The organism is Streptomyces sp. ID05-26A, assembly GCF_033794685.1.
Taxonomy (GTDB): Bacteria; Actinomycetota; Actinomycetes; order Mycobacteriales; family Pseudonocardiaceae; genus Lentzea.
The window spans coordinates 341,735-399,405 of sequence record NZ_JARAYZ010000002.1 but is presented as its reverse complement, the minus strand read 5'-3'; the positions used below and the strand labels follow the sequence as shown (position 1 = coordinate 399,405).

Genomic DNA, 57,671 nt, shown 5'->3' with positions numbered 1-57,671 from the left:
TGAATCTTGCCCGACCGGATTTCGGCGCGCTGGAACTCGCGGGAACTGAACGGGGCTCGCATCCGACTACTGCTCCAACCCCGCATTCCGTCCCCCGCAGAGGTGCCCTCGATGTCCGCTCCCCCGCTCGAGCTCGAACGAACAGACGAGACACCCCGCACCGGCCAGATCTCGGTCGTGCCGCTGCTGCGCCGGCTGCACTTCTACGCCGGCGTCCTCATCGGACCGTTCCTGGTCGTGGCGGCCGTGACCGGCATGCTCTACGCGTTCGCGCCCCAGATCGACGACGTCCTCTACAGCGACGAGCTGCGGGTCGACCCCGCCGGCACGGCACGTCCCGTCTCCGAGCAGGTGGCGGCGGCGCAGGCTTCCCTGCCCGAGGGCACCGTGACCGCGGTGCAGCTCTTCGACGACCCCGGGGCGACGACCCGCGTCGTGTTCGCGGCTCCCGGCCTGGCCGAGGAGTACAGCAAGACCGTCTACGTCAACCCGTACACCGCCGAGGTGAAGGGCGAGCTGACCACGTGGGCGGGCTCGACGCCGGCCGTCACGTGGCTCGACCAGTTCCACCGCGACCTCCAGCTCGGCGCGGTCGGCAACCTGTACTCGGAGCTCGCCGCCAGTTGGCTGTGGGTGCTCGCGCTCGTCGGCCTGGTGCTGTGGGTCCAGCGCCGCCGCACCGCCAAGCGGCGCGTGCGCGCCCTGCTGGTGCCGGAGAAGGGCGCCAAAGGCGTGCGCAAGAGCCGCTCCTGGCACGCGAGCCTCGGCATGTGGGCCCTGATCGGTGCGCTGTTCCTCTCGGCCACCGGCCTGACCTGGTCCAACTACGCCGGTGAGAACTTCGGCGCCGTGCTGACGGCCCTCAACGCCAAGGCGCCCGCTCTCGACACCGCGCTGCCCGGCTCAACGCCCGCCGGGACCGCACCGGCCGCGCACTCGGAGCACACCGGAACCGCGGGCACCGGCGAGCCCGTCGACGCCAGGACCTTCGACAGGGTGCTCGCCGCCGGCCGCGGAGCGGGCCTCGACGGACCCGTCGAACTCTCCCCCGCCGCCACACCGGGATCCGCCTGGTCCGTCGGGCAGACCGACCAGCTCTGGCCCATCCGCCAGGACAAGGCCGCCGTCGACCCCGCCACCGGCACCGTCACGGCCCGCGCGAACTTCGACGACCACCCGTTCCTCGCGAAACTGTCCACCGTGGGCATCCTGGCGCACATGGGCCTGTTGTTCGGCCTGGCGAACCAGATCGCGCTCCTCCTGCTGGCCGCCACCATCCTGACGCTGATCTTCTTCGGGTACCGGATGTGGTGGCAGCGCCGCCCCACCCGCGCCGACCGCAAGGCGTCGTTCGGCACGGCACCGAAGCGCGGTGGATGGCAGCAGCTGCCGTTGTGGTTCGTCATCCCGGCGCCGCTCGTGCTGATCGCGGCCGGCATCGCCATGCCGCTGCTCGGCATCAGCCTCGTGGCGTTCCTGGTCCTGGACGGGATCATCGGAGTGGCGCGGTCCCGCAAGCAGGAACGCACACCGGCCGCTGCGGAGAACTGAGGTCCAGGAGCAGCAGAGGAATGCGGGCGTCGCTCGAGGCGACGCCCGCCCTCAAGGGCAAGCCGCCGATCGTGCGGGGTGGGTCAGCAGGTGACGTTGACGGTCGCGCTCGCCTGGAACGAGACGTGCACGTGGTCCATGTGGTTGGCCGTGGGGCTGCCGCGGTCCTCCATGGGCGTGTAGCCGCTGCCGTCGTTGTAGCGCTGGCGCCAGATCACGTAGGTGACGCCGAACGCCTTGCGGTTGGCCAGCACGTAGTCGGCCACGGCGTTGCCGGTGGCGGTGTCGACCATGAAGTCCAGCGCGAGGCCGGTGGGGTGGTCGCCGGATCCGCCGCGGCCGGTCGCGCCGCCGATGTCGTCGACGCCGAACTTGCCCGCGATGTGGTGGCCCACCTGCGCCGCGTGCGGCTTCACGCCGTCCAGGGTGGTCGGACAGGGCGGTGGCGGGGGCGGCGGTGGTGGCGGTGGGGGAGGCGGTGGCGGGGTGGTCGTGGGGACCGTGGACACCGGAGGCGGCGAGGACGGCGGCGCGGTGGTCGACGACGACGGCGTGGCCGACGACGGGTCCTGACTGGCGGAGGTCGACGGGGCGACCAGTTGTGCGGCCGCGCCGGTGGGATCGACCTGCTGGTCGGAACTGCGGACGACCCAGAAGGTCGCGACCAGGCCCACGGTCAGGGTGGCGGCCACCGCGATGGGCAGCTTCCGGCTGGCTGTCTGCTGGGTTCTATGTCGGCCCGACATTCGGGAACACCTTGCGTTGGGGACGGGGCATGCTCACACGGGCGGCCACATTACGAAATGAACACGACAACGTCACAGGCGAGTGTTCATGGTCACATCCCTGCTGGTGAGCGAGTCACTACAGAAGGTGACTGCCCACTAGTCCGTCCAGGTCACCGTCCCGCCGTCACCGAGGTCGATCGGGGACGAATATTCGGACAATCGGCCCGAACGACCACGATCACGCCGCGGTCCTGCCGCTCCGCCGTGCCGGCCGAGCGCCGTCCCGGGGAGAGCGCGGGGCACGGCGCGAGATCCGGGCCGGGGCCCGGCGCGGGGCTACGCTTCGCGGGTGGAGTCTGCCGACCGAGACGCGGGGATCGACCTCGCCGAACTGCTCGCGGCGTTCTCGCTGGCCACCGACCTCGGGCTGGGTCAGCCGATGGAGCACGTGCTCCGGTCGTGGCGGATCGCGGAACGGCTCGCGAGGCACATGGACGTGCCCGAGGACCAGCGGCGCTCCCTGTTCCACGTCTCGATGCTGGCCTGGGTCGGCTGCGTCGCCGACTCCCCCGAGGTGGCCGCGTCGTTCGGCGACGACATCGCGTTCCGCGCGGACAGCTACACGACCGACCTCGCCGGGCTGGCCGGCATGGGCTTCTTCCTGCGGCGAGCCGGGCGCGGCGGGCCGATGTGGCACAGGCTGCGGGTGGCGACGACGATGCTGCGGACCGGCGGCCAGAACGTCGTGCGGGGTATGCAGTCGCACTGCGTCACGACCTCGACGCTGGCGGAGCGGCTCGGGCTCGGTCAGGACGTCGTGACGGCGCTGCGGCAGTTCTTCACCCGCTGGGACGGGCGCGGGGTGCCGAACGGGGTGGGCGGCCCGGACATCGCGCCGGCCGTGCGCCTGCTGCACCTGGCCGACGTCGTCGAGGTCCGGTACCGGACCGGCGGGATCGAGGACGCTCTCGAGGTCGCCAAGGCACGGCGTGGCCGCCAGTTCGCGCCCGACGTGGTGGACGCGTTCGTCGCGCACGCGCACGAGGTGCTGGCCGAGGCGGACGCCGGGATCGACCCGCTGCCGGCGGATCCGCGGCAGCGCCGGCCCCTGACGGAGCGCGAGCTGGACGCGGCACTGGAGGCGTTCGCCGACTTCACCGACCTGCGCTGCGCCTCGCGGGCCGGGCACTCCCGTGGTGTCGCGGAGCTCGCCGCCGCGGCCGCCGAGTCGATGGGGCTCCCCGCGAGGGACGTCGTCGCCACCCGGCGCGCGGGACTCCTGCACGACATCGGCCTGCACGGCGTCCCGGTGACGGTCCTGGACCGGCCGGGACCGCTGTCGGCCACCGACCGGGAACGCGTGCGGCTCAGTTCGTACTACACCGAGCGGGTCCTGGCCCGGCCGGCGGCGCTCGCCCGGCTGGGCTCCATCGCGGCGACGGCCCACGAGCGCATGGACGGCAGCGGCTACCACCGCGGCCTGTCCGGGGCGTCCGTGCCGATGACCGGGCGGCTGCTGGCCGCGGCGTGCGCCTACCGGGCGATGCTCGAGCCCCGAGCACACCGGGCGGCCCTGAGCACCAAGCAGGCCGTCGACGTGATCCGGGACGCCATCAGGGGCGGCGCGCTCGACGGCGACGCCGCCGAGGCCGTTCTCGCCGCCGCGGGCAACGGCAGCAGGCGGCGCGTGACGGGTCCGGCCGGGCTCACGCCGCGCGAGGTCGAGGTGCTGGTCCTGATCTCCCGCGGCGCGCGGACCGGTGAGGTCGCGGACCGGCTGAACATCTCGCGCAAGACGGCGGGCACGCACATCGAGCGGATCTACACCAAGACCGGGGCGTCGTCCCGTGCGACCGCGACGTTGTTCGCGCTGCGCAACGGCCTGCTCGACCCGCTCGATCTGTAGGGAGAACGCCCGACGACACGGCCCCGGCACGCTCCTAACGTCCTGTTCCCGACGAAAAGGAGCAGATCATGTCGACCAAAGCCGTCATCAGCCTCTCGACCGGCCTCGAGGACCCCGAGAAGGTGACCGTCGCGTTCCTGGTGGCGATCGGCGCCGCCGAGACCGGCCGGGAGACGCTGATGTTCCTGTCCAAGGAGGCGGTGCGCCTCTCGCTGACCGGCACCGCCAGAGGCACCGCGTGCGAGGGCTGCCCGCCGCTCGCGGACCTGCTCCAGCGCTACGAGGCGGCGGGCGGCCGGTACTTCGTCTGCCCGCTGTGCTTCAACGCCAAGCAGCTCGACGCCGACGCGTTGATCCCCGGCGCGGAGATCAACGGCACGATCCCGATGTGGAAGTGGATCGGTGACGAGGCCGCCACCACGTTCAGCTACTGAGGCCGCAGGGCGAGCCAGTCGAGGTTGATCGACCCGGTGTCACCGGCGCCGTAGGACAACGTCACCACCGGGTCGCTGCCGCTCAGCGGGACGCCGTCGAAGGTCACCGTGCCCCAGGCGTCCCAGCTGTCGGAGACCTTCGGGAAGCTGACCTGCCGCACGGCACGCCCGTCCACCGACAACGTCATGGTGCGCGCGTCGGAGTGGGCGTTCGCGTACCGCAGGGTGACCGCGCCCGAGCCCTGTCCCGCCGACGCCCGGTGCAGCGTGAACGACGTCGCGGCGCCCGGCGCCCAGAGCCCGTCGACGAACGCCCGGCCGGAGTAGCCGGTGTGGTTCACGTTGGTCTTGACGCCGCCGGTGTTGCGCGCGTCCTCGGCCTCCAGGTGGCCGGGGGCGGGGCAGCCGGAGACCGTGCCCGCGGTGTCGGCGCAGCGGTCGCGCGCGTCGGGCACGCCGTCGCCGTCCCGGTCGCCGCCGGTCGCTCCCGTCAGCGTGATCTCGACGGTGTGCGCGCCCTGGAGCGTCGCGGGGATCTCGGCGCGGGACGGGCGGCCGTCGACGGTGACCGAACGGATCGTGGTGCCCGCCCCGCGCAACGCGATCGTCAGGTCGGCGTCGCGGTAGCGCACGTTCCGCAGGGTGACGTCTCCCCAGCCCGCCGGCAGGTTCGGCGCGAAGGTCAGCCCCCGGTCGGTGTACCCGAGCCCGAACAGTCCGGTGTGGACCATGTCGAGGAACGCCGTCGCCGACCAGGTCTGGTCGGGTTCGGAACCCCAGTGGAACTTCACCGTGTCGCCCAGCCGCTGCCAGCCGCCGTCGACCACGCCGGTGGTGCCGTTGTAGATCTCCCAGAACCCGCTGTTGTTGTTCGCGAGCTTCGCGAGGCGCGCCGTCTCCGCGGCGAACCGGTTCTGGTCGCCCCGCCGTGCCGCGGCCTTGGCCCACAGGCCCTGCACGAGCGGCCAGACGATCGCGTTGTGCCGGCCGGGCTGCGCCTCGGAGTAGCGGTCCCAGTGCGGGAACGTGTCGGGCATGCCCCAGGTCATCCCGCGTGCGTTCGCGAGGACGGACCGCGCCCGGGCGGGGCTCGCGATGCCGAAGAGGATCGCGAACGCGAGGCCGGTGCCCTCCTGGTGGGCGCCGCGCGTGCCGTCGGCGAGCAGCTGGTAGTCGTACAGGCCGGTCGCCGGGTTCCAGAAGTGCCGGTTGATCGCGGTCTTCAACGCGGCGGCCTTCGCCCGGTGCCCGGCGGCCTCCTGCGGCTGACCCAGGCGCTCGGCCATGTTGCCCGCGTTGACGTAGGCGGCGTAGTAGACCCCGTTCGTGCTCAGGTACATCCCGCTCGCGATGCCCGGCCAGGGCATGCTGCCGGTGCTGATCGACTCGGTCGCGTCGGCGGGCGGCGCGGGGTAGCCGGCGACGCCGTCGTTGAAGAAGGACGCGCCGGTGAACAGGCCGTAGGCGGGGTTGAAGCCGGCCGTGGTCGCGTTCTCCCTGATCGTGAGGGTGTTCCTGGCGGTGCGGTAGGCGTTGCCGAGGAAGTCCTGGTCGCCGGTGACGAGGTAGTGGTGCCACGCGGCGGTGAGCCAGATGACCTGGTCCCACTGCTGGTCGTCCTGCTGCACCCGCAGGGCGCCGGCGGGGTCCTTGTCGACGACGGCCCAGAGCGTGTTCCTCGCCAGGGCCGGGGACAGCAGGCTGGCCGCGTTCCAGCTGTTGATCGACGCGTCGCGCGTCCACGGCTGTTCGTAGCCGCCGCCCGCGCGGACGATGCCGACGGCCGGGTCCAGCAGGCCGCTCCGGTTGTGGCGCGGGTCGTAGCCCACGGTGTTCACGCGCAGCAGGTTGTCCAGCGCGGCCGTGTAGGCGGTGCCGTACAGCGCCTGGCTCCGCGGGTTCGCGAAGGTGAGCGACGGTGTGGCGGCGGCTGTCGCCGGTGTGGCACCGGTGACCACGCCGCACATCGTCATCAGGGCCACGAGGACACGACCGACCGCCCGCCGGGAGCTCATCCGGTGCACCTTTCCCGGCACCCGGACCCGACCGGAGCCGCAAGGTCAGCGAACCATGAAAGCGCTCCCATGACGCAGGTCACCGAGGTTCCTGTCCGCTTCTGTCAGAGCCCGGCAGCCTGCACCACATCGCACGGGGACGACCCTCGTCAGGCCTTGATCGGCATCCCCTGCTGCGCACGGGAGGTGGAGGGTGTAGCGTGGTGTCATCTGCCATGGTTAAGAGGACGGTCGCCCGTGACCACAGTCACGGGCATTTTGCTGTTCATCGTCTCTGACCTCGGCAGATCACCTCGGCTCCCGCACAGTGCGGGCGCCACATTCATGCTTGGAGTGCACCATGGCCACCGGAACCGTCAAGTGGTTCAACGCCGAAAAGGGATTCGGCTTCATCGAGCAGGACGGTGGCGGCGCCGACGTCTTCGCCCACTACTCGAACATCGTCGCGCAGGGCTTCCGTGAGCTCCAGGAGGGCCAGAAGGTCTCCTTCGACATCACGCAGGGCCAGAAGGGCCCGCAGGCGGAGAACATCGTCCCCGCCTAGTCCTCTGCCTGCCGCCGGCCCATCGGCGGCACCTGCGGACTACACCAGAGCCCGGCCGGATGGATCATCCAGCCGGGCTCTGTGCTGTTCGCACCCACTCGACGAACTCCGTGACCGCGACGACCTCGTCCGGCGTCGTGCCGACTCCCGTGGGCGGTGATGTCGAACGTCGTCGAACGCGGCGTCGATTCGACCGTGGTGAATTCCGCGACCGGGGAACGTCCCGGACGCGGACTGATCGTCCCGCCCGGCGGCCGCGAGCCGGTGTCGCCCCGGCTGAGCTGCTTGAATCGTTTCAACATCCCGCCCGGCCGTCGAACCGCACTGCGCCGACACAGTTCTGGAAAACGCTTTCCCTGTTGTATGTCAACAAAGCTGACTATTGCGTGCGGGTGTCAAACGGTTCATCGTAACCGGCGTGGTGATGCGACGAAGTGTCCTGCTCGCGGTGGTGACCACCACCCTTCTGACCGGCCCGCTGCCTGCCACCGCACAGGTGTGGCATCCCTCCCCGGGCCACCTCGAACGCCTCGACCGCGGGCTCGTCGCGTCCACCACGAGCGGCGGTGTGCACCTGAGCTGGCGCCTGCTCGGCCGGGAGGCCACCGGCGCGGGCACCACCGGTCTGCGCGGACCGGACTTCGCGGTCTACCGGGACGGGAAGCGCGTGGCGACCGTCACGGACAGCACCACCTACCTCGACCCGTCCCCCACCGCCGGTGCGCGGTACCAGGTCGCGCCCGTCGTCCGCGGTGTCCCGCTCGGGCGCGGCAAGGCGGTGACGGCGTGGACGACCCCGTACCGCGATCTGCCGTTGCGCAGGCCGGCGGACGGCGTGACTCCCGCAGGTGAGAGCTACACCTACTCGGCCAACGACGTGAGCGTCGGCGACGTGGACGGCGACGGGCAGTACGAGTACGTCGTGAAGTGGGATCCCAGCAACTCCAAGGACGTCTCGCAGGTCGGCTACACGGGGCCGGTGTACCTCGACACCTACCGGTTCGACGGGACGTTGCTGCACCGCGTCGATCTCGGCGTGAACATCCGCGCGGGCGCGCACTACACCCAGTTCCTCGTCCACGACTTCGACGGGGACGGGCGCGCGGAGCTGATGACGAAGACCGCGCCGGGCACGAAGGTCATCGGCCGCGACGGCCGGGACCGGTACGTCACGATGCCGCGCGACGACGTGCGAGCGGGCTACTCGCATTCCGACGACTACCGGCTGAGCCCCGACGGCTACCGCGACCACCTCGTCGGGATGTTCCGGTCCTGGCACGCGCATCCCGAGGTCGTCACGGGACACTGGCCCGCGACGATCGAACTGGCGCTGGGGATCGAGCCGCGGTACGCGTACCCACTGTCCGAACAGGACGCGGCGGCCCTGGCCGACCACTTCATGGACGTCTACGCGCCGAGTCGCAGCGCCAACAACAGACTGCGTCAGTTCGCCGGTTTCATCGTGAGCGGACCGGAGTACCTGACGGTGTTCGACGGCGCCACGGGCCGGGAGCTCCAGACGGTGCGCTACGAACCGGGCCGGCACGACGACGGGCTCATGTGGGGCGACTACGCGATGAGCCGCATCGAACCGGGCAACCGGGTCGACCGCTTCCTCGCCGGCGTGGCGTACCTGGACGGCGAGCGTCCCTCCGCGATCTTCGCCCGCGGCTACTACACCCGGTCCACGGTCGCCGCGTACGACTGGAACGGCAAGCGGCTCGTGAAGCGCTGGCTCGCCGACAGCGGCTGGGTGCCGATGACGAACCCGTTCCGCGACAGCCCTCACGGCCGTGACGGCACGAATCCCGGCCACGCGAAGCTGACGACGCAGGGCGCCCATTCGCTCAGCGTCGCCGACGTGGACGGTGACGGCAGGCAGGAGATCGTCTACGGCGGCGCGACGCTCGACCACGACGGCGCGCTGCTCTACAGCTCCACCGGCGTCCTGCCACCCGGAAGCGCGGATCCGGGAACCGCGGTTCGGGTCGGTCACGGAGACGCCCTGCACGTCACCGACATCGACCCGAACCGTCCCGGCCTCGAGACCTACATGGTCCACGAGGGAGCGCGCTCCGCCCCTTACGGTTACACGCTGCGCGACGCGCGGACCGGCGACGTGGTCTACGGCGCGTACTCCGGCATGGACACCGGCCGCGGCATGATCGGCGACGTGCGTCCCGACGTGCCCGGCCTGGAGACGTGGGCGTCGATGCCGGGCGGTTCGGACTCGGCCGGGATCCGGAGCGCCGACGGACGGCAGCTCGACACCCGCTCCCCCGGCACGAACATGAGCATCCGCTGGGCCGGCGACATGACCACCCAGATCGTGAACGGCGCCCAGGACGTGACGCCGACCATCGACGACTGGCGGCGCGGCACGCTGCTCACCGCCACCGGAACCCGGACCAACAACGGCACCAAGGGCACGCCGTCGCTCGTGGCGGACGTCTTCGGTGACTGGCGCGAGGAACTCGTGGTCCGCACTCAGGACAGCTCGGCCCTGAGGTTCCACACGAGCACCGAGCCCACGAACCACAAGATGTACACGCTGATGCACGACCGCCAGTACCGCGTCGAGGTGGCCCGCCAGCAGACCACCTACAACCAGCCCTCCTACCCGGGCTTCTACTGGGGCGCCGACGTCGACTGGGCTCGTGTCCCGCTCCCCTGCCCGAAGAGGAACCGGTGCTGAGGGATCGCCCCGCACGTCACCACCCTGCTCCGAGGGGACTCACCGTGAAGGTTCTCGTCATCGCCGCCGTGCTGGCCGGTCTGGTGGTCGCGGCGCCCGCCGCGTCCGCCGCGGTCACCGTCTCCCCGACCGACCCGGACGTCCGGTACTTCGGCCGGTGGAACACGACCTCGTCGACCGCGTTCGTCTCCGAGTGGGCCGGTGCCTACGTCGTCGTCGGCTTCACCGGCACGACGGTGAAGCTCAACCAGCGCCGGGCCATCGACTTCTTCGTCAGCATCGACGGCGGGCCCGACGTGTCCTATGTGAACAGGAGCGGCACCGTCGACCTGACACCGGTCAAGCTCGCGCCCGGCCGGCACACGCTGCGCGTGTCGTACCGCCCCGTCGCGGGCTCCTACAAGGGAGACGCGGTGTTCCAGGGCGTCACACTGGACACCGGGGCGCAGACGTTCGCCCCCGCCGTCCCGCAGAAGATCGTCGAGTTCGTCGGCGACTCGATCACCGTGGGCCAGCAGTCGTCCAAGCAGGCGCTGACCGCGTACGGCTGGCTCACCGGGGAGAAGCTGAAGGCGGGTCACACCCAGATCGCCGTGGGCGGTTCGTGCCTGCACCCGGCGGCGGACGGGTGCCTGAGCATGCGGGAGGGCTTCCTGCGCACGGGACTCGCGCTCGGCGCGCCCGCGTGGAACTTCGGCCGCTACCGGGCGAACGCCGTCGTGGTCAACCTCGGCACCAACGACGTGGGGCACAGCGTCACCGGAGAGCAGTTCCGTTCGTCCTACGTGACGTTGCTGCGGCGGGTGCGGGAGAAGTACCCGGCCGCCGCGATCTTCGCGATGGGCACGTTCCGCAAGCGGTACCTGCCCGAGACCCAGGCAGCGGTGAAGGTCCTCACCGACGCCGGGGACCGCAACGTGCAGTTCGTCGACACCACGGGCTGGATCGACGAGACCGCGGACACGACCGACAAGGTGCACCCCAACGACCAGGGGCACCGCAAGATCGCCGAGCGCCTGGCACCGATCGTCGGCGCGAAGCTCTGAGCGGCCTCCACCACGCACAAACCGAGTTGGGAGATCCTCATGGTCACGCGCAGGACAATGCTGGCCGGCGCGGCCGCCGCCGTCGCGGCGAAGGCGGTGGGCACCGGTAGCGCTCGTGCCGACGAGACCGTCACCGTCGATCCGAGTCCCGACCACGGCACCTGGGAGGGCTGGGGAACCTCGCTCGCCTGGTGGGCCAACGTCTTCGGTGACCGGGACGACTTCGCGGACCTGTGGTTCACCACCGGGAACGTCGTCTACAAGGGACAGTCGCTGCCCGGCCTGGGGATGAACATCGCGCGCTACAACCTCGGCGCGTGCAGCTGGAACTCCGTCAACGGCGAGAGCATGGTCGCCTCGCCGAACATCCCGCGCTTCAAGCAGATCGAGACCTACTGGCAGGACTGGCGCGACACCGATCCCACGTCGTCGGCGTGGAACTGGAACGCCGACGCCAAACAGCGCGCGGCGGTGGTCAAAGCCACGGCGCGCGGCGCGATGACGGAGCTCTTCTCCAACTCCCCGGTGTGGTGGATGTGCCTCAACCACAACCCCTCCGGTGCCGCCAACGCCTCGGCCGACAACCTGCAGTCGTGGAACCAGCGGAACCACGGCGTCCACCTGGCCGAGGTGGCCCGGCACTTCCGCGACCACTGGGGCGTCACGTTCCGCACGATCTCCCCGTTCAACGAACCGGCGTCGAACTACTGGTCCGCGACGGGAAAGCAGGAGGGCTGCCACTTCGATCCGGCCACTCAGCGCACGGTGCTGCGGTACCTGCGCGAGGAGATGAACAACCGCGGCCTGTCCGGCATGCGCATCGCCGCGTCGGACGAGACCAGCTACGACGCCGCGCACAGCACGTGGACCTCCTTCGACGCCACCACGAGGTCCGTCGTGAACCAGATCAACGTCCACGGCTACCAGGGCTCGGGCGGACGGCGGGACCTCGTGCACGGCGACGCCCGGTCGGCGGGCAAGGTCCTGTGGAACTCCGAGTACGGCGACAAGGACGGCACGGGTCTCTCCCTGGCGAGCAACCTCTGCCTGGACTGGCGCTGGCTGCACCCGACGGCGTGGTGCTACTGGCAGGTGATGGACCCGACGCCGGTCTGGGCGCTGATCGACTACAACGCGGACACGCTGCAGGCCGGTTCCGTGCAGAACAAGCTGTTCGTACTCGCGCAGTTCACCCGCCACATCCGGCCGGGCATGCGCATCGTCTCGGCCTCCGCCGGGAACACCGCCGCCGCGTACGACCCGTCGTCGCGCCGCCTCGTCGTCGTGGGCGTCAACACCGCCACGTCGGCGCAGACGATCACCTACGACCTCTCCCGGTTCGGCACCCTGCCGACCGGTCTGATCACCCGCTGGTCCACCTCGACGACCAGCGGCAGCGATCGTTACGTCCAGCGCACCGACGTCCGGCTCACCGGGAACCTGCTCCGGGTCCCGTTCGCCGCGGGCCAGGTGCAGACCTTCCAGCTCGACGGCGTGTCGGCCTGACCAGGGCACGGCAGCCTGAACCACGCGTTCAGGCTGCCGCGCGGGTCAGCCGACCCGCACCAGCCGCCACTGCTGGTCGAGCGACCCGGTGTCCGTGCGCTGCTCGACCTGGGCGCCGCTCGCGGTGGACCCGTCGAGCACCGACAGCGCCTTGCCGCTGTGCCGCGCGACCAGCCTGACGTGGTCGCCGGCCGGGACCACCTGCCACTGCTGGTCGCCGCCGTTGTTCTCCACCCACTGCACGGCGCGTGCCCCGTCCGCCCCGCTGGTCCCCCAGATCGACAGGACGCGGCCGCTGTTGCGGTTGAACAACGTCCTGCGCCCGTCACCGGCGTCGGTCAGGTGCCACTGCTGGCTCGCGCGGCCGTTGTCGTCACCCTGCACCACGTTCGTGCCGTCCTCCAAGCTCGACTGGTAGGCCTCCAGCGCCTTGCCGCTGCGCCGGTTGACCAGCTTGTAGTAGGCGCCGACGCTGTGGCCGAGGTCGACGTCGCCGTAGTGGACGCTGTTGCGCGTGCCGACCCAGAACCCTTCGACGGACAGGATCAGGACCCGGCCGGTGCCCGCCACGTGCTGGAGCATCCGGCTGTAGCCCTTGGGCATGAGCGTGCGCATCGGCGTCCACGGGCCGGTGCCGTTGGCCGTGTTGACCCGGACGTCCGAGGAGCCGTGGGAGTTGTAGACGAGCCGGCCGTTCGGCTGGGTGATGACCATCGGGCTGCCGCCGTAGTCGAGCGTCGTGCCGATGTCGCCCGATCTCCACGACTCGGGGTTCGCGGAGATCTTGAAGTTGTTGGGGGTGTCCGGGCGCCCGACGACCTCGTACACCATCAGGTACCGGCCGTCGGCCATGCGCGTCACGATCGGCATGCCCGGTCGCAGGGCGCGGTCCGCCGCCGCCACGTCCTCGACCACGGGTCCCCAGCGCAGGCCGTCGGACGAGGTCTGGTGCACGATCTTCTGGTCGTGGTCCTGCTTGTCGCGTTCGTCGGAGTAGTAGACGATCAGCCGGTTGTTCGCGGCGAGCAGGTAGGGCTCCCAGATCGGGGTGGGGTTCGCACTCCCCCACTGGCCGCCGCCGAGCGCCACCTCGCTGACCCACTGCCAGGTCGCGCCCTCGTCGTCGCTGCGGTAGAGCTGGATCGCGGTGGCGGACCGGTCGGGCGGTGACGAGATCCCGGCCAGCAACAGGGTTCCGGCGGGCATGGTGCCGACCCGCCGGGGCAGCACGTACAGGTTCGGGTTGGTCCAGTTGCCCCACCGGCGCGGCGAGGTGTCGGCGACCGACGACCTCTTCGACCAGGACGCGCCGTTGTCGGTGCTGCTCCAGATCGGGAACGTCATGTTCTCCAGCGGCTGGTCGTTGTCCTCGTAGGTGGCGACGATCCTGCCGCTGGGCAACTGGGCGGACTTGGCGTAGGTGAAGCAGTACGGGCGAGTGCACGAGCCGGACGGCGCCACGAGCACCGACGGTCCGTACGCCTGGGCCGGAGCCGCTGTCAACGCGGTGCCCACCAGGGTGAGCACCACCGCCAGCAGCCAGGTCCGATGTCTGCGCAGGGACGACATTGTCCACTCCTCACTGGGTTCAACAGGGTGTGACGGTGGCGAGGACGCGCACGTCCCAGGGCCCGAGGTCCAGCGCCGCACCGGCGGGAACGGGATCGCCGGACAGGACGTCGGTCAGCTCGACGGGTGCCTGCACGCGCGCCGGAGCCCAGCTCCAGTTGTGCAGGACGTGCACGCGACGGCCGTCCGCGGAGGTGCCGGTCGCCGCCGTGACGGTGCCGGGGAGGTCGCTCCAGCCGCTCACCGGCAGCGGCTGGAGCCAGTGCGCCAGCGCCCGTGCGAGATCGCGGCCCGGCACGGTGCCCACGCAGGTCACGCGACCCTTGCCGTGCGCGTGCGTGGTGACGGCGGGCCAGCGGCGGAAGTGCGGGTGGTCGTACTCGGCGAGCACCTCGGCGGTCGTCACGGTGAGACCGTCGATCCAGTGCCTCGCCGTGGCTTTCGGGGCCAGGCCGCGCACCGGGACGTCCGCGCGGAGGTTGCTGAACTCGTCGTAGTGCACGCCCGCGGCGTCGGTCAGGCGGGCGGGAGCCGCTTCCGGACGGGCACGTGCCTCGTGGTCGGCGTACGCGGTGCGCGGCCCGAGGACCAGGTGGCCGCCGGCCTCGGCGTAGGCCGCGAGCCAGTCGATCGTCTCGTCGTCCACCACGTAGAGCGCGGCGGCGACCAGCACCGGATGCCGGAGCGCGGCCACCTCCGGCGTCAGGCCGCCCAGCCGGCTCGCGTGCACGATCCGCACCTGCAGGCCGGCGTCGAACGCGCCGCGGTAGAACGGGTCGAGGATCCGGTGGTACGCGGCGGGGTCCGGTTCACCGTCCGAAGTGGACAGCGGCGGGTACTTCCGCATGAGCCACTTGCTGGGCGTCGAGTAGACCATCGTGATGTCGGCGTCCGGTTCGAGCCCGGCGACCAGCGCGCCCGCCGCGTCGAACTCGGCGCCCAGCGCGGCCAGTTCCGCGTAGGCACGGCCGGGCTTGCCGGTGTGCGGGAGGATGCCACCCCAGTAGGTCTCCGCGCCGAAGTGCAGGGTGTGCCAGTGCCAGTACTCGATCATGCGGGCACCCCGGGACACGAGTGCCCACGCGACCTGCCGCCACTGACCGTCGAACGCGGGCCGGTTGTCCCAGGGGAAACCGATGGACCCGGCGTTGGTCTCGGTGACCAGGAACGGTTCCTGGCGTGAGGAGAACATCCAGTCCGCGGTCTGCCGCAGCGACCACACGCCGGTGGTCTTCCACCTCTGCTCGAAGTCGTCGGGGGTGCGGTCCGGCAGCGCCAGACCGTCCTGCATGTCGTAGTAGGGGTTGCCGGAGGCGATGTCGAGGCGGGCGCTCAGTTCGTCGTCGGCCACCGCCGGCCGGGTGTAGGAGATGCACGTCGTGACGAACTGCTCGGGCCGGGCGTACTCGCGGACGATGTCGGCCTGCCACCCGATGAACTCGGTCACCTGCCGCGCCTGGAACTCCCGCCACGCCACGTCGTACTGCGGCTGCGCGTTGCCGTCGGGCGTCCACAGGTCCGCCCACGTGGACAGCCGGTGCGACCAGTAGACGAGGCCCCACTCCCGGTTGAGCGTCTCGACGTCGCCGTACTTCTCGCGCAGGTGGTCGACGAACCTCTGGAACACGCCGTGGTTGTGCAGCAGTTCGTTGCCCGGTTCGTTGTCGACCTGGAACCCGATGACGGCCGGGTGCCCGGCGTAACGCGCCACGATCGCGCGGATCACGCGTTCGGCGTGGAAGCGGAACGCCGGATGCGTGAAGTCCACCTCCTGCCGCGCGCCCCAGCCGATCCGCCGGCCGGTGGCCCGTTCGCCGGTGATCTCCGGGTACTGCCGCGCCAGCCACGGCGGCACGGCGTAGGTCGGGGTCCCGAGGATCACCGCGATCCCGCGTTCGTGGGCGCCGTCCAGGACCGGTTGCACCCAGTCGAGGTCGAACCGGCCGTTGTCGGGCTCCCAGGTCGACCAGACCGACTCCCCCACCCTGATGACGGTGAAGTGCGCCTCCGCCATCAGGTCGAGGTCGACCTCGAGCCGGTCGGTGAGCTGGTACTCGTGGTAGTAGGCGGCGCCGAACAGGACACGGGCGGGCAGAACCGCCATGGTGGAACCTCCACAGAGGACTATTGTTTGACTGCGCCGGCGGTCAGGCCGCTCTGCCAGAACCGTTGCAGCAGCAGGAAGGCCACGACGAGCGGGAAGATCGACAGCAGCGACCCGGTCACGACCAGCGGGAGCATCTCGCTGCTCGCCCCCGCGCCGCCGTTCTGGGCCTGGGCGGCCCACGACGCGAGGCCGACCGTCACCGGGTAGAGCTCGGGGTCGTTGAGCATGATCAGCGGCAGGAAGTAGTTGTTCCAGGTCGTCACGAGCGTGAGCAGCACGACCGTCACCAGGCCCGGCCCCAGCAGCCGCAGGGCGATCCCGAAGAAGATCCGCACCTCGCTCGCGCCGTCGAGGCGGGCGGCCTCGACGAGGTGGTCCGGCACGGCGTCCTCGGCGTAGACGCGCATCAGGTAGAGCCCGAGCGGGTTCACCAGTGAGGGCAGAATGACCGCCCACGGCGTGTTGACCAGGCCCGCCTGCGCGAAGAGCAGGTAGGTCGGGATCGCGAGGGCCGTCGTCGGCACCATGACGGCGCCGATCACCAGGGTGAACCCGGCGGAGCGACCGCGGAAGGAGTACTTGGCGAACCCGTACCCCGCGGCGGCCGCCAGCAGCGCGGCACCCACCGCGCTGACAACGGCGTAGATCGCGGTGTTGAGCATCCACCGCGCGAACACCCCGCCGCCGTGCGTCACGGTGGACCCGATGTTCGTGAACAGCTGCGGGGCCTCGGAGAACCAGAGCCCGAACGTCGTGAACAGGTCCTGGGTGGACTTGGTCGACGCGACCAGCAGCCAGCACAACGGCAGCAGGAAGTACGCCAGGGCGGCCAGCATGACGATCGTCAGAGGTGTGCTGCGCCGGGTCGTCATGAGCCGCTCCTGCGGTTCGCGGTGAGCATGACGGCGTAGGAGACGATCACGATGACCAGGCCGAGGAGGAACGACACCGTGGCCGCGTAGTTGACCTGCTGGCCGGTGAAGGCGAGCGAGAAGGCGTACAGGTTGGCGGTGTAGGAGCTGTCGATCACGGTCGGCACGAGGGGCTGCAACAGCTTCGGCTCGTTGAACAGCTGGAAGCTGCCGATCACGGAGAACAGCAACGTGAGCAGGAGCGCCGGCCGCAGCGCGGGCAGTTTGATCGACCAGGCGATCCGCCACGCCCCCGCCCCGTCCACTGCGGCGGCCTCGTAGAGCTCGCGCGGGATCGTCCGCAGCGCCGCGTACAGGATGATCATGTTGTAGCCGACGAACTCCCACGTCACGATGTTCGCGATGCTGCCGAGGATCCAGCCGTCGCCCAGGAAGTCCGGCACCCCGGTGCCGAGGATCCGGCCGAGCTGGGCGAACGGGCCGTAGTCGGGTCCGTAGAGGTAGCCCCACATCAGCGCGGCGACCACGCTCGGCACGGCGTACGGCACGAAGATCCCGAGCCGGACGACCTTCGCGAGCCGCACCAGTCCGCTGTCCAGCGCGAGCGCGAAGAGCAGTGCCAGCAACAACATCACCGGGACCTGGAGCACGAAGAACACCGCGACCCGGCCGACTCCGCGCAGGAACAACGGATCCGTGACGGCCGTGACGTAGTTGTCCAGCCCGACGAAGGCCGTACCGCCGATGAGCTTGTGCTGGAACAGGCTCAGGTAGGCGGAATAGGCCAGCGGCGTGATGAACAACAGCGCGAAGAGCACCATGAACGGGGCGACGAACAGCGGTCCCGCCGCCCCGTGGCGACGTGTCGTCATCGGACCGTGAAGCCCTGGTTCTCGGCGAAGGCGGTGATCCGCGGCTGCAGCTCACCGAGCGCCGCGACGGCGTCCGCCTTGTCGGCCAGGGACTTCCCCACGGTCTCGGTCCAGTCCGTCACCACCTGGTCGAGGAACGGCGGCCACTGGAACGAGTTGTTCACGGTGTCGCCGATGTCGGCGAAGACCTTGTTGACCTGCTGCCCGCCGTAGAAGTCCAGTGCCTGACCGGCGAAGGCCGCGTCGGTGAGCAGGGCCTTGGTCGGCGGGAAGAGGAACTGCTCGGCCGCGAACATCTTCGCGCTCTCGGGATCGGTGTTGAGGAACTGCGCGAACTGGGCGGCGGCGATCGGGTTCTTCGTGGCCTTGATGACCGCGCTAGTCGACCCGCCCCAGTTGCCGGAGCTCGGCTTGGCCGAGTCCCACTGCGGCAGCGGTGCGGCACGCCACTTGCCCGCGGTCGCCTTCGCCGAGCCGGACAGGAACACCGGGCCCCACGCCGCGGTGATCCACGTGGCGTACTTGCCGTTGTTGAGCGCCGTGTACCAGGCGTCGGTGAAGTCGGTCTCGACGCCGATCACGCCCTCCCGTGCCAGGCCGCCCCAGTATCCGGCGACCTTCTTCGAGACGTCGTCGTCGACCTTGATCGTGATGTCGCTCTTCCCGGTGCTGGCATAGGGTTTCGCGCCCGCCTGCCACAGCAGCCCGTGCCACGCGGCGGCCTGGTTCGCCGCGAAGTTCGTCAGGTAGATCTCCGGGTTGGCCGTGTGCAGCCTGCGCGCCGCCGCCGCGAACTCGTCCCAGGTCTTCGGCACCCCGATGCCGTAGGTGTCGAAGATGTCCTGCCGGTACAGCATTCCCATCGGGCCGGTGTCCTGCGGGATCGCCCAGACCTCACCGTTCTGGCCGGTGACCTGTCCCCACGTCCAGTCGACGAACCGGTCCTTCAGCGCCGCGGCGCCGTGCGGTGCCAGGTCGAGCAGGCTGTCGATGACCGTGAAGGTCGGGATGTACTGGAACTCGATCTGCGCGACGTCCGGTGCGCCGGTGCCGGCCTGCAGAGCGGTGCGCAGCTTCGTGTAGTGCGGCGTGCCCTGCCCGGCGTTGACCACCTTCACCTTGATCGCCGGGTACTTCTTCTCGAAGAGCGCGATCTCCTTCTCGATGTTCGGGACCCACGTCCAGAACGTCAGTTCGGTCGGGGTGGTCATGGCCTTGTCGATGTCGCTCTGGCTCACCGGTCCGGCGGCGGGGGTGGCGCCGTCGGCACCGCAGGCGCCCAGCGCGGCGCTCAGCGACACCGCGCCCGTGGCGGCGAGAAACGATCTGCGGCTCAGCAGTGGGGACATGGAGTGCTCCTGGAGGCAGGCAGGGACGACCGGCACGCGAAGGGAACGCGTGCTGGTGAAGGCGAATTGCGCGTGGTTGCGCTACTTAGGTGCGTGACCCCGTGGATGGCGGGGACGCGGTGGAGGCGCGGACGATCAGGTCGACCGGTTGGTCACCCGTCGGCAGCGGGGGTTCCTGCGGTTTCTCGACGGCGTGCACGAGGAGGGCGAAACCCTCGCGTGCCACGGCATCGAACGGCTGACGCACGGTGGTCAGCGGTGGGGTGATGTAGGCGGCGAGCGGGATGTCGTCGAAGCCCACGACGCTGACGTCCTCCGGCACCCGGCGGCCGGCCTCGGTCAGCGCGCGGACCAGTCCGATCGCCATGTCGTCGTTCGCCGCGAAAACCGCTGTCAGATCAGGGATCGCGGCCAGTTCCCGGCCGGCCGCGTAGCCGGACGCCGCGGACCAGTCGCCCGCGACGACCGCGGGTTCGGGCACGTTCGCCGCGGCCAGCGCGGCCTGCCAGCCCTCGAGCCGTTCCCTGGCCGCGAACCAGCGTTGCGGACCGGCCACGTGGTGCACGGTGGTGTGGCCGAGAGCGAGCAGGTGCTCGGTGGCGGCCTGGGCCATCTCGTGCCCGCGGACGCCGGCGGTGACCACCCGCGGTCCGGCGAACGACGCCGGCCCGCCGAGGACGAGCACCGGCACGTCGATCCCGTCCGGCATCGGGCCCTCGTCGATCGGCTCGGAGATGACGATGCCGTCGACGCCCTGGTCGAGCAGTGAGCTCACGGCGCCGGCGACGCCCGACGGGTCACCCTCCACCGTGTTCACCACGCGCAGCGCGTACCCCGTGTCCCGGGCGGCCCGTTCGACGCCCATGAGCAGCGAGGCGGGACCGTAGAGAGCCGTGCCGAGCGTGACGACGCCGATGGACCGGGTGCGCCCGGACGCGAGCGCGCGGGCCGCGTTGTTCAGCCGGTAGCCGAGCGTCTCCGCGGCGTCCAGCACCCGTTGGCGCACGTCGGCCGAGACGTACGGCTCGTCGTTGAAGACCCTGGACACGGTCTTCTGCGAGACCCCGGCCAGACGGGCGACGTCGACGCTGCGCGGCACAGTTGAGCTCCCACCGAGACTCGTGTGAAGCGCCATCGTAGCCCCTCCGGCCGTTGCGGATCTTGCTGTCCGCTGACTATGACTGCGCAGTCATGTCTGCGCAGTCATAGTGCGGTGACGCGCGTCTCGCGTCAAGACTTCTCGCTGGGCTTCAGCTGAGGAGTTCCGCGATCTGCACGACGTGACAGGAGGCCCACGAGAGTTGTCCGCCGCCGTGGAAGACCACCAGGACGCCCTCGTCGCGCGTCACCTCGGTCACCTGGCCGACCGGCCCGATCGACCCGTGCAGCCGGACGACGTCACCCGGCGCGAGGTCGTCCGCCTGCTTCTGCCCGACGTTGCGCGCCGAGGAGGACGGCCTCAGCCGCGTCGTGAAGACCCACCACACCGCACCCGACAGCACCGGCGCCGTGACCACCAGGATCCCGGCCGCGACGGGGAACGCGGGCACCACCGCGACCGCGACGATCGGCGCCCACAGCAGTCCGACCGTCGCGGCGACGTACGCGGAGCTCACCGGCCGGTCGCCGACCTGGAGCCAGCCGGTCGTGCGCACCCAGCCGCCCTTGGTCAGGCCGCGAGGCACCCCGCCGTCCGCCAGGCGAGGGGCCGTGGGTTCGCTCTCACCTGGCACGCCGCCACCTCAGCTCACCGTTGCCGTTGCGGGCGCAGACCATCTCCCTGCCGGTGATGGTCGTCCCGAGATCCCCTTCCCGATCGCACCGCGTGCCCGCCAGGACGACCGGTCGCGGTCCGTCAGCGCGCGAGGACGTCGTCAGCGAGGGCGATGACGACGACGGCGCGGGACTGGACTCGGTCGTGACCGGAACGGTGGTCGTCGTCGTGGACGTGCTCGGCGCGGTCGTGGACGGCGCGCTGGACACCGACGTCTCGACGACCTCACACCCGGCCGCCCACCGGCCACGGCGGTCCTGACGCGCGGCGGACTCGACCGGCACGAGCTCCTCACGGCCGGCCGGATCCGCCGGCGCCGCGCCGTCCTGCACGACGGTCCGCGCGTAGTCCCGCCCATCCGGCAGCACCACGTCGACCACGACCTGATCTCCCCCGGAGGTGCCGTCCCTCCGCACGAGGAGCCGCACCTCCTTGCCCAGCAACAACTCCCGAGCGGCCGCGCGGGACTCGGCGAGCCAGCAGTCCGTGGTCCGGAGCACCCCCGCGACACGGGCGCGGAAGGGAAGGCCGGTGCCCGGTTCCACCCCCTCGAAGGAGTCCACTTCGGACACCTCGCGGACGGTCGCCTCGACGGAGTCGCCTCCCCGCGCGGACTGTTCGAGACCGGAGCTCCCCCGCGCCAGCGGGAACGCGTCGCCGCCGAACGTGATCACTCCCGTGGCGGCGACCGTGGTGATGACGCTCAGACCCGCGACGGCGAGCCTCGGGCCCTGGGCGGAGCGCCACCACAGACGGCGGACGATCCCGGGACGCGTGAGCGGTGTGACTGGAGTGTGCAACGGCGATCCTGCCTCGACGAAGGTCGGAAGTGGTATGGACCAGGCAGGCCCGCATCGCCCCCCACGAGGACACGGCTTCGACCTTTCACCTGGCAGAGCGACTGCGCGCCGCCACCGGAGCCAGTGTCACCAGAGACAAATATGTTCGTCAAGAATGTAAATGGTTCAATTGAATTTCCTCGTCATCTTGACGGCGACGTTGATGTGATTGCCTCTGCACGCTGTTCTGCCGCCGGCGCCGGGAGCGCGATACTGCTCCGATGACAGCGAAAGCGGGCGCGGTCGTGACCGGGGCCGGGCGAGGCGTGGGCAGACTGGTCGCGCGGATGCTGGTCGAACGCGGCTACACGGTGCTGGTCACCGATGTCGACGAGGCCACCGCGACCGCGACGGCCGCCGAGATCGGCGCGATCGCACGGGTGCTCGACGTGCGCGACGACGCCGCGGTGGCAGCGGCACGCGACGACATCGTCGCCCGTGCGGGCCGCCTCGACGTCTGGGTCAACAACGCCGGGGTGCTGGTGACCGGGCCCGCATGGGAGCAGGACACCGCCACCCGCAGGCTGATGATCGAGGTCAACGCGGTGGGAACGATCAACGGCACGGTCGCCGCGATCCAGGCCATGCGCGGTCACGGCGGCGGGCACGTCGTGAACATCGTGTCCCTCGCGGGCATCACGGCCGTCGTGGGCGAGGCGGTGTACGCCGCCTCCAAGCACGCGGCCCTCGGTTTCAGCCTCAGCACCCTCGCCGATCTCCGGCAGGCGGGCATCCGGGACATCGACATCTCGTGCGTCTGCCCGGACGGCATCTGGACACCGATGCTCCACGACAAGCTCGACGACCCGGCGGCCGCGCTGTCGTTCTCCGGCACACTCCTGCAGCCCGCCGACATCGCCGCCGCCGTCGCCGCCGTGCTCGACAGGCCGAAGCCGGTCACCGCCGTGCCGCGGTGGCGTGGGGCACTGGCCCGGCTCGCCGACACGTTCCCGCGCTTCGGGTTGCGCGCGATCCCGTTCATGGTGGCGCACGGTCGCCGGACCCAGCGCAAACTCCTGGCTCGCCGTCAGCGGGACTGATCTGGCGCTGTCTCAGCCGTACCGCTCCACGAGCGCGGAGCCGATCGCGGCCAACTGGTCCCGCACCCCCGGCGGACCGGTCACCTCGATCCAGTCGACCAGACCGGCGAGCTCACCCGCGAGCGCGTACTCGTTGTACCCCCGGATCGCGACCTCGACGCGCCCGTCCGATGTGGACGCTCCCACCTCGAGCCGATCGCCGATCACCATGCGGAGCCGGCTCATCTCGTGCGCCACGCACACCGCCTGGACCACGAGGGGTGTCCGCCGGCGGTCGACCTCGTCCGCGATCTCGCGCCAGCTCGCGGCGAGGTCGAAGTCCGCGGGCCGGTGCGCGGCGTCGACGGTCGGATCGGCGAACGACACGCGGTCGACGCGGAAGGTCCGCCGGCCGGCCTCGGTCGTGGCGACGAGGTACCACCACGGGCCCTTGGCGACGACGCCCAGCGGGTGGACGGTTCTCACGGTCTCGGCGCCTTTGCCGTCGACGTAACCGAACCGCACCTGGACGCCGCGGATCACCGCGTCCTGGAGTGCGTCGAGAAAACGTGGTGACCGGCGCTCGACCCGGCTCGTCCCCCAGCGCGGCGGGTCGACGACCACCGCCGACGCCGCGGCCTCGGCCTGCACGCGGAAGGGCTCCGGAAGGGCCTGGACGAGCTTGCGCAGAGCCGCTTTAACCGCGGGCGTCGCCGCCGACGCCTGACCCGCCACCAGGAACAGGGCGCGGGCCTCGCTCGCGGTCAACCCGGACAGGTCGGTGCGGGCGCCGCCCACGAGACGCCAGCCGCCGCCCCTGCCCTGCGTGGAGTAGACGGGCACCCCTGCCATCGCCAGGGCGTCGAGGTCCCGGCGGGCCGTGCGCTCGGAGACCTCCAACTCCCGGGCGACCTCCGCCGCGGTCACGTGCTCGCGCCGTTGCAGCATCAGGAGTACGGCCACCAGCCTGTCGGTTCCCACGCCGGTGAGACTGCCACGGAAACAGGTCATGGGTTGACCGGTTTCGGTCGCAGGATGGTGTCATGACCTCACCGACGACCCTCCGTGCCGACTTCCCCGAGCCCACGCTCGTCCGAGTCAACGGCGTGGAGCTCGAAGTGTTCGAAGCGGGCCGGCCGAACGCGGGCAAAGCCGTCGTGCTCTGCCACGGCTGGCCGGAACACGCCTTCTCCTGGCGCCACCAGATGCCCGCCCTCGCCGCCGCGGGCTACCACGTCATCGTCCCGAACCAGCGCGGGTACGGGAACTCGTCGCGCCCGGCCGAGGTGACGGACTACGACATCGCCCACCTCACGGGTGATCTCGTCGCGCTCCTCGACCACCACGGGTACGAGGACGCCACCTTCATCGGCCACGACTGGGGCGCGAACGTCGTGTGGGGACTGGCGCTTCTGCACCCGGACCGCGTGCGGAAGGTGATCAACCTGAGCCTGCCCTACCCCGAACGCGGCGAGAAGCCCTGGGTCGAGTTCCTGGAGGAACTGCTCGGCGGTGACTCCCACCTCGTCCACTTCAACCGGCAGCCCGGCGTCGCGGACGCGGTGTTCGAGGCGAACACCTCCCGGTTCCTGCGCAACCTGTTCCGGAAGAACGAACCTCCCCGAGAGCCGCAGCCGGGCATGGCGTTCCTCGATCTCGCCCGCGCGGAGACACCTCTGGGCGATCCGGTGATGAGTGACGACGAACTGGCCGTCCTCGTGTCCGCGTTCACGTCGTCCGGGTTCACGGCAAGCCTGAACTGGTACCGGAACCTCGACCGCAACTGGCACCTGCTGGCGGACGTGGACCCGGTGGTCCACCAGCCCGCGCTCATGGTCTACGGCGACCGGGACGTGATTGCCAGGTCCGGGAACCTGGCCGAGTTCGTGCCCGGCGTGGAGGTGATCAGCCTCGACTGCGGCCACTGGATGCAGCAGGAGAAGCCGGAGGAACTGAACCAGGCGATCCTGGACTGGCTGGCACGACACGACGGGCGGGCCTGGAGGTCGTGAGCAGGGCGGACAACGACATGCTGAACACGGCGACGAGCACCAGCATCACCGCGGGGCTCAACGCCGCGAACGGCGCCCGCTCCACGTAGGGCAGCGACTCGGCGAGCATGAGCCCCCATTCCGGCGCGGGCGGCTGGGAGCCGAGACCGAGGAAGCCCAGGGAGGCGAGGGCCAGCGCGATTCCGGGCAACCGGAGGACGGCGTTGCGGGCGACCGGGCCCGCGACGGCGGGCAGGACGTGGCGCAGCTCGATCCACGACGGCGTCGCACCGAGTGCGCGGTGCGCGGTGATGTGGGTCGAGGCGCGCGTCTGCTCCACGAGCGCCGCGGCGTGCGCGGCCAGGGCGGGCCACGAGACCAGCGCGACGGCGAGTGACGCTCCGAACGTGCCGGGGCCCAGCACCGCGGCCACGAGGATGCCGGCGATCACCGGCGGCATCGAGTTCGCCGCTTCCGCAGCGCCTCGCGCAACACCGGGCAGGAAACCCAGGGCCACAGCCAAGACGTAGGAACACACGCACACCGCGACAGCCACACCGATCGTCGCCGGTGCGCCGTGCGCGACCCGTGCCAGCACGTCGCGGCCGAGTCCGTCCGTCCCCAGCGGGTGGGCCCAGCTCGGCGCCGCGAGCCGGGCCGCCGTCTCGATCCTCAGCGGATCACGCAGCAGACCCCAGCAGATCACCACCGCCGTCAGCACCGCACTCGCCACGGGAACCGCGCCGTGCCAACGGGTCCGCGTCCGTTGGACGAGCGCGGGCAACGACAGGGAGGCGTCCCTCAGGGCGGGTCCCAGCATGCGCCGGCGGACCACGCCGACGACCGCACCGGCCGCGAGCCCCAGCAGCACGAGCGCGAGCACGCACCCCTGCAACAGCGGCACGTCCTGCGCACGCGCCGCCCCCAGGGCGGTCCTGCCGATCCCGGGAACCGCGAACACCGCCTCGACCGCCACCGCACCACCGGTCAGGCCGACGACGACCAACCCCGCCTGGGGCAGCAACGGCGGCAACGCACGCCGCACGACACCCCGGACGAGCACCGATCGGCCACAACCCCAGGACCGCCACACGGCGACCCACGGTTCGCGGAACACCGCGGGAAGCGCGTCGGCGAACAGCGTGCCCAGCACCGCACCGGCGGGGATGCCGAGCGAGAGCGCCGGAAGGACCAGGTGTTGCGGGCCTTGCCAGCCGTAGGGCGGGAACCAGCCCAGCCACACCGACAGGGTCACCAGCACCACGGCGGCCAGCAGGAACTCGGGCAGCGCCGCGAGCGCCGCACCCGCGCCACCGGTCGCTCCCGTCTCGTCACCACGGGCACCGCGCAGCAGGCCGGGCACGCACAACGCCGACGCCACGACGAGCGCGACGACCACGGCCGCGCACATCAGCATGAGGGAGACACCGAGGCCGGACAGCACGGTCGGCAGCACCTCGGCACCGCCGGCCCAGGAACGACCGAGGTCCCCTCGCAGCAGACCCGCCGCCCAGCCGGTGAACACCTCGACCGGTCCGGCGTCGAGCCCGAGCTGCCGCCGCACCGCGTCGAGCGCCTCCGCCGTCGGTTCCTGCTCGGCCGACCTCGCCCGCAGCACCGACAACGCCGGATCACGACCGGACAACCACGGCAGGAGCCCGACGACGACCGTGATCAGCGCGAGCGCGCCGAGCCGGGAGAGCACGACTCCCTTGCGTGCCATCACTTCACGTGCGTGGCGGCGGTGATGAGCGCCCGTTCACGCGGGTCCTTCACGGAACCCACGACCGAGGTGGCGTCACCCTGGATCACGCGCTCGTGCAACATCGGGATGGCCGCGTCGGTGCGCAGCACGGCCGCCTCGGCCTCGATGATCGCCGCACGACGCTGGTCACCCGCCTCCGCCGCCTCCGCCGCGCGCACGGCCCGGTCGACGTTCTCGTCGCACAACTGCGCGATGTTGAAGGAGCCGTCGCAGGTGAAGTCCGACTTCAGATAGGCCACCGGGTCGCCCGAGTCGAGCACGGTCGCCCGCGACAGGATGAACGCGTCGAACTTGCCCGCCAGCATGTCCTGCTCGATGTGGGCGTACTCGCGCACCACCTGGTTCACCTTGAAACCGTTGTCCTGCAGCTGTTGCTGGACGATCGACGCGACCTCGGGCAGTTCCGCGCGGTCGGTGAACGTCGCCAGCGTGATCGTGGCGCCGTTCGGCTTGCCGGCGGCGACCCGGCCGGTGATCTCCTTGCGCGCCTGCACGGTCCACGGCAACGCGGGCCCGAGCAGCCCCTTGGCCACGTCCGCGCGGTTCTCGTAGACGCCGCTCACGAGCTGACCGGCGTTGATCGTCTCGCGCACGGCGGCCCGCACCGCCGGATCGGCGAACGGACCCGACCTCGTGTTGAGGTACACCGTGTTGGTGCGCGGCATCGGCACCTCGCTGACGGTCCGCGGATCGAGCAACGCCGCCTGCGAGACCGGGACCGCCTCGGCGATGTGCGCCTCCCCGCTGCGGATGGCGGCGGCACGCGCGGCGCCGTCCGGGACGAACGACACGTCGATGCCCGCGGCCTCGGCCTTCTCACCCCAGTACCCGTCGAAGCGGTCGAGGGTCGCGCTCGTGGTCCCACCGACACTCACCAGCCGGAACGGCCCGCTGCCGGTGCCGACCGGGTTGACCTTGCCGTCCGCCGAGTACGCGCTCTCGGCGAGCACGGACAGCTGGGGCGACGACAGGCGTTGCGGCAGAAGCGGATCCGGCGTCGCGGTCGTGACGGCCAGCTTCTCCCCCACCACCGACGCGGTCAGCGTGACGCCGTCGAGGATACGCGGCTTCGGCACCGCCTTCATCGCCCTGGTGAGCGTGTTGACGACGGCCGCGGCCGTCAGGGTGCTGCCGTCGTGGAAGCGCACGCCCGGCCGGACGGTGAACTCCCACGCGGTCTCGGACGTGCGCCGCCACTCGGTGGCGAGTCCGGGGCGGGCGTCGCCGTTGTCGTCCAGCTTCACCAGCGTCTCCGCCGCGGACCAGCGCGACAGCTTGAACGCGTCGTCGCTGAACGGCGACAGACCCGACCGCGGCGGCTGCATCATGGCCAGCGCGATCCTGGTCTCCCCCGCCGTTTCCCCTGCCCCGGAAGCGAAACAGCCGGCGAGGAGGACCGAAACGACGACCAGTCCAGTGGCGGCCAGAGGCGCGCGGTGGTGCATGAGGCTTCCTGACGTCATGAGAACGGCGACCCGCCGACGTTAGCTCATGACAATCATTTGCATCTAGCCCGCGAGGCGCACGTCACGTGAGGCGGCGCCCGGCACCGATCAGCGTGGTGGCGTCGAGTTCGGTCGAGTCCCCGTCCCGCAACGACTTCAAGCAGGTCTCCCGCACGGTGTCCACCAGATCCGCGGGCACCTTCACGAGCGCCCCGCGGAAGCCGGAACCGATGCCGGGGAGGAAGAAGTTGTCGAGAGCCGGCACACCTCGTCGACCATCGGACCGGAGACGTCGACCGCGTCGGGCGAGTTCCTCCACTCGCTCCCGTGTGGACAGTCCTGGCGATGACCGAGCAGAGCGCGCCACGCCTCCGGGCCATCTTTTCCGAGAGGGCGCATGTCTGCCCGACTGACAACCCGATCGCGCTTTGATTTCGGTCAGAACTGAAGCAATCGTGGACACGAGAACGACGCTAGACGGACCTCGCGAACAACCCGCCGTCCACCGGCAGGCAGACGCCGTTGATGTAGGCCGCGCGGTCGGAGGCCAGGAACACCGCGGCGTTGGCGACGTCGTGCGGTGAGCCCATCCGGCCGGTCGGGCTCGCCGCGTGACGGGCGGCCAGCTCGGTGGTGACCTGGCGGGCGACCATCGGGGTGTCGATCAGGCCGGGCAGCACCGCGTTGGCACGCAGGCCGTCCCGGGCGTGGGTCAGCGCGAGCGAGACGGTCAGCTGGTTCAGGCCGGCCTTGGCCGCGCTGTACACCGGGTAGACGTAGCCGGTGTCGCGGATCGACGCCAGCGACGACACGTTGACGATCACGCCGCGACCGGCCGCCAGCATGTGCGGGAGGGTGTACCGGCAGGTGAGGTAGGCGCTGGTCAGGTTGACCGCGATGCCGTGGTTCCAGGTGGCGAGGTCGGTGGCGGCGAGATCACCGACGACCGACGCGCCGACGTTGTTGTGCAGCACGTGCGGTGGCCCCGTGGCGGCCACCACCGACGCGATCGCGGCGGCGACGTCGGCCTCCACCGTGACGTCGGCGGTGACGGCGAGCGCGGCGCCCCCGGTGGTGGTGATCTCCTTCGCCACCCGCTCGGCCTCGGCGCTGTCGCGGTCCACCACCGCCACCAGCGCACCGGCGCGAGCGTAGGCCAGCGCTGCCGCCTCGCCGTTGCTCAGGCCGGGGCCGCTGGAGCCCGCGCCGAACACGATCACCACACGGCCGTCCAGCTCCCGTTCGCTCATCGGACCACGATGACGCCGGGCCGCACGACCGCCCACCGTCCGGCGACGAGGAAAGGCGGGAGTGGATGCTCCGATTGTAGAATTCGCAGCATGACCAGCACGGCCGTGTCCGGACTGATCGACGGGCTCGCCACCGAGCTGTCGCGGTCGGTGGTGGTGAACGACCCCACCATGCAGATGCTCTACGCCAGCCCGCACTACGGCGACGAGGACCCGGTGCGCATCCGGGCGGTGCTCGACCACGTCGCCGAGCCCGCCGCCCGCGGGCACGTGCTCGCCCAGGGGGTGACGAGCTGGACCAGGGCCGGACTGATCCCCGCCAACGACACGATCGGCATGCACGCCAGGGTCTGCGTGCCGGTCCGCTGGGAAGGCGCGCTGCTCGGCCTGCTGATGGTGATGGACGCCGACCAGTCGATGACCACCGCGGAACTCGGCCAGGTCGACGACGCCGCCCGGGAACTGGCTCTGGCACTGCACACCGGGACCGTCGCACCGACCGGGAGGGGCGACGATCAGACCGTGCTCGACCTGGTCGGACCCGATCTCTCGGCACGGCGGGCCGCCCGGCAGGCGCTGCACGAGAGCGGCCGGGCTGCCCGGTTCGCCACGGTCACCGCGGTCGAGATCTCGGTCGTCGGCACCCGCACCACGACCACCTCCCACGTCGAGGTCGCCCTGCGCCACGCGTTGTCCGGTCAGCGGCGGGCCGCTCCGGCCGACCAGCTGGCCTCGGTGACCGGCGACCACGCCGTGGTGCTGCTGGGCTCACCGGAGCACGCCGTCGCGCGGGTCGCGGGCGTGCTCGACCGCGTCGGCGAGTTCGCCCTCGGTCACTTCCGCTGCGTCGCGGGCATCGGCGGCACCGGGCCGGGCCTGCACCACGCCGCCACCTCGTTGCGGCAGGCGGGTCTCGCCCGGCGGGCGGCGGCCCTGGGGCTGCGCGAACCGGTCGCGGGATGGCACGAGCTGGGCGTTCTCGGGCCACTGCTGGCGATCCCGGACGCCGCGCTGACCGAGGCGGTGCTGCCCCGGGAGTTCCTCGAACTGCGCGCGGCCGACCCCGACGGCCAGCTCACCGAGACCGTGCGGGCCTACCTCGACGCGGCGGGCAACGGCCCTCTCGCCGCCGAGCGCCTGCACGTCCACCGGACGACGCTCTACTACCGGCTCGGCAGGCTCCGGGACCTGACCGGCCTGGACGTGGTGACCGACGGCCCGACGCGGCTCGTCCTGCACGCCGGACTCGCGCTGGCCGAGGTCATTCGACAATCGGAGCATGCCGGGAGTTGAACTCTCGTCGCCCGGCGGTGGCAGACCGGGTGACGGCGGTCCGAGACTGCTCGACAGCCGGGCCGACTCGACGAGGAGATCGCCATGCCCACTTTCCGCACCAACGACGGCGTCACGCTGACCTACCAGGACTCCGGCGGCCCGGACGGCGAGGTCCCGCTGGTGCTGCTGCACGGGTGGGGCCAGACCCAGGCGATGTTCCGCCACCAGTCCGGCGGTCTCGGCGACCGGCGGGTGATCACGTTCGACCAGCGGGGGCACGGCCTCTCGGACAAGCCGCACCACGGGTACCGCATCGCCCGCCTCGCCCAGGACTACGCCGAACTGCTCGACCACCTCGGCCTCGACCGAGTCGACGCGCTGGGCTGGTCGATGGGCGCTTCGGTGCTGTGGAGCCACATCGACCAGCACGGCACCGCCCGGCTGCGGCGCCTGGTGATCGTCGACCAGCCCGCGGCGGTCGCCGCCGTGCCGTGGATGTCGGCCGCCGAGCAGACCGAGTCGGGAGCGATCTTCGACGTGGGCGGGCTGCTGGCGCTCAACGGTGATCTGCACGGACCGGACGGCGCGACGGTCCGCGAGGCGTTCGTCCGGTCGATGTTCTCCGGCGAGACCGACCCCGAGGTGTGGGAGTTCGTGGCGAACGAGATCACCGCCACTCCCGCGCACGCCGCGGTGCCGCTGCTGTTCGACCACTGCGCCCAGGACTGGCGTGACGTGCTGCCCCGCATCGACGTCCCGACGCTGGTCCTCGGCTGCGACGGCAGCCACGTCAGCCCGGACTCCCAGCGCTACATCGCCGAGCGGATCCCCGGCGCCGAGCTGCACGTCTTCCCCACCACCGAGGCCAGCTCCCACTTCGTGTTCCTGGAGAACCCGGCGGCGTTCAACACCGTCCTCGACAAGTTCCTCAGCTGAGACCGAGGCGCTGCTGTTCGGCCTGCACCACGCGCTGCTCCACCGACACCGCCGAGTCCAGCGCGCTCGCGTGCGAGTGCTTCGTGTCGCTTTCGCGCGCGTAGTGGTCGAACAGCAACGTCTTGTGGTCGCGGACCTCCTGCACCCGCGCGTCCACGCTGTCCTTGACCAGCAACCGGTGCACGTGGACCTTGCGGACCTGGCCCATCCGGTGACACCGGGCGATCGCCTGGTCCTCCGTGCTCGGTTTCCACTGCGGCTCGGCGATGATCACCACGGACGCGGCCTGGATGTTGAGGCCCACGCCGCCCGCCTCGATCTGGGCCACCAGCACCGCGTGGTCCTCGCACGCCGTGAAGTCGTCCACCAGTCGCTGACGGCCCTGCGCCGACGTCGCGCCGGTCAGGGGGCCGAAGACCTCGACGTGCTCCGCGACCGCGTCCAGCACGTCGTGGAAGTACGAGAACACCACGACCTTCCAGCCGTTGTCCCTCGACTCCTCGATGATCTCCAGCAGCCGCTCCAGCTTCGCCGAGCCGCTGGGCGTGCCCGGTGTGTAGGCGGCGCGGCGCATCGCCATCAGGTTCCCCTCGCGCACCGCGTCGAGGTACGCGCCCCGGTCCTGCTCGCCGAACTCGACCCAGTCCTCCACCTCGAGCAGTTCCGGCAGCTCCCCCAGCACGTCCTCCTGGTTGCGGCGCAGGTACACCGGTGCGACGACGCGACGGAAGGCCTTCGCTCCCACCACGGCGTCGATCGAGCCCGTGCGGGCCGCGACGCCCGGCTGGAGGTACCCGACCAGGTTGCGGAACTCCTCGACGCGGTTCTCCATCGGCGTGCCGGTGAGCAGCACCGCCCGCTCCGCGCGCTGCACGATCTTGTCGACCGCCTGGGAACGTTGCGTGTCGGGGTTCTTCACGTAGTGCGCCTCGTCGACCACGACCAGCGCCGGGCGGAACCTCTTGGGCAGCACCAGTTTCGGCAACGTGCCGAACGTCGTCACGCCGACACCGCCCTGCGCGAGCCACTCGCCGACCGCGCCGTCACGGCCCGCGCCGTGCATCCGGTGCGGCACCAGGTCGCTGTGCCGGGCGATCTCGTTGACCCAGTTGACGACGACGCTCGCCGGGCACACGACCAGGAACCCGCGCCGCCCGCCGGCGGCGAGGCTGGCCATCACCGCGATGGCCTCGATCGTCTTGCCCAGTCCCATCTCGTCACCGATGATCACGCGTTTGCGGGCGAGCGCGAACTTGGCCCCGAACACCTGGTAACCACGCAGCGACACCTTCAGCAGGCTGGTGTCCAGCGGGGTCGCGTCGACCTCGTGCTCGATGTCGGCGGGGACGAAACCCTTGGCGGCACCGCGATCCGGCACCGCCTCCGCGCCGGCGAGGTCGGCGAGGAGCGTGTTGTAGGCGGCCGCGTCGAGCTCGTAGTCGCGCCACAGCGCGCGGTGGTCGAGATCCGGCACGCGCAGCTGCGTGCCCACCGCGCGCAACGCCGCCACGTCGCGACTGGCCAGCAGCGCCTCGAGCCGGCCGAGCGAGTCGAGGGCGGCCTGCCGGTTCTTCCGCAGGGAGAAGAACATCCGCACCCGGCTCCAGGCACGGGACGCGGCACGCACGTCGGCGCCGACCCTGTCCAGCACGTCTCCGAGCGGCTCGCGCAGCGGACCGACGAGCTGGTTCGCCCTGCGCAGCTTGGACATCAGCTGCAGCAGTTCGGTCTGGGCGCTGTCGGCGCGGTCGGGGTTCAGCCGGACGGTCGTCTCGCGCGCGACGGCCTCGGCGAGGGCGCGGGCGACCTGAACGATCTGCTCGGCGGACTGCCGGCCGACTCCGGGCACGCCGTCGAGCTGTTCCGGGCGCGCGTGGACGACGTCCGCGACCGTCCGGTACCCGGCGTCCTTCAGCGTGCTCAGCCGCAGCTTCGCCTTGGTGTCCCGGAGTTTGTCCACCGGCATGGCGCGGAGCCGGTCGGCCACCAGCGCGTCCAGCACCGCCTGGTACCGCGCGACGGCGAGCGCGCGCAGGCGATCCGGTTCGGCGCGGACTCCCGCGGCCTCGGCGCGGAACGCCTCCGCCGCGGCCAGTACCGCGCGAGCGTGCTTACCGACCTTCGACGACTCGTCCACCCGTGTCCTTCCGTCAGGCGGTGCGAGACTACAGAGGTGCTGCTGGCCGGTGTCGCGGAGACCGGATCAACCGGCGGGGGTCGGAACGGGAATCGCCTTGGTGTGCAACAGCTCCAGCGTTTCGCGGGCGATGTCGGCGATCTGCGCGCGACCGCCGTTCACGGTCCACGTCTGCACGATCACCTCGATCACGTTCATGGTGCTCGCGGCGGTCAACGCGGCGAAGAGCGCGTCCGCGGCCCCGTCCTCGCGCCGGAGGATCTCCTGGGCCAGCCGCTGACGCCAGCTCCAGCACAGGTCGGCCAGTCCGGCCCGCAACCCCGTGGTCTTGTCGAAGATCTCGTACAGGGCGAGCAGGCGGGCCGGGTTGGTCCCGATCGTGTGCTCGACGCTGTCGACGACCGCGTGCAGCGCCTCGGACAGCGGCAGTTCGTCGGGCTGGGCCAGGAAGGCGTCCATCGCCGCGGTGAGACCGTTCTCCACGAAGCTGACGACCAGCGCTTCCTTGGTCGAGTAGTAGCGGTACACGGTCCGGGTCCCGACCTCGGCCGCGGCGGCGATCTGCTCGATCGTGGTGTCGTCGTACCCCTGCGCGACGAACAGGTCGAACGCCGTGTCGGCGATGAACCGCCGGGTGCGTTCCATCTTCGCTTCTCTCAAGCCCATGAGCGCACCTCCCGGCCCTGTTCCGCGCGGACCGCACGGTAGCACTGCCACCTGACAGCCACTGCCACATGACACACCGGCCAGTTGCGGCATTCAATGCCACCTGGCAGTCTCAGTCACATGACAGTGACTGCCATATTCCTGGCCGAAGGTGGGCCGCGCCATGAGTGAGACCACCCTCGACAAGCGGTCCGACCAGGCCTCCTTCCCCACCGCGCGCGACTCCGGGTGCCCGTTCGATCCCCCCGCGGAGTACGCCGACCTGCGCGAACAGGAAGGCACGGCCTCGCTGGCGTGCCCGGTCGGTGTCAACGCGCGTGTCGTCAGCCGGTATGCGGACGTGCGCGCGGTGCTGGCCGATCCCAACCTCAGCTCGCACGCGGCCCCGTCCACGCACGTCGTGCCTGGCGGCCTGCTCGACCGCCCGGTGGCGCCCGGCAGCCTGCTCAACATGGACGGCCCCGGCCACGCACGGCTGCGGCGCCTGCTGACGCCGGAGTTCACCGTCAAGCGGATCCAGGCCCTGCGCCCCTACATCCAGGGCCTGGTCGACGACCACCTGGACGCGATGCTGACGCACACCGGGCCGATCGACCTGGTCGAGCACTTCGCGCTGCCGATCCCGTCACTGGTGATCTGCGAACTGCTCGGGGTCGACTACGGCGACCGCGACCGGTTCCAGGAGCAGACCGCGGTCCTCATCGGCACGAACAGCGACCCCGCCGCGCTGGAGCAGGCGAACCTGGAGGTCGCCGGGTTCATGACCCAGCTCGTGCTGACCAAGATGGCGGCGCCGACCGACGACCTGCTGGGCAGGCTGATCGTCCGCGCCAGGGAGAACGGCCAGGAGCTGTCCGTCGAGGAACTGGTCACCCTCGGCATCACGCTGCTGATCGCCGGGCACGAGACCACCGCCAACATGATCGGCCTCAGCACTCTCGCCCTGTTGCGCCGGCCCGATCAGCTGGCCGCGCTGCGGGCCGACCCCGGGCTCGCGGGCACCGCCGTCGACGAGATGCTGCGGTACCTGTCGATCGTCCAGTTCGGCGTGCTGCGTCAGGCCACCGGCGACCTGACGATCGGCGACGAGACGATCAAGGCCGGTGAGTGGCTCGTGGCCGCGCTGTCGGCCGGCAACCGCGACGAGTCGGTGTTCCCCGATCCCGATCGCATCGACCTGAAGCGTGAAGCCACCGCGCATCTGGCGTTCGGCTACGGCATCCACCAGTGCCTCGGCCAGCAGCTGGCCAGGGTCGAACTGCAGGAGGTGTTCGCCCGCCTGCACCAGCGCATCCCGACCCTGCGGCTCGCGGTGCCGTTCGAGGACGTCGAGTTCAAGGACAACGCGCTCGTCTACGGCGTGCGCTCGCTCCCGGTCACCTGGGACGAGGAGGACAACCGATGAAGGTCCGCGTCGACGTCGACGCCTGCGTGGGCGCCGGCCAGTGCGTGCTCGCCGCACCGGACGTCTTCGACCAGCGCGACGAGGACGGCATGGTGGTCCTGCTGGTGGAGGACCCGCCCGCCGAGCTGGAGGCGGCCACCGAGCACGCCGCCCTGTTGTGCCCTGCACTCGCGATCGTCGTGGAGCGCTAGCGCGAAGCCCCGGACGGTGGTCACGCCGCAGGCCGGCGTGACCACCGGCAGGAACCGGAACTCGCCGGATCCGGGAGCGCTCCCAGCATCTCCGCCGCCGCATCTACCTCATCACGACCACCTCCAGAACAGTCCTATCCGGCACGTGGAACGCGTCCAAACAAGTACTTTCCCTCCCCTGCAACCCTTTGCCATCGTCACGACGAATAGCGCACCGGCAGCCGCAGACCGCTTGACACCTCCGCCCGGCGATATCAGACTCCCCAAATCTGGGAGCGCTCCCAGCACTGCCGCCGCCGTCAGAGGAGTTTCACCGTGCGCCCGAGCCGCTGGAGAACCGTGGCGATCTGCGCCGTCGTGTCCGTCGCCGTCACGTCCTGTGGCGCGGGCGGAACCGGGAGCCGGACGTCCGACGGCCGGATCGAGCTGACCGTCGCCACGTTCAACGAGTTCGGCTACGAGGAGCTGTTCCAGGAGTACGAGGCGGCCCACCCCGACGTCAAGATCACCCAACGCAAGACCGGCCAGGGCGCCCCGCACCACCAGAACCTCTTCACCAAACTGGGAGCGGGGTCGGGACTCGCCGACGTCGAGGCGGTCGAGGAGGGCTACCTGAGCCAGGTCATGGCCAGGTCCGGCCAGTTCCACGACCTGACGGAGATCGGTCCGCGGGACGTGACGGCGGACCGCTGGCTGAAGTGGAAGGCCGAGGCCGCGACCACCAAGGACCGCAGGCTGATCGGCTACGGCACGGACATCGGCCCGCTGGCCATGTGCTACCGCAAGGACCTCTTCGCCGAGGCCGGACTGCCCTCCGAACCCGACGACGTCCGGCAGCTCTTCGCCACGTGGGACAGCTACTTCGCGGCGGGCGACAAGTTCGTCGGCAAGGTCTCCGGTGTCGCCTGGTTCGACAGCGCGGCGCAGATCTTCAACGCGATGCACAACCAGCACGACGTCGGCTACTACGACAAGGCGGACACCCTCGTCGTCGAGTCCAACCCCGCCATCAGGAGCGACTGGACCGCCGTCACGAACGCCGTGGCGAGAGGGCAGTCGGCGAAGCTGGCCGCCTTCAGCAACGAGTGGAACACCGGCTTCAAGCTCGGCAGGTTCGCCACCAAGACGTGCCCGTCGTGGATGCTCGGCGTCATCGAGACCCAGGCGGGACCGGAGAACGCCGGCAAGTGGGCCGTCACCGACGTGTTCCCCAACGGCGGCGGCAACTGGGGCGGCTCCTACCTGACCGTGCCGAAGCAGAGCCGCAACGCGTCCCAGGCGGCGGCGCTCGCGGCCTGGCTGACCGCGCCGGAGCAGCAGATCAAGGCGTTCCAGGCCAGGGGAACGTTCCCCAGCCAGATCGACGCCCTGGAGGACAGGGCGCTGCTGGAGCACGTCAACACCTACTTCGACAACGTCAAGGCGGGCGCGCTCTACGCCGCACAGGTGCAGAAGGTGAAGGCGGCGCAGCACAAGGGGCCCGCCGACGGGCAGATCCAGGACACCGTGTTCGGCCCGGCGCTGCAGTCCGTCGAACAGGGCAAGCGCCCGGACGAGGCCTGGCGCACCGCGGTGCAGGAGGCGCAGAAGGCCGCCAAGTGACGCCAGGTCAGCGCCGGTAGGAGTTGCGCCGCACGATGTCCAGTTGGTGAGCGATGTCGGCGGTCAGCGGGTCGTCCCTTCCGAACGCCCGCGTGGCGGCGGCGAGGGCCTCTTCGAGGGTGTCGAGCGCGCCCTGCGCGTCGCCTTTCATGAAGAGGAAGACGCCCAGGGTCTTGGCGGTGGTGATGGTGGCCTCGTGACGCTTGCCGAGCCTGCGCCGCTGGCGTGCCAGCGTGTCCTCCAGCAGCGGGATCGCGGACCGGTCCCCCATGACGACCATGGCGCAGGCGCGGTTGTGCGCGAAGGACAACGTCTCGGGGTGGTCGGCGCCGAAGGTGGTGAGCGCCTGGTCGTGCGCCGCGCGGTGCATCGCCTCCGACTGCACGAGCATCTTGAGCCGGAAGTACACCGAGCCGAGGCGGTCGACGTTCCTCAGGGTCTCCGGGTGGTCCGGGCCCAGCTGCTCCCGGCAGTCGAGCACGAGCGCCGCCCACTCCGGTTCGGCGTGCTGGTACTGGCCCGCGTCGAACAACGCCAGCGCGCTCTTGATGCGGCGCGCCAGTTCGGCGGGCACCGGCGTTTCCTTGCGACGTGAGAACCACACGGTCGTCTCCCCCTATGGACCCGACTTCCTCAGACGGTCGTCGATCGCCTTGCCTTCGGTGACCCCGAGCGCCTCGCCCAGGGCGCGCAGGTGGACGTCGATCGCGGACTCGACCAGGTCGGCGTGCTCGGCGAGCGTGTCGCGCGCCCGGCGCCACGCGGTGAGCCACACCGCGCCCCCTATGACGAGCGCCGGCCACCACAGCACACCGGCCAGCAGGTAGAGGGTGCCCCAGCCGGTGAGGGTCACGGCGTCGGCGTACCGGGCGCGGGCGTCGCTGATCGGGCGGCGGGCGTCCTCGGAGAGCAGGAGCCACACGCGGGGCCAGACCAGCGCCGCGCTCACGTGGTACTCGGCTCGCACCCGTGTCTCGACCAGCCGGACCCGGTCACCGATCCACGTCGGACGGTGCGGCAGGTACGCGGCGACGGGGACGATCTCCGCGCGTTCGGCGGCCTTCAGAGCGCGTGAGCGGCGGGACCAGCGGAGCCGAGTGAGCAGGCCGCCGGTGAGGAACCGCTCGCGCGTCCACCAGCGCTGCACCGCCTTGCCGATGCCGCCCGCCGCGGTCCCGAGCACGCCCGCCGCGGCGATGCTCAGCGCGCCGGTCACGACCAGCTGGCCCTGCTGCGCCTTGAGGAGCTTGCCGACCTCACCGGTCAGGCGTGTCAGATCCAGTGCGTGGGCGTGCCCCAGAGTGAACGCGGTCGCGCCGCAGGCGACCAGGACCAGGCCCGGCAGCAGGACGGCCGTGAACCAGTGGGCGCCCACCCGCTTGCTCGCCTCGGTCAGCAGAGCGGTCATGAAGGACGCATGGTCTCGTCGAACGCGGTGCAGCGGGGCACGTGGCCGTGCTCGTCGCGGTGCGCGCGGCGGCCGCACCGGTCACGCGGACAGGTGTAGTTCCCGGCACCGAGTCCTGGTGTCCCCCGCAGGCCCGGGAGTGCGGCCATGCCCGCCGCGGGACGGTCCGCCCACCCGCGCAACGCCTCGGCCGTCTCCGGTGAGACCCACTTGAGCAACGCCCGCTCCGCCGACGCGCCGTCCCGGATCCGGTCGACGTCCCGGTCGAGTCTCGCGAGAACCCCGTTGCCGCGGGCGTGTTCGCGCAGCGACGGCAGTTGTGCACACCAGAGCGCGAGGAAGTCCTGCTCGTTGCCCAACGAAACGTCCCTCTCTCCCGTTACGGTGAGCGTAGACCACGTCACAGCGTGGAGTTGGGGGATTCAGGCATGTTCGGGCGCCGAGGACACGACCGGTACGAACCTGCCGAGGACATCGGTCTCGCGCTGCGCAACGCCCGCGCGTGGCTGGAGCGCTACCGGCAGAGCGGGGACTTGGGCGCGCTCGACGAGTCCGTCGCCGAGGCCCGTCACGCCGTCTCGCTGTGCGGACCGGACGCGGCGGAACGTCCCGCGGCGTTGCTCGTGCTCGCCGAGGCACTGGGCATGCGCAGCGACGACGTGCGGTGGCTCGAGGACTGCAGGGAGGCCTACCGGGAACTGGCCGGCGTCGCCCCGGAGGCGTCGCGATCGTTCGCGTTGAAGAACTTCGCCGCCTGCTGTCTCGAACTCGGCCAGGCGAGCGGCGACTGGCGGCCGGTCGCGGAGGCGGCCGAGGCCGCCAAGACGCTGGTGATGCTCGGCGGCAACCACAACGCCGACCTGGTGGCCCACGCGATCAAGCTGATGGACGCGTGCCTCGCGTCGCTGCCGCCCGACCTCAACGGTCTCGGTTCCCTGTACGGCTTGCGCGGCAACGCCATCGTCACGTGGACCGAGATCACCGGCGACCTCTCTCCGCTCGACGCCGCTCAGGAGGACCTCGAACGCGCGTTGCGGTTGTCACCTCCAGAGGACGGCAACCACTTCCCGTTCCTGGCGAGCCTCAGCCAGGTGCTCGGTCACCGGTTCCAGCGCACCGGCGCCATCGAGGACCTCGACGCGATGCTGGACACCCTGCACCAGGTGATCGACCTCTGCCCGCCCGCGCATCCGGTGTTCGCGAGCATGCTGCTCAACCTCGGCATCGGCTACCGCCACCGCTTCCAGGAGACCGGGGCGGGCGCCGACGCCGACGAGGCCGCGCAGTACCTCCGGCTCGCGGTGGAACGCGCCGCCGACCCCGGTGTCCGGGCCGCCGCCGCACAGGCGCTGGACGAGGTCGTCGCGCTGCGCGGTCCCCTGGAGTTCGAGGTGCCACCGGGGCTCGAGTACGTGGACAACCCGGAATCGCTGGTCTCGCAAGGGAATCGGTTGATGACGTCCCTGGGCGAGTACGAGCGGACAGGTGACTTGGACCTGCTCGACCGGATCTGCGCCGAGGGGCGGGCCCTGCTGACCAGGGCCGGACCGGACCGCTGGATGGCCGGCTGGGCGGTCGGCCCCGCGCTGATGCGGCGGTTCGAGGAACGCGGAGACGACGCCGACCTCGACCACGCGGTCGAGTTGCTGCGGGAGAGCCTCGCGCATCCCTCGCTCGGCGGCGACGTGCCGCTCGGGCACGGCAAGCTCGACTACCTCGTGAACCTGGGCGCGGCGTTGCTCAACCGGTTCCAGCGCGACCGCTCGGGGGCCGACCTGGACGAGGCCATCGGGTACGCCCGCCGGGTCGTCGAACTGGAGCCCGAGCAGGGCAGGTACCTCAACACTTTGGGCAGTGCGCTGGTGTACCGCTACGAGCACTCCTCACGCCGTGCGGACCTGGACGAGGCGATCGAGGTCGGCCGCAGGGCGGAACGCTCGGCCGCGTCGCCCGCCGAGCGCGCCCACGCCCAGGCCAACCTCGGCAACCGGCTGCGCTACCGCTTCTGGCTCACCGAGGACCGCCGGCACATCGACGAGGCCGTCGACTCGATCCGCGCGGCCCTGGCGGTGCGGCCGATCCCGTCGGACCGGCTCAACCTGGGACTGGTGCTGCGCGACCGCGGCCGTGCCACGTCCAGCCGGGACGACCTGGCCGAGGCCGCCGAGCAGTTCCGCGCGGTGATCGCCGAACGGCCGCCCCAGGCCCCGGACCACCAGAAGGCGTTGCTGGCACTCGCGCAGGTGCTGGAGGACCTCGGCAGGACGAGCGACGCCACCGACGCACTCGCCCAGCAGGTGGCGGGAACGACGGGCCGCGCGCTCGACCGGATGGACGCGTTCGTCTCCCTGGCCAGGCTGCACGCCGGCAACGGCGAGTGGGAGGCCGCGAGCCGGGTGTACGCCGACGCGGTCGACCACCTGCACCAGATCCTGTGGCGCGGCCTGGCGAGGACCGACCGGGACCGGCTGCTCACCCGCTGGCCGACCGTCGCCTGCGACGCGGCGGCGGCGTTCGTGGCGGCCGGCGATCCGCGGCGGGCCGTCGAACTGCTCGACCACGGCCGAACGCTCTTCTGGGGCCAGACCCTAGACGCCCGCGCCGATCTGGGCGCCCATCCCGACCTCGCGGACCGGCTGGCGGAGCTGCGCGCCGAGACCGATGCCCTGGGCTGGGCCGACGGCCGGGGCGCGAGCGACGTGGCCGAACGCAGGCGGGTGCTGGCCCGCGAGTGGGACGCGCTCGTCGAGGCCGTCCGGGCCCGCCCCGGGTTCGAGCGGTTCCTCCTGCCGACCCCGTTCGCGGCTCTCGCCGAAGCGGCGGCCGACGGCCCGGTGGTGCTCGTCAACGTGAGCCGGCTGCGGTGCGACGCCCTGGTGGTGGCCGACGGCGCGGTGCGGGTGGTCGAACTGCCCGGCCTGACGCCGGACCAGGCCGAGGCCATGACCGAGAGCTACCTGGACGCGGTGGCCAAGGCGGGGGTCGGCGTCGGTGGTTCCGCCGGGTCCCGCGAACAGGTCGTGTTCGCCGCCCTGGAATGGCTGTGGGAGGCGGTTGCCCAGCCCGTGCTCGCCACGATCTCCAGCGAGCGCGTGTGGTGGTGCCCGACCGGGCCCCTCGCGCTGATGCCGCTGCACGCCGCCGGATTCCACGACCCGGACGACGATCCGGGCATGTCGGTGCTCGACCACGTCGTCTCGTCGACGACACCGACGTTGCGCGCGCTGCTGTACGCGCGGCGGGCGTCCACGGCGGGGAACCGGCCACCGCTGGTCGTCGCCTTCGCCGATCGCCCGGCCTACGTCTCCGGACTGGGGCCTTTGCCGTCGGCGGCCGACGAGGTGGCATTGCTGCGGTCGCGTTTCCCCGACTTGGTGGAGCTGACCGGTGCCACGGCCACGCGCGCCCGGGTGCTGGAGTCGTTGCCACGGCACGAGAGTGCGCACTTCGCCTGTCACGGCGGGAAGAACGGGCTCTACCTGGCCGACGCGCTCCTGAGCATCGCCGACATCGCGGGACTGCACCTCGACGCCGAGCTCGTCGTGCTGTCCGCCTGCGACACGGCCATGGGCGGCGACCTGCCGGACGAGGCCTCGCACGTCGCCGCCGCGATGCAGGTCGCCGGCGCCAGGCAGGTCGTCAGCACCCTGTGGGCGATCGGCGACGACACGGCCGTGCACGTCGCCGCCACGATGTACGACCACCTCGCCCAGAGCCCGGGCGAGGTGGCGCGAGCGCTGCACACCGTCGTGCGGCGGCTGCGCGACGAGGACCCGTACCGTCCGAGCAGGTGGGCCCCGTTCATCCACTTAGGACGGTGATCACCTCACCGTGATGTTCGAGTTGCCGCTGCTGCGGTATCCCTCGGTCGCCATCACCATGTAGTAGCTGAAGTTGCCGAGTCGCATGTTGGCTCGACTCCACGCGTCGAAGTGGTTGCCGGTGGTGATGGACCCACCGGTCCTCTTCTGCTGCCGGACACTCCAGAACTGCGGGAACGTCTTGTTGCCCTCGACCGACGGCGCGTTGTAGCGCATTGTCTGATAGATGTCGTAGGTACCGCCGTCGGTGGTGACCGTGCCTTTGTAAGTGCCGGTGGGCCGGTAGTTGCCCCAGTTGTCGACGATGTAGTACTCGACGAGCGGGTTCGACGTCCACCCGTAAAGAGTCAGGTACGCGTTGCCGGAGGGGTTGAAGCTGCCGGAATAGTTGACGGTGCGCCGAGAACCGTTGCTCCAGCCCTTGCCGCCGACGAAGTTGCCGACATTGCTCCACGACGTGCTGTAGTTACCACCTCCTCCGAAGTCCATGCAGACCCGGCCACCGCCGTCGGTCCAGAACGAGTAGTAGTAACCGCCGTTGTTGCCCGTCTGGCTCGAACAGGTGGCGGCGGCACCGACGTCAGCAGCGGCGACACCGGGCGTCAACGCCATGACCAACGCGATGCAGACACTGCGGACAGCGAATCTGACCATGTGCGGCACTCCTCGTCATCGAGATCGGCGCGGCGGCGAGGCAGCACTGAGCGACCCGTGAGAGTGGTGAACTGTCGATTCGATTCGACGGACTTCCGGTCGGCCGTGAAACCGCACATCGACCGTAGCAGCGTCGCGGTGAGCCCGAAAGGCCACCGGAAAGTTTCGAAACTTCTCCCATTTCACCGGCCGAGCTAAAGATTTAGCCTTTCCTCACCATTGTTTCCAGGCGCGACGAAGTTCCGGCCGCTCAGTTTCCGACATCGGCGGAACCGGGCCCGCCCGTCCCGTTGCACGGGGCTCCCCACAGCCCTCGTTTCCCGGCCGCCGCCGCCAGTTCGGCGTCGACGAACGGACCCGAGGCGCCCTGGGCGCGCAGCACGCCCTCGCGGACCGCGAGCAACGCGTAGTCCGTGCCGTCCGGGAGTTCCAGGTTGATCTCACCGGGTGTCACGCTGGAGAACCGCACGGGCGTGTTCAGCAGTGTCGCCTCCGCGAAGGCGCGCGCGTCCTCCGCCCAGCAGGGGGCCGGCGGCGCGAGCAAGGAGATCCGGAACCGAGCGCCGTTCGAGAACTGGACGGTGCGGCCGTCCACCACCGCCGACACCGTGAGCGGGGCGACGACCGCCGAGCGCTCGCCGGTCCCCCGGGACGCCGACGAGGGGACGGCGGGCGGCGGATCGGAGGCCGGCGTGGCACAGGCGCCGATGAGCAGAGCCACGAGCACGACAACGCACTTGCGTGCCACGAACCACTCCCACAGTAGTTGAACTTTCTACTACCGTAGTCCCGCGTCGCCGTTGATCAATCAGCCATTCGGTGCCGGACGAGCGGGCAACTGTACGAAACGGACACTGCTGCATCCATCAAGGAGACGCACAGCTCGTGTGAACGCTAACAGGAGTCGAACCCGCGCGCGATCCCCCATCGTCAAGCGCGCTGATGGATCGGGAGTTCGCGGTCATCGAATCTTCGATCGAACGGAGTTAACGCTAACAAGAGTCGTTGACCCCGGCGTCACGTCGTGGCTAAGTTCGCTCGCAGTTCGTCCGCCACCGCTGCCGTACGCCGAGCAACAGGAGCGCTCCCCATGTCCTCATCGTTGAGCCGACGCCGCTTCCTGAACGCCGCCGGCGTGGCCGCCGTCGCGACCACCCTGCCGTCACTGACGACGGGCACGGCGCAGGCGGCCGCGGTCCCGCCGGTGCGCGGGGACATCGGCGTCTCGGCCTTCCCGTTCGACCTCTCCGAGGTGCGGCTGACGGCCGGTCGGTGGCTGGACAACCAGAACCGGACGTTGGCCTACCTGCGATTCGTCGACACCGAGCGGCTGCTGTACAACTTCCGCGCCAACCACCGCCTGTCCACGAACGGTGCCGCGGCGCTGGGCGGCTGGGAGGCGCCGGACTTCCCGTTCCGCACGCACAGCCAGGGACACTTCCTCACGGCCTGGGCACAGGCATGGGCCGTGCTGGGAGACACGACGTGCCGGGACAAGGCGAACCGCGTGGTGGCCGAACTGGCCAAGTGCCAGGCGAACAACTCGGCGGCCGGGTTCAACACCGGTTACCTGTCTGGCTTCCCGGAGTCGGACCTCGACGCGATGGAGGCCGGGTCACCCAGGTCCGTCTCGTACTACTCGTTGCACAAGACGCTCGCCGGGTTGCTCGACGTCTGGCGCCTCGTCGGCAACACCCAGGCACGCGACGTGCTGCTGCGGTTCGCCGCATGGGTGGACTGGCGCACGGCCCGCTTGTCCTACAGCACGATGCAGAGCGTCCTCGCCACCGAGTTCGGCGGGATGAACGCCGTGCTCACCGACCTGTACCAGCAGACGGGCGACTCGCGGTGGCTGACCACGGCCCAGCGGTTCGACCACGCCGCCGTGTTCGACCCGCTGGCGGCGAACCAGGACCGGCTGAACGGCCTGCACGCCAACACCCAGGTGCCCAAGTGGATCGGCGCGGCCCGGGAGTACAAGGCGACCGGCACGACGCGGTACCGCGACATCGCCCTCAACGCCTGGAACATCACCCTCGGCGCGCACACCTACGTGATCGGCGGCAACAGCCAGGCCGAACACTTCCGCGCCCCCAGCGCCATCGCCGCGTACCTCAACACGGACACGTGCGAGGCGTGCAACACCTACAACATGCTCGAACTGACCCGCGAGCTGTGGCTGACCGATCCCGGCCGGGCCGCGTACTTCGACTACTACGAGCGCGCCCTGCTCAACCACCTGATCGGCCAGCAGAACCCGGCGGACCCCCACGGCCACATCTGCTACTTCACCGGACTGAACCCGGGCCACCGGCGCGGCAACACCGGACCGGCGTGGGGCGGCGGCAACTGGAGCACCGACTACGGCACGTTCTGGTGCTGCCAGGGCACCGGCATCGAGACCAACACCAAGCTCGCCGACTCGATCTACTTCCACAGCGGCACCACGCTCACGGTGAACCTCTACACGCCTTCGGTGCTGACGTGGGCGGCCCGCGGCATCACGGTCACCCAGAGCACGAGCTATCCGGCGAGCGACACGACGACGCTGACCGTCACCGGCAACGCGGGTGGGTCGTGGACCATGCGGTTGCGCATTCCGGCGTGGACCGCGAACGCGACTGTCAGCGTCAACGGCGTCGCCCAGAACGTGACCGCGACACCCGGCACCTACGCGTCCCTGACGAGGTCGTGGACTTCCGGTGACGTGGTGACGCTCCGGCTGCCGATGCGCGTGATCGTCCAGCCCTCCAACGACAACGCCGACGTCGTCGCGCTCACCTACGGTCCGGCCGTGCTGGCGGGCAACTACGGCAACACCAGCCTGTCGGCGTTGCCCTCTCTCGACACCGGTTCTGTCACCCGCACCAGTTCGTCGTCGCTGACGTTCACGGCGAGGGCGAACGGGACCCAGGTGAACCTCGGGCCGTTCCACGACGCGCACGGGTTCAACTACACCGTCTACTGGGCCACCGGCAGTGCCGCCACGAGCTACCGGCTGGTGAACGCCGGCACCGGCATGGTGCTCGGCATCCAGAACATGTCCACATCGGACGGTGGGCTCGCGGTGCAGTGGCACGACAGCGGGACCGCCGACCACAACTGGCAGATCGTCACCGACGGCTCCGACGTGCGGCTGCGCAACGTCCACAGCGGCAAGGTGCTGGGTGTGGAGAACATGTCCACCGCGGACAACGCGCGGGTCCTGCAGTGGTCCGACAACGGCACGGCCGACCACAGGTGGACGCTGATCGCGCAGGGCGACGGCACGCACAAGGTCCGCAACGCCAACAGCGGCAAGCTGCTCGGTGTCCTCAACGGCTCCACCACCGCCGGAGCGCAGGTCGTGCAGGACTCCGACAACGGCACGGCGGACAACCGATGGCGACTGGTCGCCAACTGAAAGCAGAGCGCTCACGCGGGGGTGCAGGTGATCGACACGATGCCGGGCGGCACTCCACTGCCGACGAGGTCGAAGGTGGTGGACCCGCCCGGTTCGAGCGCGGCGCCGGTCGCGCGGACCGAGGACCCGGACTGGGTCACCCGCACCACGGCGGACTCCTCCACCCGCTGACCGTCCGGGAACGTCCAGTCGAGGACCCATCCCCCGACCGGCGAGGTCCCCACGTTGGCCACCTCCACGACCGCGCGGAACCCTCCCTCCCAGGTCTCCTCCACGGTCAGCGCGGCGAAGCACGATGCGGGAGCGGGGGTTCCGATCGCCTTCTCGGGCTGCTGTCCCTCCACGGAGACGGAGAAGTCCTCGATGGCGTTGCCCGCTCCTCCGCGCCACAGGTTGAACCCGGCCTCGACCGCGACCAGGTACCAGTCCGGCGAGACCTGGCCCCGGCGGACCGAGTCCTGGGTGAACGCGCTGATGTCGAGACCCTTGACCGTCGTGACCTCACCGACGCGTTCGTAGGTGACCCGCACGCGGCCCTGGTCCCGTGCCAGCCACACGTTCCACCGCGCGTCCGAGATCGCCACCTCACGGGCCAGCAGCACCCCGCCGGGCCGGACACCGCCGCGGCTGCGGAGCCAGATCACCAGCTCGGCGCCGTCCGGAGTCTGCTCGGCGACGGGTCCCCGGTGGAACCAGACGACGTAGGCGGCGTTGAACACCCCGGCGTCGACCTGGCTGGTGACCCAGTCGCTGGTGACGCGGGACATCGCCGACACCTGCACCGGCAGGTCGCCGACGTCCGTGCACTCGCGCCAGTGGCATCCCCTGACCAGCGACGGGGTGGCGGCCGGCGCCCCCTGCGGCGGCACGTCGTGCTCGGCGCTGTCGATCCGCAACGACTGGTCCCCCACGGTCACGCACTGCGGTGTCTCGGCGCCCCAGACGTTGTTCTGGGCCAGGTAGTCCCGCCCGCCGGCCGGGGTGACGGCGTCTCTGGCGCAGAGCGAGACGCTCGCCGCTCCCTGCGGCCCGACGTGGGACAGGACCAGGCCGACGAGCGCCGCGACCGACGCTCCTCCCAGTCCGAGCGCGACGAACGCGACGGCGACGCGGAAGGCGATCTGAGCGGCGGGGTTCATCCGTGCTCCTCGGTCGGTGGCCCTGCCGAGGGATACGCCCTCCTCGGCGGGGGCGTTCACCGGAACCGCGTCCACCCTGGTCACGACGGTGGTCCACAGTGGAAGATGTCGTGGTGAACGACCGGAGACGCGGCCGGCCGACCGGTCCGACCGGTCCGGTGATCAGCCGTGCGCTGCGGTTGCTCGACGCGTTCGACGCCGAGCACCGCGCGCTGAGCCTGAGCGACCTGGCCCGCCGCGCGGACATGCCGCTGTCCACCGCCCACCGGCTGGTGCAGGAACTGTGCGCGTGGGGCGCCGTCGAACGCGACGACGACGGGCTCTACCAGGTCGGACTGCGGCTGTGGGAGCTCGGCTCGCTCGCGCCGCGCGGGCCGGGCCTGCGCGAGACCGCGCTGCCCTATCTGGAGGACCTCTGCCAGATCACCAGGGAGAACGTGCAGCTCGCGGTCAGGGAGGGCACGGAGGTCGTCTTCGTCGAACGGATCGCCGGGTTCGGGTCGGTGCCGGTGCTCACCCGCGTCGGCGGCCGGTGGGCCCTCACCTCGACCGGTGTCGGCCTGGTCCTGCTCGCGCACGCCTCGCCCGAGGTGCAGGAGGACGTCCTCAACGGACCGATCGAACACCACACCGCGAAGACCGTCACCGATCCGGTCCAGCTGCGCAGGATGCTCGCCGCGGTCCGGTCGAACGGCTACTCGGTGAGCGACCGCCAGGTCACGATGGACGCGCTGTCCGTGGGCGCGCCGATCCGCCGTGGCAACGGCGAGGTCGTCGCGGCGGTGTCCCTGGTCGTGCGGCACGGCAGCACCACCGCGCACGGACTCGCCGGGCTGGTCCGCACCTGTGCCCAGGCGATCTCCCGCGCTCTCACGGCGTGATCAACAGGTCTTCCATTTTCTGGAAACAGTGCTTCGGCTCGGGCGGTGTTCTCCACCACTCTGTGGCTCCCACCACGAGAAGGAGTTCCGATGTCCTGGTTCCCGCGTGACCAGTGGTACGTCGCCGCCTACGGCTCCGAGATCGCGCACGACCTGTTCACCCGCACCGTCTGTGGCGAGCCGATCCTGTTCTGGCGCACGCGCGACGGCTCGGTGACGGCCATGCCCGACCGCTGCGTCCACCGCCGGTTCCCGCTGTCCCAGCCCCCTTCGCGCCTCGTAGACGACCAGGTGGTGTGCGGCTACCACGGCTTCACCTACGACGCCGGCGGCAAGTGCGTCGCCGTGCCCGGCCAGACCCGCATTCCCCGCACCGCACGGTTGTCGCCCTACCCGGTCGTGGAGCAGGACTCGTTCGTCTGGGTGTTCATCGGTGATCCGGCGAACGCCGACGCCTCCCAGATCCCCCGCGCGCCGTGGCTCGTCGACCCCGCCTACACGACCGTCTGCGGCATGGAACCGCTGGACGCCAGGTACGGCCTGCTCGTCGACAACCTGCTGGACCTCTCCCACGAGACCTACCTGCACGGCGGGTACATCGGGACGCCGGAGGTCGCGTCGACCCCGATCGACACCGAGGTGGACGAGGACGCCGGCATCATCAGGGTGTCGCGCCACATGGACGACGCGGAGTGCCCGCCGTTCTACTCGAAGTCGACCGGGCTGCAGGGCAGGATCGCGCGCTGGCAGGACATCGAGTACATGCCGCCGTGCCTGTACACACTGCACAGTCGCATCGCTCCGGTCGGGTCGGTGCCCCACGCCGACGGAACCGATCCCGACGCGTTCCACGTCGAGGTCGTCTACGCGATCACCCCGGAGACCGAGACCTCGACCCACGACTTCTGGGCCGTGGCAAGGGACTTCGCTCTCGGCGACGAGGAGGTCTCCGCCTTCCTCGCGGAGAACAACCGCACCGTCGTCCTGCAGGACGTCGTGGCGTTGAACGTCCTCGAGAAGGTCATCGCGACCGAACCCGAGGGCTACCAGGAGCTGTCGATCAACATCGACACCGGCGGGCTCGCCGCGCGCCGGATGCTGGGCCGGCTGTGCGAGAAGTCGTGACGACGACGACCGGTGGCCGGGTGTTCCGCATCCACTGGGTGCCGGGCACCGACCGGCTCCACGCGACGTGCCACTGCGCCGCCGAGCGGGAGTTCGAGGACCCGATCGAGCTGTGGGAGTGGCTGCTCGGTCACCCGGAGGGGCACACACCGTGAAACTGTTGCTGGACAAGAAGGACCTGCTCGCCGACGGCGTCGTGCTGCTCACGTTCAGGGACCCGGACGACGGTCCGTTGCCCGTGTGGACTCCCGGTGCTCACATCGACGTGGTGGTCGCCGACGGAGTGATCCGCCAGTACTCGCTGTGCGGTGATCCAGCGGACACCTCGGCCTTCCAGGTGGCGGTGCTGCGCGAACCGGAGGGACGTGGCGGGTCCCGGCACGTTCACGACGTCCTCGCCGCGGGACAGCTGGTCGAGGTGAGCGAACCGCGCAACCACTTCGAGCTCGTCGAGGCGAAGCGCTACGTGTTCATCGCGGGCGGCATCGGGATCACCCCGATCCTGCCGATGGTCGCGCGGGCCGAGGCGGCGGGACACGACTGGCGGCTGACCTACGGTGGCAGGACCCGCTCGTCCATGGCGTTCCGCGCCGAACTGGAACAGCGGGACAACGTCGAGATCCGCCCCCAGGACGAGTACGGGCCGCTGGACCTGGAGGCGGTGCTGGGTGAGCCTTCACCCGGCACCGCGGTGTACTGCTGCGGGCCGGAGTCGTTGCTGCTCGCGGTCGAACAGCGTTGCTCGGACTGGCCTGCGGGCACCCTCCACGTGGAACGCTTCTCCCCCAAGGCGTCTCCGGCGCAGGGCTCCTCCGAGGAGTTCGAGGTCGAGCTGGCGCGGAGGGGCACCGTCCTGCGGGTACCGGCGAGCAGGTCCGTGCTGGAGGTGCTGGAGGACAGCGGCGTGTCCGTGCTGTCGTCCTGCCGGGAGGGCACGTGCGGCACCTGCGAGACGGGCGTCCTCGACGGCACTCCCGACCACCGCGACTCCGTTCTCACGGCAGCGGAACAGGAGTGCGGTGACGTGATGATGATCTGCGTGTCCCGGTCGCGTTCGACGCGCCTCCTGCTCGACCTTTGAGCAGTTCAGGCACGCCGGGCGGGCCCGCGTTGTTCGTCGAACGCCGTGCGGCAATGTTCGTCAAATAATTGACGTCCGTCAGGGATCTGACTACCTTCGGGCCTCTCGAAGATCCGGAACCCTGACCGGAGGCCGACGATGACCACCCGCGGAACCACTGTCAAAGCACTGCTCGGCGGCATCCTGCTCGCCGCCTGCACGCTGGTCGCACCACCGGCGTCCGCCGCGTCGCTGACCGAGGTGACGAGCTTCGGCGACAACCCGGGACGCATGCGCATGCACGTCTACGTGCCGGACGTCCGGCCCGCCAAGCCCGCCGTCGTGGTCGCGATGCACGGGTGCGGCGGGTCCGGCCCGGGCTTCCACGCCGGCAGCGAGTTCGCCTCGCTCGCCGATCGGCGCGGCTTCATCGTGATCTACCCGAGCGCCCAGCAGGAGGCCGGGTTCGGCAAGTGCTTCGACACGTGGTCCGCCGCGGCGAAGAGGCGTGGCGGCGGCAGCGACCCGGTGTCGATCGTCTCGATGATCACCTACGTCCAGCAGCGCCACCAAGGTGATCCGGGCCGGGTGTTCGTCACCGGGTCGTCCTCGGGCGGCATGATGACCAACCACATGCTCGCCCTCTACCCGGACGTCTTCAAGGCGGGCGCGGCGTTCATGGGCGTGCCGTTCGACTGCTTCGCCAACGCCGCCGACTACCCGCCCGGCCGCAGCAAGTGCACCGGCGGGAGCATGGACCGCACCCCGAAGCAGTGGGGTGACTCCGTCCGTCGCGCCACCCCGTGGTTCGCCGGACCGCGGCCGAAGGTCCAGCTGTGGCACGGCGCGGCGGACACGCTCGTGCCGTACTCCCTGCTGCGGGAGTCGATGGAGCAGTGGACCGACGTGTTCGGCCTCGGCCAGACGCCGACGTCCACCGACACCCCGCGGCCCGGCTGGAACCGCAGCCGGTACGCGGGCGAGGTCGAGGTCTACAGCATCCAGGGCGCGGGCCACAGCCTGCCGTCGGCCGGGATGGCGGCCGTCGCACTGGACTTCTTCGGGATCTGAGCGGTGGCCGGAGCGGCAGCCGGGATCCGGCTGCCGCTCCGACGGATCAGCGTTGCAGCGTCAGCAGACCCGGCCGGTACGGCAGGCGGCCGTAGTCGCCTCCCGAGTTCGGATCACGACCCTGGTAGAGCAGTTGCAGGTTGCACGGGTCGATGGTCTTGGTCTGGTCGGGGTTGGAGCGGATCAGGTCACCGTGGCTGATGTCGTTGGTCCAGGTGGCACCGCTGTTGGCCTTGCCGGCGAACGGGTTGCTCTCGCTGGCGGCCTGCGGGGTCCACGAACCGTTGAGGCTGCTGGAGGTGAACGAGCGGAAGTAGCGCCCGCCGTTCCCCATCGCCTCGACGATCATCAGGTACTGGTTCTGGCCCTGCACCTTGTAGACCTCGACGCCCTCGAACAGGTTCGCCTTGGTGTCGCTCATGATCTGCGTGAACGACGAGCCGAAGCTGCCGGGGAAGTTCCCGATCGGCATGCTCGCGCGGTAGATCTTCCCGTTGTCACCGGCGAAGAACAGGTACATGTTCGTGCCGTCACCGATGATCGTCTGGTCGATCGCGCCCGTGTCGGAGTCGGAGATGCGCCCGGTGAACAGGGTCTGCGGTGACGACCACCCGTTCGCGTTCGTCGGGTCGTTCGAGGTCCGGTAGCTGAAGGTGGTCGGACCCCACTGGTAGGTGAGCACCCAGATGTTCTTCGGCGCGAAGTAGAACAGCGTCGAGGCGACCGCGCCGGTGCTCATCCCGTTCTGGCTCGCGGACGCCATGTCCGACCAGTTCGTGAAGGCCCCGAAGTTCATCGAGCCCCAGGTCGTGCCGGTGTCGTGGGTCGTCGCGTACACGATGTGCCTGCCGTTGTGCATGACGTGGGTGAAGTCCTTGAGCGACACCCATCCCTGCTTCGGCTGCGCCAGCGCGCCGGTCGACGACCAGCGGTAGCTCGACGGGAGCTGGCACCCTCCGCCCGGAGGCGGCGTGGTCGTCGTGGTGGTCGGGTTCCCGCCGCCGCCGAGACGGACGAGCTGCCACTGCTGGTTGGAGCCGTTCCAGTCGCTGTACTGCACGACGTTGGCGCCGTCGGCGGTCGAGCCGCCCTGGACCTCGACGGCCTTGCCGCTGTTGCGGTTGACCAGCCGCACGTGGCCGCCGTCGGAGTCGGCCAGGCGGAACTGCTGGTTGCTGCCGTTGGAGTCGGACCACTGGACGATGCCGCCGCCGTCCGCGGTCGAGAAGTTGTAGACGTCGAGCACCTTGCCCGACAGCCGTGACTTGAGCCGGTAGTAGCCACCGCCGGAGTCGACGAACTGCCACTGCTGCTGGTTGCCGTCGTTGCGGGCCCACTGGGTGATGCGCGCGCCGTCGTTCGTAGCGAGGTTGTAGACGTCCAAGGCCTTGCCGCTGTTGCGGTTGACCAGGACGTACCAGGCGGTGGTGTCGACGGTCGCCGCCGACACGGGTGCCGCGCTGAAGGCCGCGATCAGACCGCCGAGCAGGACGGCGACGGCAGCGGTGATGCCGGCCACGCGACGTCCGCGGGCGCGGGAGACGGAGGTGGGCGGGTGATGGCCTGTTTCGGCCATGGGTGTGCTCCTCTTCGGTGAGGTGGGGGAATCGCCGGCAGGCGACGTCCGGTGGACCGCTTGCGCCCAGCGGCCCACCTCGCCCGTTCAAAGCGAGAACGATTGCTTCGCGAAGAAGCCATCACGGCGGAAACCGCCGCGCCCTTCACTGTGGAGGATGGTGTTCGCACGGTCAAGACGAGTCGAATCCGTTCGACTGGGCGCTGTTACCGTGCTTGCGTTCACTCGAGAACTGGAGCGCTCAGCCATGAAGTACACCGTCTCGCTGGAGATCGCCCTGCCGCGCGAAAAGGTGGCTCAGCTGCTCGCCGACCCGGAGCACCTGCCGAAGTGGCTGCGGGGCATGGTGCTGCACGAGCCGCTGAACGGGGAGCACGGGCACGTCGGCACCCGGTCGCGGGTGGTCCTGCTGACGGGCGGGCAGGAGTTCGAGGCCACCGAGACCATCACCCGCCGGGACCCGGTTGACCTGCAACGGATTCCGGCGGACACCGTCGTCCACTTCGAACGCGAGATCGTCGGCAAGGGCATGTGGAGCTCCACGGCCGACCGCCTGACCGAGGCGGGCCCGGAGACGACGCTCTGGGAGAGCGAGAACGAGTACAGGTTCAGCGGCGTGCTGATGCGGCTGGTGGGGCTCTTGATGCCCGGCACCTTCCGCAAGCAGTCGTTGCAGCACATGCAGGACTTCAAGGCGTTCGCCGAGCACGGCGAGGACGTTCGCGACGAGCAGGGCTGAACCGCAGCCTCAGCGGCGGTCCAGCGACTGCCTCACCACGTAGGCGCCCGCCAGACAGGCGCTGAGGAACAGCAGGATCGGCACGACCAACGGCCATTCGAGCAGCAGAGTGGGCACTGCGGCGGCACTCAGCAGGAACATGGCCACCATGCCGTTGCGAACGCTCGGATCCATCTCGCTCCCCCGCGGTCAGATCGGCTTTCCCCGCAAGGGTTTCCCTACCCGCTCCTGATCGCGTCAAACGTCGAACACAACCCGGGCAGCCCGGTGCATCAGGAGTGCTCGGCGTCATCGCCGTCGACGACAGCCGCGAGTCCTGAGCCGGTCCGGCATCAGGTCACGGCCGGGATCACCACGGCGGCCGTGACGGCGGCGGCGGAGGCGGCGACCGCGGCGGCGGTCCTGATCACCGCGGCGCTCACCGCCTCCGCGCCCCAGTTGCCCTGCTCCAGTTCCTTCGCGCGCCGGGCGACCTCACTCGACCACGCCAGCTTCGGCCGCAGCATCGGAAGCGCGCCGCTCGCGGACAGCAGTGCGGTCAGCGCGGCGGTGCGGGCGTCCGGGGTGGCGCCGTCCACGAGCACGGCACGGATCTGTCGCCGGACCTCCTCCTCGTGGCCGGTGCCGGTGGCGGGCAGCGTGTTCATGCGGAACAGGCCCAGCACCCGCTTCTTCTCCCTGGCGATCAGCCCGCGCTCGACGAGGCGGTCGACCACCCGTGTCCACATGTCGGCGCCGATCCTGGCCAGCAGGGAGTGGACGGACCGGGGCTTCTCGGCCGCCTTCTCGTAGCCGGACCGCAGCAACGGGTCCTCCGGGGCGTCGCCGACGGTGTGCACCTTCCCGTCCCGCACCTCGACGAGGCCCTCCAGGGCGAGTTCCACCAGCACCGCGCCGCCCATCGTGTAGTACAGCGTGCCGGCGGCGGCCGGGGTGCCGGACTCGTCGTCCATCAGCAGCAGCGCGAGGTCCTCGACGATCAGCATGTCTTCCTCTCTCAAAGCCAGTCGTGTTCTCGTGCGTAGCGGGCGGCCTCGTGCCGCGTCTTGGTCTGGGTCTTCTGCATCGCGTTCGACAGGTAGTTGCGGACCGTGCCGTCGGCGAGGTGGAGCTGTTTCGCGATGTCGGCGACCGAGTAGCCCTCCCTGGTCACGCGCAGGACGTCGAGCTCGCGGTCGGTGAGCGGGCAGTCGTCGGCCACCGCGAGCGCGGAGACGTCCGGGTCGATCCACCGCCTGCCGCCGTGCAGGGCGGCGATCACCGACGTGATGTGCGCGGGGTCCGCGGACTTGCTCACGAACCCCTGCACGCCGAGCTTGAGCGCCTTGCGCAGCACGCCGGGGCGTGCGTGCCGGGTCAGCATGAGGACCACCTGACCCGGCAGCGACCGGCGGATCTCCGCCACCGCGCCCAGACCGTCCACGCCGGGCATCTCCAGGTCGATCACCAGCACGTCCGGCCGGTGTTCGAGCGTCGCCTCGACGGCCTGCTCGCCGTTCTCCGCCTCGGCGAGGACCGTGATGTCGCCCTCCATCGGCAGCAGCGCCGCCAGGGCCTTGCGCAACAGGGCCTCGTCGTCGGCCAGCACCACCGTGGTCATCGCGCCACCCCCGACGGGAAGGCGGCGGCCGTGGTGAACTCGCCGTCGACCTGCGCCACCGTCAACTCTCCCCCGAAGCCGGCGAGCCGGTCCCGGAGCGTGGACAGGCCGCGCAGCCGTGGCGGGTCGTCGCCCGACGCGCCGTCGTTGACGATCGTGATGCCGGACTCCGCGAGCGTGATCCGCACCTGCCCCGCCTGCGCGTGCCGGAGGATGTTGGTGGTCGTCTCGCGCAGGACCTGGCCGAGCAACTCCCCCGCGTGTTCGTCGACGGGCGCCGACCGGACGATCCGCACGCGGATGCCCGCGGCCTCGAACAGGTTCTTCGCGTTCTCCAGCTCGGCCGGGAGGTTGAGCCGCCGTTGCGCGTACGCGAGTTCCTTGGTCTGCCTGATCGTGTCGCCGACCAGGGCGTGGATCTCCCGCAGCTCCTCCTCCGCGCGGCCGGCGTCGCGCCGCACCAGCTTCCCGGCCAGCGCGGTCTTGAGCTTCACCACGTGCAGCGTGTGGCCCTGGATGTCGTGCAGCTCGCTCGCGAACCGGATGCGTTCCCGCGCGACGGCCAGCTCCGCCTCGTGCTCGCGTGCCTCGTCCAGCTCCGCCAGGACCCGGTAGAAGGCGTCGTTGGCGAACATGAACCCGAGCGTGACCACGATGACGGCCGTGGGGACCAGCACGAACCGGAACGCGATCGAGCCCGCGTTCCCCTGCTCCAGCACCAACCTCGACGCACCCACCGCCGCCACGAACGCGACGAGCCCCGCGGCGGCCGGGATCCGGTGCCGCTTCAGCTGCGGCACGATGAGCGGACCCACGACCGTGATGCTGTAGAACGCCGTGACGCTCCCGCTGACCAACGCGCCGAAGACCCACACGGCGGCACTGGTTCCCAGCAGTGGCCAGGCGTAGTCGTCGATCCTGTCCTTCGCCCAAAGCACCACGGCGACCATGGACGTGAGCACACCGAGGACGAGGACGACCGCCTCCCACCAGACGCGGGAGTCGGACACGACCAGCACCGTCCCGACCGGAACGATCACCGCGAGCTGCGTGGTGATGTTCAGCCTGCTCATCCGCCCCCGAGCGGACGACGCGTAGCTGGTCGGTACCGGAGTCATCACGACCACAGTATTTCGCCGGGGCGGGGACGGCACCAGTGACACCACGTCATGCCTTCGGGGGCACAAATGTCACCGTCAGGTGGTGACGTGGTGACACTGCCCGCCCACCGTCCCTTTCGGTGGAATCGACGCCATGTCGACCACACCTGTCATCGAAGTGGACCGCCTGAACGTCCGGTACGGCGATTTCCACGCCGTGCAGGACCTTTCCTTCCACGTGCGGCGAGGTGAGCTGTACGCGTTGCTGGGCACGAACGGCGCGGGCAAGACCTCGACGCTGGAGACCGTCGAGGGACACCGCACCGCGACGTCCGGCACCGTGCGGGTCTTCGGCCACGACCCGTCCGACCGCGCCGCCGTGCGGCCTCGGATGGGAATCATGTTGCAGGACAGCGGGTTCACCCCCGACCTGACCGTCGCGGAGTCCGTCCGGCTCGTCGGGGCGCTCACACGGCGCACGGACCGGGTCGCCCGCGTGCTCGACGTCGTCGACCTCACCCGCAAGGCGGACACGAAGGTGTCGCAGCTGTCCGGTGGCGAGAAACGCCGCCTCGACTTCGCCACCGCCGTGTACGGCACGCCCG

51 protein-coding genes (1 of these 51 cut by a window edge) are annotated in these 57,671 nt (G+C 70.6%); 23 read left to right on the top strand and 28 right to left on the bottom strand.

What is annotated here, in order from left to right:
- Positions 1-111 precede the first annotated feature (111 nt).
- On the top strand, positions 112-1,551 hold the full coding sequence (locus PV646_RS17575) for a PepSY-associated TM helix domain-containing protein (protein WP_500343099.1): 1,440 nt from the start codon (positions 112-114) through the stop codon (positions 1,549-1,551).
- A gap of 83 nt (positions 1,552-1,634) precedes the next feature.
- On the opposite strand, the gene PV646_RS17570 is transcribed toward PV646_RS17575, so the two are convergent.
- Entirely contained in the window at positions 1,635-2,297 is a 663-nt protein-coding gene (locus PV646_RS17570) for a VldE C-terminal domain-containing protein (protein ID WP_500343097.1), read from the bottom strand.
- A gap of 331 nt (positions 2,298-2,628) precedes the next feature.
- Between PV646_RS17570 and PV646_RS17565 the strand changes: the two genes are divergently transcribed.
- Together PV646_RS17565 and PV646_RS17560 are read left to right on the top strand one after the other, a co-directional pair.
- A complete protein-coding gene (locus PV646_RS17565; RefSeq protein ID WP_500343095.1) occupies positions 2,629-4,185 on the top strand; it encodes an HD domain-containing phosphohydrolase in 1,557 nt (518 codons plus the stop codon).
- A gap of 68 nt (positions 4,186-4,253) precedes the next feature.
- Entirely contained in the window at positions 4,254-4,619 is a 366-nt protein-coding gene (locus PV646_RS17560) for a DsrE family protein (RefSeq protein WP_500343092.1), read from the top strand.
- Here PV646_RS17560 and PV646_RS17555 read toward each other — a convergent pair.
- Positions 4,613-6,634, bottom strand: a complete 2,022-nt coding sequence (locus tag PV646_RS17555; protein WP_500343090.1) for an MGH1-like glycoside hydrolase domain-containing protein — start codon at positions 6,632-6,634, stop codon at positions 4,613-4,615. The genes PV646_RS17560 and PV646_RS17555 overlap by 7 nt on opposite strands.
- Before the next feature lie 340 nt (positions 6,635-6,974).
- Here PV646_RS17555 and PV646_RS17550 point away from each other — a divergent pair, with 340 nt between their 5' ends.
- The 4 genes from PV646_RS17550 to PV646_RS17535 all read left to right on the top strand — a co-directional run bounded on the left by PV646_RS17550 (position 6,975) and on the right by PV646_RS17535 (position 12,425).
- A complete protein-coding gene (locus PV646_RS17550) occupies positions 6,975-7,178 on the top strand; it encodes a cold-shock protein (protein ID WP_189154936.1) in 204 nt (67 codons plus the stop codon).
- Positions 7,179-7,602: 424 nt separating this feature from the next.
- Entirely contained in the window at positions 7,603-9,873 is a 2,271-nt protein-coding gene (locus PV646_RS17545; protein ID WP_500345025.1) for a rhamnogalacturonan lyase, read from the top strand.
- A gap of 44 nt (positions 9,874-9,917) precedes the next feature.
- Complete coding sequence (locus PV646_RS17540; RefSeq protein ID WP_500343088.1) at positions 9,918-10,919, top strand: SGNH/GDSL hydrolase family protein; 1,002 nt, start codon at positions 9,918-9,920, stop codon at positions 10,917-10,919.
- Positions 10,920-10,958: 39 nt separating this feature from the next.
- Positions 10,959-12,425: a glycoside hydrolase gene (locus PV646_RS17535; protein WP_500343086.1), complete on the top strand. Its 1,467-nt coding sequence runs from the start codon at positions 10,959-10,961 to the stop codon at positions 12,423-12,425.
- Between the two features lie 45 nt (positions 12,426-12,470).
- On the opposite strand, the gene PV646_RS17530 is transcribed toward PV646_RS17535, so the two are convergent.
- The 8 genes from PV646_RS17530 to PV646_RS17495 all read right to left on the bottom strand — a co-directional run bounded on the left by PV646_RS17530 (position 12,471) and on the right by PV646_RS17495 (position 21,768).
- On the bottom strand, positions 12,471-13,994 hold the full coding sequence (locus tag PV646_RS17530) for an RICIN domain-containing protein (protein WP_500343084.1): 1,524 nt from the start codon (positions 13,992-13,994) through the stop codon (positions 12,471-12,473).
- 19 nt (positions 13,995-14,013) lie between these two features.
- Positions 14,014-16,098 (bottom strand): beta-galactosidase, encoded by a 2,085-nt coding sequence (locus PV646_RS17525; RefSeq protein WP_500343082.1) that lies wholly within the window; start codon positions 16,096-16,098, stop codon positions 14,014-14,016.
- 20 nt (positions 16,099-16,118) lie between these two features.
- Entirely contained in the window at positions 16,119-16,973 is an 855-nt protein-coding gene (locus tag PV646_RS17520; RefSeq protein WP_500343080.1) for a carbohydrate ABC transporter permease, read from the bottom strand.
- Positions 16,970-17,845, bottom strand: a complete 876-nt coding sequence (locus PV646_RS17515) for a carbohydrate ABC transporter permease (RefSeq protein ID WP_500343078.1) — start codon at positions 17,843-17,845, stop codon at positions 16,970-16,972. The genes PV646_RS17520 and PV646_RS17515 overlap by 4 nt, the downstream gene beginning before the upstream one ends.
- A complete protein-coding gene (locus tag PV646_RS17510) occupies positions 17,842-19,194 on the bottom strand; it encodes an ABC transporter substrate-binding protein (protein WP_500343076.1) in 1,353 nt (450 codons plus the stop codon). The genes PV646_RS17515 and PV646_RS17510 overlap by 4 nt, the downstream gene beginning before the upstream one ends.
- Before the next feature lie 85 nt (positions 19,195-19,279).
- The gene (locus PV646_RS17505) at positions 19,280-20,329 is read right to left on the bottom strand and encodes a LacI family DNA-binding transcriptional regulator (protein WP_500343073.1); all 1,050 of its coding nucleotides are present in this window, start codon (positions 20,327-20,329) and stop codon (positions 19,280-19,282) included.
- Between the two features lie 115 nt (positions 20,330-20,444).
- Complete coding sequence (locus PV646_RS17500) at positions 20,445-20,927, bottom strand: hypothetical protein (protein WP_500343072.1); 483 nt, start codon at positions 20,925-20,927, stop codon at positions 20,445-20,447.
- Complete coding sequence (locus PV646_RS17495; protein WP_500343069.1) at positions 20,917-21,768, bottom strand: hypothetical protein; 852 nt, start codon at positions 21,766-21,768, stop codon at positions 20,917-20,919. The genes PV646_RS17500 and PV646_RS17495 overlap by 11 nt, the downstream gene beginning before the upstream one ends.
- Before the next feature lie 260 nt (positions 21,769-22,028).
- Here PV646_RS17495 and PV646_RS17490 point away from each other — a divergent pair, with 260 nt between their 5' ends.
- Complete coding sequence (locus PV646_RS17490; protein ID WP_500343066.1) at positions 22,029-22,847, top strand: SDR family NAD(P)-dependent oxidoreductase; 819 nt, start codon at positions 22,029-22,031, stop codon at positions 22,845-22,847.
- Between the two features lie 12 nt (positions 22,848-22,859).
- Here PV646_RS17490 and PV646_RS17485 read toward each other — a convergent pair whose 3' ends face one another.
- Entirely contained in the window at positions 22,860-23,807 is a 948-nt protein-coding gene (locus tag PV646_RS17485) for a helix-turn-helix transcriptional regulator (protein ID WP_500343064.1), read from the bottom strand.
- Between the two features lie 62 nt (positions 23,808-23,869).
- On the opposite strand from PV646_RS17485, the gene PV646_RS17480 reads away from it, so the two are divergent.
- A complete protein-coding gene (locus PV646_RS17480; protein ID WP_500343063.1) occupies positions 23,870-24,838 on the top strand; it encodes an alpha/beta fold hydrolase in 969 nt (322 codons plus the stop codon).
- Here PV646_RS17480 and PV646_RS17475 read toward each other — a convergent pair.
- From PV646_RS17475 to PV646_RS17460, 4 genes are all read right to left on the bottom strand, one after another.
- Complete coding sequence (locus PV646_RS17475; RefSeq protein WP_500343059.1) at positions 24,732-26,540, bottom strand: ABC transporter permease subunit; 1,809 nt, start codon at positions 26,538-26,540, stop codon at positions 24,732-24,734. The genes PV646_RS17480 and PV646_RS17475 overlap by 107 nt on opposite strands.
- Complete coding sequence (locus tag PV646_RS17470) at positions 26,540-28,027, bottom strand: ABC transporter substrate-binding protein (RefSeq protein WP_500343057.1); 1,488 nt, start codon at positions 28,025-28,027, stop codon at positions 26,540-26,542. The genes PV646_RS17475 and PV646_RS17470 overlap by 1 nt, the downstream gene beginning before the upstream one ends.
- Before the next feature lie 82 nt (positions 28,028-28,109).
- Positions 28,110-28,292, bottom strand: coding sequence for a hypothetical protein (locus PV646_RS17465; protein WP_500343055.1), 183 nt, complete (start codon positions 28,290-28,292; stop codon positions 28,110-28,112).
- 208 nt (positions 28,293-28,500) lie between these two features.
- Positions 28,501-29,277 carry an SDR family NAD(P)-dependent oxidoreductase gene (locus PV646_RS17460; protein WP_500343054.1) on the bottom strand — a complete coding sequence of 259 codons (777 nt, stop codon included), beginning with the start codon at positions 29,275-29,277 and terminating at the stop codon, positions 28,501-28,503.
- A 90-nt stretch (positions 29,278-29,367) separates the two neighbouring features.
- Between PV646_RS17460 and PV646_RS17455 the strand changes: the two genes are divergently transcribed.
- Both PV646_RS17455 and PV646_RS17450 read left to right on the top strand, forming a co-directional pair.
- Positions 29,368-30,570: a PucR family transcriptional regulator gene (locus PV646_RS17455; protein WP_500343052.1), complete on the top strand. Its 1,203-nt coding sequence runs from the start codon at positions 29,368-29,370 to the stop codon at positions 30,568-30,570.
- An 84-nt stretch (positions 30,571-30,654) separates the two neighbouring features.
- Positions 30,655-31,488, top strand: coding sequence for an alpha/beta fold hydrolase (locus PV646_RS17450; protein WP_500343049.1), 834 nt, complete (start codon positions 30,655-30,657; stop codon positions 31,486-31,488).
- Here PV646_RS17450 and PV646_RS17445 read toward each other — a convergent pair.
- Positions 31,481-33,625: a DEAD/DEAH box helicase gene (locus PV646_RS17445; protein ID WP_500343047.1), complete on the bottom strand. Its 2,145-nt coding sequence runs from the start codon at positions 33,623-33,625 to the stop codon at positions 31,481-31,483. The two genes, PV646_RS17450 and PV646_RS17445, sit on opposite strands and share 8 nt — an antisense overlap.
- 66 nt (positions 33,626-33,691) lie before the next feature.
- Positions 33,692-34,291 (bottom strand): TetR/AcrR family transcriptional regulator, encoded by a 600-nt coding sequence (locus PV646_RS17440; RefSeq protein ID WP_500343045.1) that lies wholly within the window; start codon positions 34,289-34,291, stop codon positions 33,692-33,694.
- Between the two features lie 163 nt (positions 34,292-34,454).
- Between PV646_RS17440 and PV646_RS17435 the strand changes: the two genes are divergently transcribed.
- The 3 genes from PV646_RS17435 (at position 34,455) to PV646_RS17425 (ending at position 37,489) form a co-directional block, all read left to right on the top strand.
- Positions 34,455-35,696, top strand: a complete 1,242-nt coding sequence (locus tag PV646_RS17435; RefSeq protein ID WP_500343042.1) for a cytochrome P450 — start codon at positions 34,455-34,457, stop codon at positions 35,694-35,696.
- A complete protein-coding gene (locus PV646_RS17430) occupies positions 35,693-35,887 on the top strand; it encodes a ferredoxin (protein WP_189154921.1) in 195 nt (64 codons plus the stop codon). The genes PV646_RS17435 and PV646_RS17430 overlap by 4 nt, the downstream gene beginning before the upstream one ends.
- 315 nt (positions 35,888-36,202) lie before the next feature.
- Positions 36,203-37,489, top strand: a complete 1,287-nt coding sequence (locus PV646_RS17425; RefSeq protein ID WP_500343038.1) for an ABC transporter substrate-binding protein — start codon at positions 36,203-36,205, stop codon at positions 37,487-37,489.
- A gap of 7 nt (positions 37,490-37,496) precedes the next feature.
- Here PV646_RS17425 and PV646_RS17420 read toward each other — a convergent pair whose 3' ends face one another.
- From PV646_RS17420 to PV646_RS17410, 3 genes are read right to left on the bottom strand one after another with little or no spacing between them, the layout of a single operon-like run.
- Positions 37,497-38,093: a tetratricopeptide repeat protein gene (locus PV646_RS17420; RefSeq protein WP_500343036.1), complete on the bottom strand. Its 597-nt coding sequence runs from the start codon at positions 38,091-38,093 to the stop codon at positions 37,497-37,499.
- A gap of 12 nt (positions 38,094-38,105) precedes the next feature.
- Entirely contained in the window at positions 38,106-38,897 is a 792-nt protein-coding gene (locus PV646_RS17415) for a hypothetical protein (RefSeq protein WP_500343035.1), read from the bottom strand.
- Positions 38,894-39,256, bottom strand: a complete 363-nt coding sequence (locus PV646_RS17410) for a hypothetical protein (protein WP_500343033.1) — start codon at positions 39,254-39,256, stop codon at positions 38,894-38,896. The genes PV646_RS17415 and PV646_RS17410 overlap by 4 nt, the downstream gene beginning before the upstream one ends.
- A gap of 69 nt (positions 39,257-39,325) precedes the next feature.
- On the opposite strand from PV646_RS17410, the gene PV646_RS17405 reads away from it, so the two are divergent.
- On the top strand, positions 39,326-42,718 hold the full coding sequence (locus PV646_RS17405; RefSeq protein WP_500343031.1) for a CHAT domain-containing protein: 3,393 nt from the start codon (positions 39,326-39,328) through the stop codon (positions 42,716-42,718).
- Here PV646_RS17405 and xynA read toward each other — a convergent pair whose 3' ends face one another.
- Positions 42,719-43,372: an endo-1,4-beta-xylanase XynA gene (gene xynA / locus PV646_RS17400; RefSeq protein WP_500343029.1), complete on the bottom strand. Its 654-nt coding sequence runs from the start codon at positions 43,370-43,372 to the stop codon at positions 42,719-42,721.
- A 250-nt stretch (positions 43,373-43,622) separates the two neighbouring features.
- A complete protein-coding gene (locus PV646_RS17395; protein WP_500343027.1) occupies positions 43,623-44,120 on the bottom strand; it encodes a thermonuclease family protein in 498 nt (165 codons plus the stop codon).
- A 342-nt stretch (positions 44,121-44,462) separates the two neighbouring features.
- On the opposite strand from PV646_RS17395, the gene PV646_RS17390 reads away from it, so the two are divergent.
- Positions 44,463-46,775 carry a beta-L-arabinofuranosidase domain-containing protein gene (locus PV646_RS17390; protein WP_500343025.1) on the top strand — a complete coding sequence of 771 codons (2,313 nt, stop codon included), beginning with the start codon at positions 44,463-44,465 and terminating at the stop codon, positions 46,773-46,775.
- 11 nt (positions 46,776-46,786) lie between these two features.
- On the opposite strand, the gene PV646_RS17385 is transcribed toward PV646_RS17390, so the two are convergent.
- Positions 46,787-47,914, bottom strand: a complete 1,128-nt coding sequence (locus tag PV646_RS17385; protein WP_500343023.1) for a GH12 family glycosyl hydrolase domain-containing protein — start codon at positions 47,912-47,914, stop codon at positions 46,787-46,789.
- 113 nt (positions 47,915-48,027) lie between these two features.
- Here PV646_RS17385 and PV646_RS17380 point away from each other — a divergent pair, with 113 nt between their 5' ends.
- The 5 genes from PV646_RS17380 to PV646_RS17360 all read left to right on the top strand — a co-directional run bounded on the left by PV646_RS17380 (position 48,028) and on the right by PV646_RS17360 (position 52,051).
- A complete protein-coding gene (locus PV646_RS17380; protein WP_500343020.1) occupies positions 48,028-48,795 on the top strand; it encodes an IclR family transcriptional regulator in 768 nt (255 codons plus the stop codon).
- A 90-nt stretch (positions 48,796-48,885) separates the two neighbouring features.
- Positions 48,886-49,920 carry a Rieske 2Fe-2S domain-containing protein gene (locus PV646_RS17375; RefSeq protein ID WP_500343018.1) on the top strand — a complete coding sequence of 345 codons (1,035 nt, stop codon included), beginning with the start codon at positions 48,886-48,888 and terminating at the stop codon, positions 49,918-49,920.
- The gene (locus PV646_RS17370; protein ID WP_500343017.1) at positions 49,917-50,075 is read left to right on the top strand and encodes a hypothetical protein; all 159 of its coding nucleotides are present in this window, start codon (positions 49,917-49,919) and stop codon (positions 50,073-50,075) included. The genes PV646_RS17375 and PV646_RS17370 overlap by 4 nt, the downstream gene beginning before the upstream one ends.
- Positions 50,072-51,001 carry a PDR/VanB family oxidoreductase gene (locus PV646_RS17365; RefSeq protein ID WP_500343016.1) on the top strand — a complete coding sequence of 310 codons (930 nt, stop codon included), beginning with the start codon at positions 50,072-50,074 and terminating at the stop codon, positions 50,999-51,001. The genes PV646_RS17370 and PV646_RS17365 overlap by 4 nt, the downstream gene beginning before the upstream one ends.
- A gap of 138 nt (positions 51,002-51,139) precedes the next feature.
- Positions 51,140-52,051 carry an extracellular catalytic domain type 1 short-chain-length polyhydroxyalkanoate depolymerase gene (locus tag PV646_RS17360; RefSeq protein ID WP_500343014.1) on the top strand — a complete coding sequence of 304 codons (912 nt, stop codon included), beginning with the start codon at positions 51,140-51,142 and terminating at the stop codon, positions 52,049-52,051.
- A 46-nt stretch (positions 52,052-52,097) separates the two neighbouring features.
- Here the strand turns inward: PV646_RS17360 and PV646_RS17355 are convergent, their stop codons facing one another.
- Positions 52,098-53,627, bottom strand: coding sequence for a non-reducing end alpha-L-arabinofuranosidase family hydrolase (locus PV646_RS17355; protein WP_500343012.1), 1,530 nt, complete (start codon positions 53,625-53,627; stop codon positions 52,098-52,100).
- 247 nt (positions 53,628-53,874) lie between these two features.
- On the opposite strand from PV646_RS17355, the gene PV646_RS17350 reads away from it, so the two are divergent.
- Entirely contained in the window at positions 53,875-54,366 is a 492-nt protein-coding gene (locus PV646_RS17350) for an SRPBCC family protein (RefSeq protein ID WP_500343011.1), read from the top strand.
- 9 nt (positions 54,367-54,375) lie between these two features.
- On the opposite strand, the gene PV646_RS17345 is transcribed toward PV646_RS17350, so the two are convergent.
- The 4 genes from PV646_RS17345 to PV646_RS17330 all read right to left on the bottom strand — a co-directional run bounded on the left by PV646_RS17345 (position 54,376) and on the right by PV646_RS17330 (position 57,084).
- Positions 54,376-54,540, bottom strand: a complete 165-nt coding sequence (locus tag PV646_RS17345) for a hypothetical protein (RefSeq protein WP_500343010.1) — start codon at positions 54,538-54,540, stop codon at positions 54,376-54,378.
- 158 nt (positions 54,541-54,698) lie between these two features.
- Entirely contained in the window at positions 54,699-55,352 is a 654-nt protein-coding gene (locus tag PV646_RS17340) for a GOLPH3/VPS74 family protein (protein ID WP_500343009.1), read from the bottom strand.
- Positions 55,353-55,363: 11 nt separating this feature from the next.
- Positions 55,364-55,966 carry a response regulator transcription factor gene (locus PV646_RS17335; RefSeq protein ID WP_500343008.1) on the bottom strand — a complete coding sequence of 201 codons (603 nt, stop codon included), beginning with the start codon at positions 55,964-55,966 and terminating at the stop codon, positions 55,364-55,366.
- On the bottom strand, positions 55,963-57,084 hold the full coding sequence (locus tag PV646_RS17330) for a sensor histidine kinase (RefSeq protein ID WP_500343007.1): 1,122 nt from the start codon (positions 57,082-57,084) through the stop codon (positions 55,963-55,965). Before PV646_RS17330 ends, PV646_RS17335 begins: the two co-directional genes overlap by 4 nt.
- Before the next feature lie 136 nt (positions 57,085-57,220).
- Between PV646_RS17330 and PV646_RS17325 the strand changes: the two genes are divergently transcribed.
- Positions 57,221-57,671 carry the 5' portion of an ABC transporter ATP-binding protein gene (locus tag PV646_RS17325; protein WP_500343005.1) on the top strand. It continues 434 nt past the right edge of the window, so only the first 451 of its 885 coding nucleotides appear in the window; it begins with the start codon at positions 57,221-57,223; the stop codon falls past the right edge of the window.

Bases quoted from the DNA above. Each gene is read 5' to 3' on its own strand.
- PV646_RS17480 (WP_500343063.1), top strand. From the start codon at position 23,870: ATGACCTCACCGACGACCCTCCGTGCCGACTTCCCCGAGCCCACGCTC.
- PV646_RS17450 (WP_500343049.1), top strand. From the start codon at position 30,655: ATGCCCACTTTCCGCACCAACGACGGCGTCACGCTGACCTACCAGGAC.
- PV646_RS17575 (WP_500343099.1), top strand. From the start codon at position 112: ATGTCCGCTCCCCCGCTCGAGCTCGAACGAACAGACGAGACACCCCGC.
- PV646_RS17375 (WP_500343018.1), top strand. From the start codon at position 48,886: ATGTCCTGGTTCCCGCGTGACCAGTGGTACGTCGCCGCCTACGGCTCC.
- PV646_RS17430 (WP_189154921.1), top strand. From the start codon at position 35,693: ATGAAGGTCCGCGTCGACGTCGACGCCTGCGTGGGCGCCGGCCAGTGC.
- PV646_RS17520 (WP_500343080.1), bottom strand. From the start codon at position 16,973: ATGACGACCCGGCGCAGCACACCTCTGACGATCGTCATGCTGGCCGCC.
- PV646_RS17415 (WP_500343035.1), bottom strand. From the start codon at position 38,897: ATGACCGCTCTGCTGACCGAGGCGAGCAAGCGGGTGGGCGCCCACTGG.
- xynA (WP_500343029.1), bottom strand. From the start codon at position 43,372: ATGGTCAGATTCGCTGTCCGCAGTGTCTGCATCGCGTTGGTCATGGCG.
- PV646_RS17535 (WP_500343086.1), top strand. From the start codon at position 10,959: ATGGTCACGCGCAGGACAATGCTGGCCGGCGCGGCCGCCGCCGTCGCG.
- PV646_RS17515 (WP_500343078.1), bottom strand. From the start codon at position 17,845: ATGACGACACGTCGCCACGGGGCGGCGGGACCGCTGTTCGTCGCCCCG.
- PV646_RS17550 (WP_189154936.1), top strand. From the start codon at position 6,975: ATGGCCACCGGAACCGTCAAGTGGTTCAACGCCGAAAAGGGATTCGGC.
- PV646_RS17330 (WP_500343007.1), bottom strand. From the start codon at position 57,084: ATGACTCCGGTACCGACCAGCTACGCGTCGTCCGCTCGGGGGCGGATG.
- PV646_RS17525 (WP_500343082.1), bottom strand. From the start codon at position 16,098: ATGGCGGTTCTGCCCGCCCGTGTCCTGTTCGGCGCCGCCTACTACCAC.
- PV646_RS17455 (WP_500343052.1), top strand. From the start codon at position 29,368: ATGACCAGCACGGCCGTGTCCGGACTGATCGACGGGCTCGCCACCGAG.
- PV646_RS17490 (WP_500343066.1), top strand. From the start codon at position 22,029: ATGACAGCGAAAGCGGGCGCGGTCGTGACCGGGGCCGGGCGAGGCGTG.
- PV646_RS17360 (WP_500343014.1), top strand. From the start codon at position 51,140: ATGACCACCCGCGGAACCACTGTCAAAGCACTGCTCGGCGGCATCCTG.
- PV646_RS17440 (WP_500343045.1), bottom strand. From the start codon at position 34,291: ATGGGCTTGAGAGAAGCGAAGATGGAACGCACCCGGCGGTTCATCGCC.
- PV646_RS17470 (WP_500343057.1), bottom strand. From the start codon at position 28,027: ATGCACCACCGCGCGCCTCTGGCCGCCACTGGACTGGTCGTCGTTTCG.
- PV646_RS17340 (WP_500343009.1), bottom strand. From the start codon at position 55,352: ATGCTGATCGTCGAGGACCTCGCGCTGCTGCTGATGGACGACGAGTCC.
- PV646_RS17355 (WP_500343012.1), bottom strand. From the start codon at position 53,627: ATGGCCGAAACAGGCCATCACCCGCCCACCTCCGTCTCCCGCGCCCGC.
- PV646_RS17390 (WP_500343025.1), top strand. From the start codon at position 44,463: ATGTCCTCATCGTTGAGCCGACGCCGCTTCCTGAACGCCGCCGGCGTG.
- PV646_RS17345 (WP_500343010.1), bottom strand. From the start codon at position 54,540: ATGGATCCGAGCGTTCGCAACGGCATGGTGGCCATGTTCCTGCTGAGT.
- PV646_RS17385 (WP_500343023.1), bottom strand. From the start codon at position 47,914: ATGAACCCCGCCGCTCAGATCGCCTTCCGCGTCGCCGTCGCGTTCGTC.
- PV646_RS17530 (WP_500343084.1), bottom strand. From the start codon at position 13,994: ATGTCGTCCCTGCGCAGACATCGGACCTGGCTGCTGGCGGTGGTGCTC.
- PV646_RS17350 (WP_500343011.1), top strand. From the start codon at position 53,875: ATGAAGTACACCGTCTCGCTGGAGATCGCCCTGCCGCGCGAAAAGGTG.
- PV646_RS17545 (WP_500345025.1), top strand. From the start codon at position 7,603: ATGCGACGAAGTGTCCTGCTCGCGGTGGTGACCACCACCCTTCTGACC.
- PV646_RS17460 (WP_500343054.1), bottom strand. From the start codon at position 29,277: ATGAGCGAACGGGAGCTGGACGGCCGTGTGGTGATCGTGTTCGGCGCG.
- PV646_RS17475 (WP_500343059.1), bottom strand. From the start codon at position 26,540: ATGGCACGCAAGGGAGTCGTGCTCTCCCGGCTCGGCGCGCTCGCGCTG.
- PV646_RS17505 (WP_500343073.1), bottom strand. From the start codon at position 20,329: ATGGCGCTTCACACGAGTCTCGGTGGGAGCTCAACTGTGCCGCGCAGC.
- PV646_RS17435 (WP_500343042.1), top strand. From the start codon at position 34,455: ATGAGTGAGACCACCCTCGACAAGCGGTCCGACCAGGCCTCCTTCCCC.
- PV646_RS17570 (WP_500343097.1), bottom strand. From the start codon at position 2,297: ATGTCGGGCCGACATAGAACCCAGCAGACAGCCAGCCGGAAGCTGCCC.
- PV646_RS17560 (WP_500343092.1), top strand. From the start codon at position 4,254: ATGTCGACCAAAGCCGTCATCAGCCTCTCGACCGGCCTCGAGGACCCC.
- PV646_RS17555 (WP_500343090.1), bottom strand. From the start codon at position 6,634: ATGAGCTCCCGGCGGGCGGTCGGTCGTGTCCTCGTGGCCCTGATGACG.
- PV646_RS17335 (WP_500343008.1), bottom strand. From the start codon at position 55,966: ATGACCACGGTGGTGCTGGCCGACGACGAGGCCCTGTTGCGCAAGGCC.
- PV646_RS17405 (WP_500343031.1), top strand. From the start codon at position 39,326: ATGTTCGGGCGCCGAGGACACGACCGGTACGAACCTGCCGAGGACATC.
- PV646_RS17510 (WP_500343076.1), bottom strand. From the start codon at position 19,194: ATGTCCCCACTGCTGAGCCGCAGATCGTTTCTCGCCGCCACGGGCGCG.